Consider the following 56,944-nt stretch of genomic DNA (forward strand, 5'->3'; position numbering starts at 1 on the left):
CGCTCGACATCCTGCATGGCCGTCTCGCCGCGGCGCGCCACTTCACCGGTGCTCAGCACCAACTGATTGGCCTGCTGGGCAGACTGGGCGCTGTGATCCACGGTAGAGGTAATCTCCTCCATCGAGGCAGAGGTCTGCTGCAGATTGGCGGCCGCCTGCTCGGTGCGAGTGGCCAGCTCCTGACTGCCCTGCTCCATTTGCGTTGCGGCATCACGCACGTGGCTGGTGTTTGCGCGCACCTGGCGGAGGGTGTCCTGCATCCGCGAGGCAAAGAGGTTAAAGCCCTCGGCCAACTGGCCGACCTCGTCGTGGGTCGAGACATTGATTCGCTGCGTCAGGTCGCCCTTGCCACTGGCGATGCTGCCCATCGTCTCGGCGGCCGAGCGAATCGGTAGCAATGTGCGCTTGACCAGAAAGCTCGCCAATACCGCAACACCGATAAACAGAGCCAATGCCGTCAGCAGAGAGCTGACGATCGAGTCGCGCAGGTTATCACTGGCGGTCGCACGGGCACCGGTCATGGCGTCTTCCACGTCTATCGCATAAACGCCGGCACCCAGCATCCAGCCCCATTTTTCCAGTGGCACCGCGTAGGAGTACTTGGCCTCGTCCTTGCGCGTTTCAGGATGCGGCCATGTGTACTGATAGAAACCACCACCTTCTTGCGCCGTCTCGATCAGGCCACGAACCAGGTATTTGCCGTTGGCATCCTGGAGGCCCATCAGATTTGTGCCTTCCTTGTCGCGAGCATGCGGCAGCACCACGTTGGTGCCGTCGTACTCATAGACGAAGATATAGTTTTCGCCATCAAAACGAATCGACCGCAGAATCTCGGCCGCACGCGCCTTGGCGTCTGCATCGTCGGGGCCCGCTTGGTCATAGATGGGGGCAATCGCGCTCTTGGCGGCCAGCACCACGTCTTTCACTGCCTGCTCGCGACTTGCCAACAGCTTTTCACGCTGAAGCGCCAAGCCTTCTTGGGATGCCTGAATGCTCTGATAGGTCTTCATCCCCACCAAGATGAGGGTGACCAACAGCATAGGAACCAGCACCAGCGTCATGGTCTTGGTTTGCAGGTTCCACCAGCTTAACTTTGGTTTTGGTTTTTTTATTCCCATAAGAGCACGTCCACCCCAGTCTGCAAGAAAATCTGAGTATCCGTTATCGGCGTTTACCTGTGTAAACTTGAGGGCATTTAGACTAAAGAAGGAGGAAATAGTACGCTATACACGCAATAAACGGGTGGGTAAATCAGCCTTGATAGTGCGCAACCCCAATGACGAACAAGGACTAAATCCGGCTAAAAAGGCAGTCCCTTAAGGCATATTTACAAGCCCTCTTATTTATTAGAAAGACCTAACAATAATAATGTAAGCATAGAAAAAGCCAGCTGACCTCTCGGCCAACTGGCTTTGCCATTTTCAACCTCTCGTGCCTTATCACTCGCCTCTCAGCAGGCAATATCAGACCACACGATCAAAAGGCTTGCCTCTCTTGTTCTTTTTAAGAGGTTGCTCTTTCCTGGCTCAGGCCTCGGCCGTCTCACGGGCGCGGCGTACGGCACCCGCCAGCGAGCGGGTCAGCTCAAGCACACCGCGGGAAGCCTCGGCGGGGCTCTCGGCCTGGGCGACGATGTCGGTTAGCGCCGAGCCAACCACCACGGCATCGGCGAAGCGGGCGATGCGCTCGGCCTGTTCGGGGGTGCGAATGCCGAAGCCGACGCCGATCGGCAATGTGGAGTGCGCGCGAATGGCGTCGACTTCCTGCTCGACTCGCTCGGCGGACGGCGCGGCGGCGCCGGTTACGCCAGTGCTGGAGACGTAGTAGAGAAAGCCGGAGGTGTTCTCAAGCACCAGCGGCAGACGCTTGGCATCGGTGGTCGGCGTGGCCAGGCGGATGAAATCGAGGCCATGAGCCTTGGCCGGCAGACACAGCTCCGCATCATGCTCCGGCGGCAGGTCGACCACGATCAGCCCGTCCACGCCCGCCTCGGCGGCCTCGGCGAGGAAGGTCTCGACGCCCATGCAGTAGATGGGATTGTAATAGCCCATCAGCACCACCGGGGTCGCGTCGTCGCGCTCGCGCAGGGCTCGTACCATCTCCAGCGTCTTGGCCATGGTCTGCCCGGCTTCCAGGGCGCGCAGGGTGGAGGCCTGGATCGAAGGGCCATCCGCCATGGGATCGGTGAACGGCATGCCCAGCTCGATCACGTCGGCGCCCGCCTCGGGCAGCGCCAGCAGCGTCTCGAGGCTGGTGTCGTAGTCAGGGTCGCCGGCACTGATGAAGGTGACGAGGCCGGCGCGGTCGGCGGCCTTGAGCTCATTGAAACGGCGCGCGATGCGTTCGTGGCGTTGGGTCATCGTCTCTCTCCTCATTGTGCCGGTGCGTCGGCGGCCGGAGCGCCGGCCGCCAGTTCGTCGGCCAGGTGTTCGGTGACGGTGGCCATGTCCTTGTCGCCGCGCCCGCTCAGGTTCAGCACCATCACGTGGTCTTCCGGCAGCGTCGGCGCCAACTTAATCGCATGAGCGATGGCGTGGGCCGACTCCAAGGCCGGAATAATGCCTTCCAATCGGCAAAGAGTCTTGAAGGCGTCCAGCGCCTCGTCGTCGGTGACGGCGACATACTCGGCGCGACCGGACTCGTGTAACCAGGCGTGCTCAGGGCCGATGCCCGGATAGTCGAGCCCCGCCGAGATGGAGTGCGCGTCGGTGATCTGCCCTTCGGCGGTTTGCAGCAGGAAGGTGCGGTTACCGTGCAGCACACCGGGGCTACCGCCCTGCAGGCTGGCGGCATGCTTGCCGGTATCCAGCCCTTCGCCGGCGGCCTCCACGCCGATCAGTCGCACGTCCTCATCGCCGAGGAAGGGATGGAACAGGCCCATGGCGTTGGAGCCGCCGCCGATGCAGGCCAGCAGCGAGTCGGGCAGCCGCCCTTCTTTCTCGACCACCTGCTCGCGGGCCTCGCGGCCGATCACCGACTGGAAGTCGCGCACCATGGCAGGATACGGATGCGGGCCGGCCACGGTGCCGATGATGTAGAAGGTATCGGCGACGTTGGTCACCCAGTCGCGCAAGGCATCGTTCATCGCATCCTTGAGGGTGCCGGTGCCGCTGGTCACCGGGATCACCTTGGCGCCCAGCAGCTTCATGCGCTGCACATTGGGCTGCTGGCGGTCGATGTCGGTGCTGCCCATGTAGATGATGCATTCCATGCCGAAGCGAGCGGCCACGGTGGCGGTCGCCACGCCGTGCATGCCGGCGCCGGTCTCGGCGATGATGCGCTGCTTGCCCATCCGCCGGGCCAGCAGCACCTGGCCGATGCAGTTATTGATCTTGTGCGCGCCGGTGTGCATCAGATCTTCGCGCTTGAGATAGATCCGCGCGCCGCCTAGCCGCTCGGTCAGTCGCTCGGCAAGATACAGCGGGCTTGCGCGGCCGATGTAGTCGCGGCGCAGCGCGTCCAGCTCGGCGTTGAAGTCGGGGTCCTGCTTGGCCGACTCATAGGCTTCCTGAAGCTCGAGGATCAGCGGCATCAGGGTTTCGGCGACGAAGCGACCGCCGAAGCGGCCGAAGAAACCACCGGCATCGGGAGCGAATTCGGGGTTGGGGTGCGGCAGACCCATGTTTGCGACTCCTGGCAGTGATGAATGACCCTCAAGGTACATCGCGCCGCGACCCTGTGATAATCGATCATTGCTCGCTAACATGTGAGAAAAGCTGACATATATGGAGCTCGCCTTGAGTGACCGACTACCCTCGCTGAATGCTCTGCGTGCCTTTGATGAGACGGCCCGCACGCTTAGCGTCACGCGTGCCGCCGAGGCGCTTCATGTTACCCACGGTGCCGTTAGCCGCCAGCTCAAGCAGCTCGAGGAGCAGCTCGGGGTAACGCTGTTCCGGCGCCAGGGCCGTGGCCTGGTGCTGACGCAGGAAGGTGAGCTATTGCGTTCCTCGACCTCACAGGCCTTCGAGCACCTCGGCCAGGCCTGCTCACAGCTACGCCGGCGTGCCTCGGAAGCGCCGCTGGTGCTCGGCTGCCCCGGCAGCTTCCTCGCTCGCTGGTTCATTCCCCGGCTGGACCGCCTGAAGGCCCAGTGCCCGGGGCTGAACCTGCACCTGACCGCCGACGAGGAAGTGGCCGGCCGGCTCGGCACCGACGTCGACGCCGTGCTGCGCTTCGCCGAACCGCCCTGGCCCGACGACGTACAAGTGGTCGAACTCGCGCCGGAGCGCATGGGGCCGGTGCTGGCTCCGCAGTTGCTCGATGCGACGACGCACGATACTCCAGCGCCCGACGAACTCACGAAACTGCCGATGCTGCATACCCAGTCGCGCCCGCAGGCCTGGTCGCAGTGGTTCGTGGCCCAGGAGCTGGATCCCGCAACCATACGCCACGGCCAGTCCTTCGAGCACCTTAACTACATGCTCGAGGCCGCGCTGGTGGGGTTGGGTGTGGCCATCGCGCCGTCCTATCTGGTGGAAGAGGACCTGCGCACCGGCCGCCTGATCGCGCCCTGGGGGTTCATCAAAACGCCGGCTCGGCTCGGGCTGTGGCTGCCCGCGAGCGCCCCGCGGCGGGATATCGAGCAGTTGGCCGAATGGCTGAAAGACGAAATCGGTCGGCCCTCCAGCTGATCACTTGGGTCGACCAGCAGCCATGGGCGCATCTTCATCTGCGGCTAGAGCGCTGGGCACGAAGGAGCCTTCACTGAAGCTTGAAAAGCATTGGATTGATCAATTCGGAGTGCTGAAGAATCAAGACTCGGAGAGGGAGGTGAGTAAGTACTTGATTTGTGTTGCCGGTGGCCGGAAGCGAACCGACACGCTATCGCTAGCGACGGATTTTGAAGGCTAAGGGATGCATGCCAATAACTGTACAGACTTAACGCATAACATTGGAAATCTTTTGGCAAGAATTCGTTTAAAATTAGGCAAAACTTTTTCACTTTCCGAACATCTTAGAAAGGTCTGAAAGGCCATCCGTTACAGTTGGAGGATTCCAATCTGATCCTCTAACCGGGCTGAAAACAAAGTCGTTAAACTTCTTAAATATATCTGAACTACTTTCTATATTTTCAGTCTTGGAATAAGCTGCATAGTAAGCTATTGCAGCCGACTCATTATCAGCCTGCCAAAGCATTTCCTCTAGACTCTTTGCTCTAGAAAGTTCAATCCGAAAAAAATAAATCAAAACAAATTCTATCGATGCTATAGGCGCACCAACAGAAAGTTTGTTTTGCCAAGTAAAGGTTTCCGGAGAAGAATATAGCGCGACTACCGCTAGAATAAAAACAGCCACTGGCAGAAGAACAATAGCCTTTTTAAAATTATTCAACTTACCATTAGATTCTTCTAGCGATGTGCTCAAATTATTCCTCAAGGAGTCGAAACCTGCATAAAGATAAGTAAAAGAAGCACTTTTTTCGGCTATCTCAAGTTTCTCCAATATCTCCCCAGCTTTAGTATTAGCACCCTCAATATCTTTATCTAAAGAATGCCGCATTGCTTCTAGAGAAGAATGAACCTTATCATTAACAATCGAAGTGATTTCGACAATGGACTCGAACTTTTTATCTTGAGTCAACCGATCAATCAATTTCTTTTGAAAGCTTTCTCTCAATCTATTATTTGAAGATGCATTAATGGAGTTAAGCAAGTTTATCTTCGCCTCACTTACCTCATACTTCTTCTCTCCCCAAGAATTAGCTTCCAGCCAATCCAATAATCCCCATATCTCACCAGCAAGGTCGCCAATTTTATCATCACCATTCCTGGCCGCCTCTGGCTTTACGAGACTTTTAATTCTACCCCGCAGCCTCTCAATGCCTCCATTATTTATATAAGAAAATTTCGCATCACTGAAATCATTTGTTTTTATATGGTGCTCACACAACTTTAATGTGAAATTAAAAACCTCATAAAGACTCCCACCATCAACGGGAATACCCTTTAAGTAAGAAGCCATTGCGTTATTTTTTTTCAAGCAAGCTACATATAGATCATAAATACCACCCGACAACTCTTCATTCTTTTTCTCTTTCTCAACCTCACTCATACAATCACTCCTACAAAATCATAATAACAAGCTATCCGCCTCAACCTATATCTCTACCAGACACCCATCACCACTACTTAACACTGTAAACATATACCTTAATTATCTTTCCTTCACCATCAACAAGCTTCCTAACATCAACGCAAATCTTATTTCCAGTTTCATTTTTTGTATCATCAAGTGACTTACTAAGCATTAGCCCTTCAGCGAAGGAAAGGGTTTCATCAGCCTCATATGCAACAGTCCTTCCTAGTTCATCAAGATACAATCTTCCATGAGGAGAAAGAGCATTCATCTTTGTCACATTGCATAAAAGGCCATACTCCATTTCAAGCAAAAGCTCATTTTGCAAAAACCCAAGACTCTGATAATCATAGTTTATCAGCATGGACCGCTCTTTCCCCACGCCGATAGTTACATTATTATTTTTTTTGATAGGTCTATGCATCTCTTTTACTGGTTTTCTCATAGAGTCACAAAGACTGCTGATGAACGGTTCTCTCTTAACCAGTTTTTTTACTCGTCTTGTTTTTGCCTCTACAACTTTACCAACTACTTTACTCCCAGAGTACTTTAAAAAATCATAGAAGCCATCGTAAACCATTTTAGCTGTCATGGTTTCGAGAGGGTGCTCTAAAACTACATTAATAACCTCTACAAAACTTCCAGGCTTAGAAGCCCGTCTATATATTCTTGCTCCTTTAAGTGCAGTAGCTTGCCTTATGACCTCCTCATTAATATAAGCATGAGTTACGATATGAATCATCTTCGAAAACCCATCCAATGAAGTAACACCATCGTATAGCTCACTCATATTTTCATCGAATACGCCACCTTCATACTTAAGCCTTACTGGCATTACAATGCTTCCTTGCGGAAAATTATCATTAGACTTCATCATTGCCTCCCTGCTAGATTTATATTAAGTATTATTTATATATAATACCTACCACCTTAAAACCACCTAACCACAGCCTTCTTGGCTAGTCGGTATCCGTCCCTGTCGGCTTAAGTGACCGGCGCGCCCTCTCAATCTCTTGGCTTACCTGCCCCGCCTCTTCCATCAACCGATCAGGTTTGCTTCAGCACGCCAGTCACGTCGCAGAAAGCTTGTCTGACCACCTCATGCAATTCATGTATGGCAGGAATTTTCTTCGCTACAGATGCTGAGGTGTTTTTCTTATAGCAAAGGTTCCATTTGAGGAGCCCCACGTCAATTGAACCTAACGACTAAGCAAAACCTAGCACAGGCAGCCAAGGGCAGGTGATGACAAGGCAAGCTCCCCCAGCGCCAGGGCTAGTCGGCGCCTTGCAGCGTGGCAACGGAGCTCACCGCGCGCGCACAATGGGGCGCCCATTCGCTAGTCACTTTGAATGGCGGGGACGTACTGACATTGAGAAGGCTTGGGTCGCCAGACCATCACGATGACCATGCGCTATGCACATCTATCAGCCGATCATCTAGCCGAGGCTATTGAATTCGCACAAAAACGACCTAGAAACGTGCCAGGCAACATCTGGACGCTTTAGAAAAATGCAGGAAGGGTCTTACGAGGAAATGACGCGAAGTCATCAATGGGAATGGTGCCGGTGGTCGGACTCGAACCGACACGCTATCGCTAGCGGCGGATTTTGAATCCGCTGCGTCTACCAATTCCGCCACACCGGCAGCGGGGACGCATTATACGGTAGATACCTCGCAGGTCAATCATAAACGCACCGCAAGCGACTGACTTCACTGGCAGGAACGGGTATCCTAGGCGCCTTGTCCGAATGGCCCTATGCCATTCCTGCACCGCTTTTGTTAGCCCGAGTCGATATCTCCCATGCAGCGCGCCGATTTCCATTACGAGCTCCCCGACGAGCTGATCGCCCGTTATCCCTCCGAGCGTCGCAGTGACTGCCGCCTGTTGTGCGTCGATGGCACCTCGGGGGCGCTTGACCACCGCCGCTTCCCGGACTTGCTCGAGATCCTCGAGCCGGGAGACCTTCTGGTATTCAACGACACCCGAGTGATCCCGGCTCGCCTGCACGGCCAGAAGGCCAGCGGTGGTCGCGTCGAGATGCTGCTCGAACGTCCGCTGGATGCCCATCGCGGCCTGGCGCACATCCGCGCCAGCAAGTCGCCGAAGCCTGGCACCGAGCTGATCTTCGAGGGCGATGTGCGGGCGGTAGTGGAAGGCCGTCAGGATGCGCTGTTCGAGCTGCGCTTCCTCGGTGAAACGCCGCTGATCGCGCTGCTGGAGGCTCACGGCCATATGCCGCTGCCGCCTTACATCGCCCGCGAGGATGAGCTGGCCGACCGCGAGCGCTACCAGACCGTCTATGCGCGTCGCGATGGCGCGGTAGCCGCCCCCACCGCCGGTCTGCATTTCGATGAGCCGATGATGGCGGCGCTCGAGGAGAAAGGCATCGAGAGCGCCTTCGTCACCCTGCACGTGGGCGCCGGCACCTTCCAGCCGGTGCGTGCCGACGACATCCGCGACCACCATATGCACAGCGAGTGGATCGAGGTTGACGAGACCGCCTGCGCCAAGGTCCGCGAGGCCAAGGCCCGCGGCAACCGGGTGGTGGCAGTGGGCACCACCGGCGTGCGCTGCCTGGAATCGGCCTGCCTGAAGAGTGAAGACGGCGAAATCGCGCCCTATAGCGGCGAGACCGATATCTTCATCTACCCGGGCTATGAGTGGCGCTGCGTCGATGCGCTGGTCACCAACTTCCACCTGCCGGAGTCGACGCTGCTGATGCTGGTGTCCTCCTTCGCGGGCTTCGAGCCGGTGATGAACGCCTACCGGGCCGCGGTCGAGGAAGGCTACGCTTTCTTCAGCTATGGCGATGCCATGTTCCTGACCCGCGCCAACGCCGGCTAGCGACACCTAATAGCCGACATCCGCTAGCCCTATATCGCATTTTCCAGGGCCCGCCGCGCCGGGCCACCTTCTTTATGGCGCTCTCATTAAGTGCGGGCAAATGCTGTCGCCCACGCCTTATCGAGAGCCTTGATACGAGACAGCCTTCATGCGTAACGAATGCTTCATGACTTTCGAGCGCCTGGCCACCGATGGCCGGGCCCGCCGCGGCCGCCTTAGCTTCCCCCGCGGCACCGTGGAAACCCCGGCCTTCATGCCGGTAGGCACCTACGGCACCGTCAAGGGCATGACGCCCCAGTCGGTCGAGGAGATCGGCGCCGAAATCATCCTCGGCAACACCTTCCACCTGTGGCTGCGCCCGGGCACTGAAGTGATCGAGGAACACGGCGACCTGCATGACTTCGCCCACTGGAACAAGCCGATCCTCACCGACTCCGGCGGCTTCCAGGTCTTCTCGCTGGGCAAGACCCGCAAGATCACCGAAGAAGGCGTGCACTTCCGCTCGCCCGTCGACGGCTCCAAGGTCTTCATGGGGCCAGAGGAATCCATGGCCGTGCAGCGCTCGCTGGGCTCGGACGTGGTGATGATCTTCGATGAGTGCACGCCCTACCCGGCCACTCATGATGAGGCCAAGCGTTCGATGGAAATGTCGCTGCGCTGGGCCAAGCGCTCCCGCGATGCCCATGGCGACTCGCCTTCGGCGCTGTTCGGCATCATCCAGGGCGGCATGTACGCGGACCTGCGCAAGACCTCGCTCGAGGGTCTGGATGAGATCGGCTTCGATGGCTACGCGATCGGTGGGCTTTCGGTGGGCGAGCCCAAGGAAGAGATGATCAAGGTGCTCGACTATCTACCCGAGTGGATGCCGGACGACAAGCCGCGCTATCTGATGGGCGTGGGCAAGCCGGAAGACCTGGTGGAAGGCGTGCGTCGCGGCGTCGACATGTTCGACTGCGTGATGCCGACCCGTAACGGTCGCAACGGCCACCTGTTCACCTTCGAAGGCACGATCAAGATCCGTAATGCCCGGCATCGTCACGACACCTCGCCGCTGGAAGCCGACTGCGACTGCTACACCTGTCAGAACTTCTCGCGGGGCTACCTGCATCATCTGGATCGCTGCGGCGAGATGCTCGGCGCGATGCTCAACACCATCCACAATCTTCGCCACTACCAGCGCCTGATGGCCGGTTTGCGCGGTGCCATCGAAGCGGGTACATTGGCAAACTTTGTAGAAGCATACTATGGTCGTCGCGGATTGCCGGTTCCGCCGCTGGAACCAACCCCGGAATGACGGGGTCGCAAGGACGCCTGCACCGAATCTGACGACCGGGTGATGGCCTCATCATCCGGTCATTATTGACCCTAGAAACCCTCTTAGGAGAACTACCCTCATGCTGGACTTCTTCATTTCCCCGGCACACGCTGAAGGCGGCGCGGCCGCAGGCGGCGGTATCGCTCAAATCGTCATGCTGGGCGGCTTCGTGCTGATTTTCTACTTCCTGCTGTGGCGCCCCCAGGCCAAGCGGGCCAAGCAGCACAAGCAGCTGATCAGCGGCCTGTCCACGGGTGACGAAGTGGTCATCGGCGGCGGCATGCTGGGTCGTATCACCAAGGTGACCGACGAGTTCATCTCCATGGAAATCGCCGAAGGCACCGAGATCAACGTGCAGAAGAACGCCGTTGCCTCTGTCCTGCCCAAGGGCACCATCAAGTCCATCTGATCTCGCACCCCGGCACCGCCGGCGGGCAGGCCCGCGCCCGCCCGTTGGCGGTGCGCTGGTGGCGACCCCCTCTATCGCTCCCGCGATGTCGCCATGTTAGCTACAAGGCAGGGCCTGCATGCTTAACCGTTACCCCTTGTGGAAGTATCTGCTGATACTTCTTGTCCTCGCCGTCGGCCTGGTCTATTCGCTGCCCAACCTCTTCCCCGCGGACCCCGCGGTGCAGATCAGCCCCGCCAGTGGCGGCGAAAACCTCAGCGAGTCTCAGCTAGAGCGGGTTCAGTCCGCCCTGGCCGATGCCGACATTCCTCTCAAGTCTACCGAGCGTGGCGCCAATAGCGTCCTGCTGCGCCTCGACAGTGCATCCGACCAGATGCGCGCCCGTGGCGTGGTCGATGGCCTGCTCGATGACGACCATGTGGTGGCCGTCAACCTCGCCGAGTCGACACCGTCCTGGCTCCGCGACCTGGCGGCCTCCCCGATGACCCTGGGTCTGGATTTGCGCGGCGGCGTGCACTTCCTGCTCGAGGTCGACATGGACGCCGCCGTGACCCAGCGCCTCGAGGTCAACGCCAGCGCCATGCGCGAGACCCTGCGTAGCGAGCGCATCCGCTACCGCAATACCGAGATCGACGGTCGCACGGTGAGCATGGACTTCATGAACGCCGAGGACCGTGATGAGGCCAAGAGCCTGATCAGCCGTGACTTCCCTGACTTCCAGTACGCGGACGCCGAAGCGGACCGTGGCGCCAGGCTGAGCATGACCCTCAGCGATCAGGCGGTGGATGAAATTCAGGACTACGCGATCAACCAGAACCTGACGACGCTGCGCAACCGCGTCAACGAGCTGGGTGTCGCGGAGCCATTGGTGCAGCGCCAAGGCCCCAACCGCATCGTGGTCGAGCTGCCCGGCGTACAGGACACCGCGGCTGCCAAGCGCGTGGTGGGTGCGACCGCCAACCTGGAATTCCGCCTCGAGGCCCGCCCGGATACGCCGGAACAGGAAACCGAGACCCTCCAGTTCCGCTCCAGTCCGCGTACCGCCGAGCTGATGCGCGACGTGATCATCACCGGCGACAGCGTTTCCAGCGCCACCCGCAGCTTCGATGAGAACGGCCGCCCGCAGGTCAACATCGACCTGGACGGCACCGGCGGCACCCTGATGAACCGGGCGACTCGCTCCAACATCGGCCGCAACATGGCGGTGGTGTTCATCGAGCACAAGACCAACGACCGCACCGTCATGAAGGACGGCAAGCCGGAGGTGGTGCGCGACCCTTATACCGAGCGGGGCATCATCAGCCTTGCCACCATACAGAGCGCGCTGGGCAACAGCTTCCGCATTACCGGGCTCGATTCACCCACCGAGGCGGCCGAGCTGTCCCTGCTGCTGCGTTCGGGCTCGCTGGCCGCGCCGATCTACTTCGTGCAGGAACGCACCATCGGTCCAAGCCTCGGCCAGGACAACATCGATCGCGGCATCCTCTCGGTGCAGATCGGCCTGCTGTTGGTCGTGGCCTTCATGCTGCTGCGCTACAAGGCCTTCGGCCTGATCGCCAACGTGGCGCTGGGCGTCAACCTGGTGCTGGTGATCGCCGCCATGTCGATGCTTGGCGCGACCCTGACGCTGCCCGGCATAGCCGGTATCGTGCTGACATTGGGTATGGCCGTGGACGCCAACGTGCTCATATTCGAGCGCATACGCGAGGAGTTGCGAACCGGGCTCTCGGTGCAACAGGCGATCCACGCCGGCTATGAACGCGCCTTCACATCGATCGTCGACGCCAACCTGACCACCCTGCTGGTGGCGCTGATCCTGTTCTCGATCGGCACCGGCCCGGTCAAAGGCTTCGCCGTAACCCTGTCGCTGGGCATCCTGACCTCGATGTTCACCGCCCTGATGGTGACCCGCGCCATGGTCAATCTGACCGTCGGCGGCAAGCCACTCAAGAAACTCTGGATATGAGGAGCCTAGCGATGCGACAGTTCGATTTCATGGGCAAGCGCCGCCTGGCCTTCACGACCTCGGCGGTGATGCTGCTGATCGCCCTGGTGTCACTGGCGGTGCAGCAGCTCAGCCTGGGGCTCGACTTTACCGGCGGCACGCTGGTCGAGGTCAGCTATCACACGGCGCCGTCGCTCGATACCGTGCGCCAGACGTTGGAGGCCGCAGGCTTCCAGGATATCTCGGTGCAGACCTTCGGCACCGCCGACGAGATCTTGATCCGCCTGCAGCAGGCCTTCGATCCCAATGTCGGCCAGCAGGTCACCGACCTGCTGCGTGCCGGCGGCGATCAAGTCACTCTGGTGCGGGCCGAGTTCGTCGGCGCCCAGGTCGGCGAGCAGCTGCGTGACCAGAGCGGCCTCGGCATGCTGGTCGCGCTGGGCGTGGTGATGCTCTACGTGGCCTTCCGCTTCCAGTACAAGTTCGCCGTGGGCGCGATCGTGGCGTTGATTCACGACGTCATCATCGTGCTTGGCGCCTTCTCACTGTTCCAGATCGAGTTCGATCTGACGGTGCTGGCGGCGGTGCTGGCGGTGATCGGCTACTCGCTGAACGACACCATCATCGTCTACGACCGAATCCGCGAGAACATTCGCCTTTCGCGTATCGATGACATGCCGGCCATCTTCAACGACGCCATCAATCAGACCCTGAGCCGTACCCTGGCAACATCGGGTACCACGATCCTGGTGCTGCTGGCCTTGCTGGTGCTGGGCGGCGACATGATCCACAACTTCGCCATAGCGCTGCTGATTGGCGTCGGCGTGGGTACCTTCTCGTCGATCTACGTGGCCTCGGCGCTACTGCTGCCGCTGAAGCTGCAGCGCACCGACCTGATTCCGGCACCCAAGGAAAACGAGGACGCCGAGGAACTGCCCTGATAGGCAACCGCCTCTGGCCCTCCGCCGTCGTTGACACTGACGGACCCTTACGCCCCCGCTCCTCGAGCGGGGGCGTTTTCGTTGGAGGCTAAGCACCCACCCCAGGCACCGCTCCAAAAGCCTCGCGCCGAGAGCCCCTCTCTAAAATCGGGCACAAAAAAACCCCGCACGCCAAGGCGTACGGGGTTTCGTCTTTCGCGATCAAGGCAGGGCGATCGCGGCTGTCTCGGCGACGAGAGAGCGTCAGACCATATGCGGCTTGAGCTGCTGCATCAGCGTCTTGTAGAGACGCGGGCCGGCGGCCATCAGCTGGCCTTCGATCTCGACGCTGGGGCCACCGTCGGGGGTGCCCAGCAGCGCGCCGGCTTCCTTGAGCAGCAGCGTACCGACCAGCTTGTCCTGCTCCTCGAGGCCGAGCACGAAGGCCGCATCGCAGCGACCGCTGGCCAGTTCGGCCAGGTCGAGCAGGCCACTACCGGTGGCGACCTGAGTTTCGATCTGCGGGCCGAGCTGCTGCACCAGGGTCAGGTAAGTCGGCAGGTGGCGCGGGCGCAGCCACATTTCAGGCAGCCCCATCGCCAGGCGCGAGCCGGCAATGGCGGTGGTCTTCGGCACGCGAATGCGCTTGCCGTTACGCTGGGCGCCGCGACCGCGGCTGGCCAGGAACTCGGTATCGGCGAACGGGCAGATCACCACGGCGTGTTCCGGGCGGCCCTTGACCAGGCACACCAGCGACAGCGCAAAGCCACTGCCAGCCACGCTCAGGTTGGAATAGCCGTGGAAGGGTTCGATCTTCCAGTGATGATCGGCGCCTTCACCCTGACCTTCACGGTAGGGAATGTAGCGACCGGACACACCGTGCTCGGGATAACCGCGGGAGAGCTGGTTGGCGACCAGCGTCTCGACGTTGCGGCCAGCGTCTTCGAGCAGGCGGTCGAGGTTGTGTTCTTCGTGAGAGTTTTCAATGCGCTCACGAATGCGCACGAATTGTTCGGCGGCACTGCGCATGGCGCGCAGACCGAATTGGACCATCGGATGCATGATCGAGCCTTCGAGAAGTCGGGTACTGTTAAAGAACGGTGACGCAAATCGGGGCGTATCCTAGCAGACTCGCCTTCCCTTCGCCATCGACAGCGCCGGCCAAGGGCCGCATGCGACCGGTGGTGCATGCTAGACTATGGCGCCCAACGACACTCAAGACAGGCCCTGGCCCCATGCTCGAGCGCATTCGCATCGTCCTCATCGGCACCAGCCATCCCGGTAATATCGGCGCCACCGCCCGCGCCATGCACAACATGGGCCTTGCCGATCTGGCCCTGGTCGCGCCGCGCAGCGAATCGCGCTCGGCGGAGGCTATCTCTCGGGCCTCGGGGGCCGACAAGATCCTCCATCACGCCCCGGTATACGATGACCTGGAGAGCGCCGTGGCCGACTGCCGGCTGGTGGTCGGCGCCAGCGCTCGCTCGCGCACCCTGCCCTGGCCGATGATCACGCCCCGCGCGCTGGGCGAGCGCCTGCCGGCGGAGCTTGCCGACGCCGAGGCCCGGGTAGCGCTGGTATTTGGCCGCGAGGACACCGGCCTGACCAACGCCGAGCTGCAGCGCTGTCATGCCCACGTGCATATCCCGACCAACCCGGACTACAGCTCGCTGAACCTGGCGGCTGCCGTCCAGGTGCTGACCTATGAATGCCGCCTGGCCTGGCTCGACCACCAAGCAACCGACAGCGCGCCGGCAACGCAGGGCGACGCCGAGTCCGCCGAGGAGGCCTCAGACCAGTCCCCGAAAGAACCCGGCCAGGCGGCGAGCTCCGAGCACGAGGCGGTGTTCGGCATCGCCTGGGATCACCCGCCGGCCAGCCACGCCGACCTGGAGCGTTACTTCGAGCACCTGGAGCGCACCCTGATCGCCCTCAAGTTCCATGATCCGGACAAGCCCCGCCAGTTGATGGCTCGGCTACGCCGCCTGTACCTGCGCGCCCGCCCGGATCAGATGGAGATCAACATCCTGCGCGGCATTCTCAGCGCCACCGAGAAGCAGGTCGCGCGCGGCGACCAAGAGTGATCACGAAGACGTCTGCCTAAGCTGATGAAAAGGGCGCCTTGCAGCGAACATCCGGCGCCCCAATAATCAGAGTCCGCGCGGCCCTGCTGCACGCCGACTCTCGTCCATTAAGGATCTGCCGCATGTTTCGTCGTCTGCGAGAAGATATCAACAGCGTGTTCGCCCGGGACCCGGCGGCACGCAACTTCCTGGAAGTGCTGACCAACTATCCGGGCCTGCATGCCCTGCTGGCACATCGCCTGAGCCACTGGCTGTGGCAGAAGAACTGCAAGTGGCTGGCGCGCAGCCTATCGCAGCTGTTCCGGGTGCTGACCGGCATCGAGATCCACCCCGGGGCCACCATCGGCCGGCGCTTCTTCATCGACCATGGCATGGGCGTGGTGATCGGCGAGACCACCGAGGTGGGAGACGATGTGACGCTCTATCAGGGCGTTACTCTGGGCGGCACCAGCTGGCACAAGGGCAAGCGCCACCCGACCCTGGAAGACGGCGTCATCGTCGGCGCCGGCGCCAAGATCCTCGGCCCCTTCACGGTGGGCGCGGGAGCCAAGATCGGCTCCAATGCGGTGATCACCAAGGCGGTACCGAGCGGTGCGACCGTGGTCGGCATTCCCGGCAAGATCGTCAAGCGCGAAGAGCCCGACAGCGAAGACGTCCTCGACATCGACCCGGAGCGCCGCGAGGCGATGCGCCAGAAGTTCGGCTTCGATGCCTACGGCGTCAGCCAGGACATGCCCGATCCGGTGGCGCGCTCGATGCAGGCGATGCTCGATCATATGCATGCCGTCGATGGCCGCATCGAGCTGATGTGCGAAACCCTGCGCCGGCTCGACCACAGTTACCGGGCAGGCCAGTTGCCGGAGCTGCGCGACGAGGATTTCGAAGGCGTGCTCGCCGACGTCGATAGCTGCTGCCCGCCGCTTGACGACGATCAGGGCAAGGGCACCGCGGACACTGCCCAGGAGGCGCCCCGCAAGCAAAGCGGTGGCAGCGCCTAAGCCTTTCGCGACACATTAAGTCCTTTCGCGCCGAATGACGCCTGCGGGGCCCCGCGCCTAATTGTTGACCGCGATACTCGGGATTCTCATAATGGTCGTCTAGCGATCATCCTTCGGCCCGCCGCGTGCGGGTCGGTCTTCGACCCTATGTTCGACCTTATGCGTGCGACTCTGCTATGCGCTTGACCACCAAAGGACGTTACGCCGTCACCGCGATGCTCGACCTCGCCATGAATGGCGCCGCCGCGCCGACGAGCCTGGCCGACATTTCCAAGCGCCAAGAGATCTCGCTGTCCTATCTCGAGCAGCTGTTCTCGCTGCTGCGCCGCGCCGGCCTGGTCAAGAGCGTGCGCGGCCCCGGCGGCGGCTACCTTCTGGCCGGCAACCCGGTGGAAATCTCGGTTGCCCGGGTCATCGATGCGGTCAACGAGTCGGTCGATGCCACCCGCTGCCAGGGGCTGTCCGACTGCCAACAGGGCGATACCTGCCTGACGCATCACCTGTGGTGCGATCTCTCCAAGGAGATCCACGGCTTTCTCGACGGCATCAGCCTCGGCGAGCTGGTCAAACGTCATGAGGTCAAGGACATCGCCCAGCGCCAGCGGCTGCGCGCCGACGAAGACACCATCGCCGTGTCGTCGTCGACCGCGCCCTGACGCCGTTACCTCACTTTCATTCGGATCACCATGAGCGCTCCCGTCTATCTCGATTATGCCGCCACCACGCCCGTCGATCCTCGCATCGCCGAGGTGATGGCGCGTCATCTGACCATGGATGGCACCTACGCCAACCCGGCGTCGCGTAGCCATATCGCCGGCTGGCTGGCCGAACAGGCCGTCGAGGGCGCACGCCGCCAGGTCGCCGACCTGATCGGTGCCGACCCTCGGGAGATCGTCTGGACCAGTGGGGCCACCGAGGCCGACAACCTGGCGCTGATCGGCTTCATGCGGGCCAATCGCGCTCGGGGGCGTCACCTGGTGACGTCGATCATCGAGCACAAGGCCATCATCGATACCGCCATGGCCCTCGAGGCGGAAGGCTGCGAGGTCACCTGGCTGACGCCCGGCGCCGATGGCCGCATCACGCCCGACCAACTCGCCGACGCCATGCGCGACGATACCGCGCTGGTGTCGCTGATGGCGGTCAACAACGAGCTCGGCACCATCAACGACCTAAGCGCCCTGTCGGAGGTCGTGCATGCTCGCGGCGCGACCTTCCATGTCGATGCCGCCCAGGCGCCGGGCAAGCTGCCGCTCGATGTCGCTGCCATGGGGATCGACCTGCTGTCGCTGTCGGCCCACAAGGCCTATGGCCCCAAGGGCATCGGCGCGCTCTATGTGAAACGCGACCCGGACCTGCGCATCGAGGCGCTGATCCACGGCGGCGGCCACGAGCGCGGCATGCGCTCCGGCACCCTGCCAACGCATCAGATCGTTGGCATGGGCGAGGCCTTTGCCCAGGCGGCCAGCGAAGGCGAGGCCGACCGCGCCCATGCAGCGGCCCTTCAGCAGCGCTTCCTGGATGGCCTCGAAGGGCTCGAAGGCGTGCACCGCAACACCGATACCCGAGTGTCCGTGCCGCACATCATCAACCTGGCCTTCAGTGGCCTTGACGGGGAATCGCTGCTGATGGCGCTGCGCGGCCTGGCGATTTCCACCGGGTCGGCCTGCAACTCGGCAAGCGTCGAGCCGTCCTATGTCCTGAAGGGCATCGGCGTGCCCCGGGCGCAGGCCCTGGCCTCGCTGCGCTTCAGCATCGGCCGCTTCACCACCGAGGCCGATATCGACACCGCCATCGCCGAACTCCGGCATGCGGTGCCGGCGCTGCGTCGCTGATTGCATCATCTACACTCTGGGACAGCTCGCTACCATAGGTTTTGCGCATTCTGCCTAGGCACTCTTTAACACCCTCATGCGCTCCCACGTACCCGACACATCAAGGAGGCTCGCACCATGGCCCATCTTTCGATCACTCCCGCCGCCGCCAGCCAGATCCGTCAGGTGCTCGACGAGCGCGGCCACGGCCTTGGCCTGCGCGTGTCGGTCAAGCCAAGCGGCTGCTCCGGCTACAGCTATGTGCTGGACTTCGCCGATGAAACCGGCGGCGACGACGTCACCTTCGAGGAGCACGGCGTGGCCGTCTATGTTGCCCCCGAAGCGCTAGACATGCTCGACGGCAGCGAAGTCGACTATGTCTCGGAAGGCCTCAACCGCTTCTTCCGCTTCAACAACCCCAACGTCAAGGATCAGTGCGGCTGCGGTGAAAGCTTCACCGTCTGAACCACGACGCCCTTCGGGTCTTGCGACCATCGCGCCCTCGAGTGCGGTGGTCGGCCTGGGTATGTTGGTCAAAGATTGTCCCTCGCGGACTTCCGGCGTTATAATCCGCGCCTTATCTGCCGCCGTGCGCGGCGGATCAACGATTTTCGACGCGCCGTCCGTGGCATGCACCTCTTGTGTCTCGCCTCGGGCGGCGCGACGTCCTCTGAAGTTCCTGAGAAGTTCCTGACGCTTCCAACCCCCTACGGAGACCTGTTTCATGGCTACCGAACGCACGCTGTCCATCATCAAGCCCGATGCCGTTTCAAAGAACGTGATCGGCGAGATCTACACTCGCTTTGAAAAGGCCGGCCTCAAGATCGTCGCTGCCAAGATGATCCACCTCTCCCAGGAGAAGGCCGAAGGCTTCTACGCCGAGCACAAAGAGCGTCCCTTCTTCGGCGCACTGACCGGCTTCATGACCTCCGGTCCGGTAATGGTTCAGGTGCTGGAAGGCGAGAACGCCATCGCCGTGAACCGTGACCTGATGGGTGCCACCAACCCGAAAGAAGCCGAAGCCGGCACCATCCGCGCTGACTTCGCCGAATCCATCGATGCCAACGCCGCCCACGGCTCCGACTCCGCTGAGTCTGCTGAGCGTGAAGTGGCTTACTTCTTCGGCGCCGACGAGATCTGCCCGCGCGGCTGATAGCGTCTCAACGCGGGGGGCGAAGCCTCCCGCGTACCGCCCACCGACCCCGCGATGCCGACCATGACCGCCACGACCGACACCCCGTCCCGCACCAATCTGCTCGGCATGTCCCGAGAGCAGATGGAATCCTTCTTCCTGTCCATCGGCGAGAAGAAGTTTCGCGCTGCCCAGCTGATGAAGTGGATTCATCAGGAAGGCTGTGACGACTTTGCCGCCATGACCAACCTGTCCAAGGCACTGCGCGAACGCCTGGCCGAGGTGGCCGAGATCCGCGGCCCTGGCGTGGTCTATGAAGGCACCTCCAGCGACGGGACCCGCAAGTGGGTGCTCGAAGTCGAGGACGGCAGCTACGTGGAAACCGTGCTGATCCCGGCCGAAAACGGCAAGCGTCGCACCCTGTGCGTGTCCTCCCAGGTGGGCTGCTCGCTGGACTGCAGCTTCTGCTCCACCGGCAAGCAGGGCTTCCAGCGCAACCTTACCGCTGCCGAGATCATCGGTCAGGTATGGGTCGCTCAGCGCAGCGTCGGCCCGCGTCGCGACACCGCCAATCGCCCGGTCACCAATGTGGTGATGATGGGCATGGGCGAGCCGCTGATGAACTACGATGCCGTCGTGCCGGCCATGAAGCTGATGCTCGACGACAACGGCTATGGCCTGTCCAAGCGTCGCGTCACCCTGTCGACTTCCGGCGTCGTGCCGAAGCTCGACCAGCTCGGCGACGAACTCGACGTCAGCCTGGCCATCTCACTGCATGCCGCCACCGACGAGCTGCGCAGTGAACTGGTACCGCTTAACCGCAAGTACAATATTCGCTCTCTGCTCGATGCCTGCCAGCGTTACCTGGCCAAGTGCGACGACACCCGCATCGTCACCATCGAGTACACCCTGATCAAGGACGTCAACGACCAGAAGGAGCACGCCGAGCAGCTGGCCGCCCTTCTCGAGGAGTTGCCGTGCAAGATCAACCTGATTCCGTTCAACCCCTTCCCGCATTCGGGCTACGAGAAGCCGTCGCGCAACCAGACGATGCGCTTCCAGCAGTGGCTCTACGAATTGGGTTACACCGCCCCGGTGCGCAGCACCCGCGGCGATGACATCGATGCGGCCTGCGGCCAGCTGGTCGGCCGGGTCAAGGACCGCACCAAGCGCCACGAGCGCTACATCCAGTCGATCCAGCTCGATGCCGACTGACGGCCCGGGGTGCGCTTGACTTCAACCAGGCAGAACGCTTTGATGGGCAAGCCTTATCGGTCACGACACCACCTCATATGCCGTGGCCGACCGTCACCCGGATCGCTTCCATCATGCCGCAAGAGATGTCCATGACCCTTCGTCATCGTCGACCGGCGTTTGCCGGACGAGGCGCCCTGATAGCCACCCTGCTCTGCACGGTGTGGCTCGGCGGCTGCGCCGCGCCCGCGTCGCAGCCGCGTGATCAGGAAGGCTCGGCCGAGGCCTATACGCGCCTCGGAACGGCCTATCTCGAGCGTAACAACCTGCCGCGCGCCACCCGTGCGCTCAACAACGCACTCGAGGCCGACCCCAACGACGCCGAAGCGCTGCAGGCCATGGCCATGATTTTCCAGCGCCAAGGCGAGGCGACCCTCGCCAGCAAGTACTTCCAGCGGGCGCTGGATGCCGATCCCGATTCGACCCGAGCACGCAACAACTTCGCCGCCTTCCTGTATGCTGAGGGGCGAATCCGCGAAGCCTGCGATCAGTTGGCGATTGCCAGCGAAGATACACAATATGCCAATCGCGCCCAGCTTTTTGCCAACCTGGGCCAGTGCCAGCGCAAACTTGGACATCCGGAACAGGCACGGGAGGCCTTGGAGCGCGCCAAGGTCATCAACCCGCGCATGACCCGAAGTTACCTGCTGCTGGCACAGCTTGACTACGCGCAGGGGGATCTAGCCCGTGCCTGGGACAACATCCAGGCGCACATGCGCCTGGCAGGCATCAACCCGGAGAACCTGGCACTGGCGCGTGACATCGCCAAGGCCAGAGGCGACACCGAGCAGGCCGAGTTTTACGCCCGCCAGCTCGCGTCATCAGGTTCATCGGATGGGTCCCGTGGCACGCCCTGACAACTGATTTTTGATCAAGGATGCTCAGTCATGAGCGACATGCACGACAACGACACCGTCGATACGGCCCGCCAGGCATCCCCAGGTGACATGCTGCGCAACGAGCGCGAGAACCAGGGGCTTTCCGTGGAAGAGGTCGCCACTTCCCTGAACTTGCGCCCCGCCGTCGTCTACGGCCTGGAAAAGGACGACTACGAGCAGGTGCCGGTGGCGGCCTACCGGCGTGGCTATCTGCGCGCCTATGCCCGCCTGCTGGGCATCGATGAGCAGGGTGTGCTGGACGCCTATCGTGACATCAACGGCTCGATTGAAACCGAGCGACGGGTGACGCCTGTCAAACCTGCCAAACAGCCCTCGCGGCTTGGTGCCTGGCTGGTCAAGCTGGTCACCCTGGTCGTGATCGTGGGCCTCGCCGGCCTGACGCTGGTGTGGTGGCAAAGCCGGGAAAGCACCGGCCTGCCGGGCCTTAGCGACAACGAGCCGGTGGCCGTGGATACCCTGGACGGCACCCCCGTGACCGAAGAGCCCGCCGAGGGCGACACCAGCGGCACCGATGCGACCGGCGCGAACTCGGCCGGTAGCGACACCGCCGTCGAGACCGCCATCGACGAGGAAATGCCGCCGCTGCCCGCCGAGGACAGCGAGATGGGCCTAACCGATGACGCCAGCACTACCGATGCCGGCCAATCATCGGCTGCCACCGCTGGCGATCAGCCCACTGGCGGTGATAGCGAACAAAGCGACGTCGCCGCGAACACCGCCGAAAACGCCGCCGAAGACACCGACAACGCTGCCGCCTCGACACAAGCGGACGCCGCCGGCCCCGACGTGCTGGAGCTGAGCTTCAACGAGCAGTCCTGGACCGAAATCTTCGATGCCAACGACGATCGTATCTTCGTTGGCCTGCAATCGGCCGGCAGCAGTGCCCGTGCCGAAGGCGTGCCGCCTTTCCGCCTGACCATCGGCAATGCCAGCGGCGTCGAGCTGCGCTATCAGGGCAAGCCCGTCGACCTGGACGAGTATGCCGGCAGCAACAACGTCGCCCGCTTCAGCCTAGGAGAATGATTCCGCATGCACGCGCAGTCTCCCATCGTTAGACGCCGCTCACGTCAGATTCATGTTGGCAACGTCCCCGTGGGCGGCGATGCGCCGATCTCGGTGCAAAGCATGACCAACACCGACACCCTGGACGTGGCCGCGACCGTCGGCCAGATCCGGGCGCTCGAGGCCGCCGGCGCCGATATCGTGCGCGTCAGCGTGCCGGACATGGACGCCGCCGAGGCCTTTGGGCGCATCAAGCGCGAGGTGAATGTGCCGCTGGTGGCGGATATTCACTTCGACTACAAGATCGCCCTGCGCGTCGCCGAACTTGGCGTCGACTGCCTGCGCATCAACCCCGGCAACATCGGCCGCGAGGACCGGGTCCGCGCCGTGGTCAGCGCCGCTCGCGACAACGGCATCCCGATTCGCATCGGCGTCAACGCAGGCTCCCTGGAAAAGGACCTGCAGAAGAAATATGGCGAGCCCACGCCGGCGGCGCTGGTCGAGTCGGCGATGCGTCATATCGATCACCTCGACCGCCTCGACTTCCAGGAGTACAAGGTCAGCGTCAAGGCCTCGGATGTCTTCATGGCCGTGGCCGCCTATCGTGACCTGGCAAGCCGCATCGAGCAGCCGCTGCACCTGGGCATCACCGAGGCCGGCGGCCTGCGTTCGGGCACGGTGAAGTCCTCGATTGGCCTGGGCATGCTATTGATGGACGGCATCGGCGACACCATCCGCGTGTCGCTGGCCGCCGATCCGGTCGAAGAGATCAAGGTCGGCTTCGACATGCTCAAGAGCCTCAAGCTGCGCGCCAAGGGCATCAACTTTATCGCCTGCCCCAGCTGCTCGCGGCAGAACTTCGACGTCATCGGCACCATGAATGCCCTCGAGGAGCGCCTCGAGGACGTCATGACCCCGCTGGATGTCTCGGTGATCGGCTGCGTGGTCAACGGCCCCGGCGAAGCCAAGGAAACCGATGTCGGCCTGACCGGCGGCTCGCCGGCCAACCTCGTCTATCTCGACGGCAAGCCGGCCAGCAAGCTGCGCAACGATCATCTGATCGACGACCTCGAAGCGCTGATCCGTGAACGGGTTCGCCTCAAGGAGCAGGCCGAGCAGGACGTTATCGCCCGGGACGCCTGATCCCGACGACCCCCTCAAGGAGCAAGCATTGAGTAAGAAGATCCAGGCCATCCGTGGCATGAACGACCTGCTGCCGGACCAGTCGCCCCTTTGGCAGTACTTCGAGGGCCAGGTTCGTGCGCTGATGGGCCGCTACGGCTATGACGAGATCCGCACTCCGGTGGTCGAACAGACCGCGCTGTTCAAACGCTCGATCGGCGAAGTCACCGACATCGTCGAGAAAGAGATGTACACCTTCGAGGACCGCAACGGCGACAGCCTGACGCTGCGTCCCGAGGGCACGGCGAGCTGCGTGCGCGCGGCCATGCAGCAGGGCCTTCTGCACAACCAGACCCAGCGCCTGTGGTATCAGGGCCCGATGTTCCGTCACGAGCGCCCCCAGAAGGGCCGCTACCGGCAGTTCCACCAGGTCGGCATCGAGACCTACGGCCTGGAAGGCCCGGACATCGACGCCGAGGTCATTCTGCTGTCGGCGCGGCTGTGGAAGCAGCTCGGCCTCGACAAGCACGTCACCCTGGAGCTGAACTCGCTGGGCTCCATCGATGCCCGCGCCGCCTACCGCGATCTGCTGGTGGCCTACTTCGAGCAGCACCTCGACGCGCTCGACGAGGACTCCCAGCGCCGCCTGGCCAGCAACCCGATGCGCATCCTGGATTCCAAGAATCCGGCGATGGCCGACGTCATCGAGGGCGCGCCCAAGCTGATGGATCACCTCGACGAGGAATCCCGCAGCCACTTCGAAGAGCTGACCGCGATTCTCGATGCCGCCGGTATCGATTACGTGATCAACCCGCGGCTGGTGCGCGGCCTCGACTACTATTCGCGCACCGTCTTCGAGTGGACCACCACCGCGCTCGGTAGCCAGGGCACGGTCTGTGCCGGCGGCCGCTACGACGGCCTGGTCGAACAGCTGGGCGGCAAGCCGACCCCCGCGGTCGGCTTCGCCATGGGCGTCGAGCGGCTGATCCTGCTACTCGAGACCCTCGAGCTGGTCCCCGACGAGGCCCGCCCGCCGCTGGATGCCTATGTGCTGGGTATGGACGCCGCAGCCACCCGCAGCGCCCTGCTGCTCGGCGAGGAACTGCGCGGCGCGCTGCCTGGCCTGCGCGCCCAGGTCCACTGCGGCGGCGGCAGCTTCAAGAGCCAGATCAAGAAAGCCGACAAGAGCGGCGCCCGACTGGCGCTATTGATCGGCGAAGAAGAACTCGCCGAAAATGCCGTGACCGTCAAGTTCCTGCGCGAAGACCGGGAGCAGCAGCGCCTGTCCCGCGACACGCTCGCCGAGGTCCTGCCGGCGCTGGTCGACCGGCCGCTGGGCCACGCCTGATCATCCATGATGCCCACCCCCGCACCGGCTGCCGGTGCGGGGGTCACTGACGCAAGGAGACCGCCCGTGGCGGAGCTGAACACCGAAGAAGAACAGCTAGAGGCCATCAAGCGCTGGTGGAAGGAAAACGGAACCTCGCTGATTGCCGGCGTGGTGATCGCCGCCGCCGGGATCTTCGGCTGGAAGGCCTGGGAAAGCTATCAGGCCAACCAGGCCGAAGCCGCGTCCGTGCGCTACCAGCAGCTGCTGACCCTGGCCAGCCAGCCGACGCTCGAAGACGCTGCCCTGACCCAGGCCCGCGAGCAGATCACGGCGCTCAACGACGAGCACGGCGGCAGCCTCTACGCCGACCTTGCCACCCTGATCGAAGCACGCCTGGCGGTGTCCGACGGTGACCTGACCGGCGCCCGTGACGCCCTGTCCCAGCTGATCGAATCGAGCGATCGTGCCTATCTCAAGGACCTGGCGCGGCTGCGTCTGGCGCGCTTGCAGCTGGCCGATGACGATGCCGACGCCGCCCTTGCCAGCCTCGACGCCATCGACAGCCAGGCCCTCAGCGCCCAGCGCATGGACCTGCGTGGCGACGCCCAACTGGCGCTCGGCAACCGCGAGGATGCCCGCGAGGCCTATCGCGAAGCCCTGGCCACCGCCGAAGCCAGCGGTCAGCCGCTGTTCGGTACCCAGCTCAAGCTCGACAATCTCGGTGCAGAGGAAGCCACGCTATGAAATCGACTCTGGTGATCGCGCTGGCGTCACTTAGCCTGCTCGCCGGCTGTGCCGGTCAGGTGGAACCCGAGACGCCGCCCAAGGAGCTGACCAACTTCTCCGAGAGCGTGACCCTCGACGGCCTCTGGTCGGTGCAGGTCGGCGACGGCCTCGGCGAGGCACGCTATCCGATCAGCCCGTCCCTGGACGGTGACACCCTGTTCGCCGCCGACGCCGAAGGCGAGCTGATGGCCATCAACGCCGAGAGCGGCGAGCGGCGCTGGACGGTGGAGCTGGATAACCCGGTGTCCAGCGGCCTGACCGCCGTGGCCGACCGGCTCTACCTGGGCACGCGCAACGGCGAAGTGCTGGCCATCGACCAGGCCGACGGCAAGGTGCTCTGGCGCTCGCGTACACCCAGCGAAGTGCTGGCCGCGCCCCAGCCCAACCAGCAGCTGCTGGTAGCACAGAGCGTCGACGGCAGCGTCACGGCGTTCGAGCGCGACAGCGGCGCCGAGCTATGGGTCTATACCACCAGCGACCCCGCCTTGACTCTGCGTGGCACCGGCACGCCCAGAGTCATCGAGCCGGTCACCTTCGCCGGCTTCGCCAACGGCCGCGTCGCCACCATCGACAACCGCAGCGGTCAGGCACTCTGGGAGCAGCGTATCGCCGTGCCCAAGGGCCGCAGCGAAGTGGATCGCCTGATCGACCTCGACGGCGAACCGCTGCTGACCCGCGATGGCCGCCTCTATCTGACCAGCTATCACGGCCGCCTGGTGGCCATGGAAGCCCAGAGCGGCGAGACCCTGTGGGAGCGCGAGATTTCGAGCTACCTGTCACCGCTGCTAGTCGGCGATACCCTTTACGTCATCGACGACGCCAGCCACGTGCTGGCACTGGACGCCCTGTCCGGCCAAATCAAATGGCGCAGCAATGTCCTCGAAGGCCGCCAACTGACGGCGCCTGCCTTTGCCGACGGCAAGCTGGTCCTCGGCGACTTCGAAGGCTATGTGCACCTGCTCGATGCCACCGACGGCCAACTGGCCGGTCGCGAGCACATCGATAGCTCGGGCATCAGCCTGCGCCCCCTCACTGACGGTCGCCGCATCCATGCGCTGGCCAACGACGGGCGCCTAGAGGCGCTGGAGATCCGCGAACTACCATGAATCCTGTCATCGCCCTGGTCGGCCGACCCAATGTCGGCAAGTCCACGCTCTTCAACCGCCTGACCCGCTCGCGGGACGCCCTGGTGGCCGACTTCCCGGGCCTTACCCGTGACCGCAAATACGGCAACGGGGCGCTCGGCGACAAGACCTACACGGTGATCGATACCGGCGGCATCAGCGGCGACGAGCAAGGCATCGACGCCGCCATGGCCGAACAGTCGCTGCTGGCCATCGACGAGGCCGACATCGTGCTGTTCATGGTCGACGGTCGCGCCGGCCTGAACGTCGCCGACGAGGCCATCGCCAACCACCTGCGCGTCAATCAGAAGAAGACCTGGCTGGTGGTCAACAAGACCGACGGCCTGGATGAAGACACGGCCTCGGGTGACTTCTGGGGGCTGGGCATCGGCGATCCGCGCCCGATCGCCGCCGCCCATGGCCGCAACGTCACCGCACTGATCGAGGAAGTGCTTGCGCCCTTCCCCGAGCGCGAGGCCAACGCCGCGCCGCCGGATCTCAGCAATGGGGTACGCATCGGCGTGATCGGCCGGCCCAACGTCGGCAAGTCGACCCTGGTCAATCGCCTGCTGGGCGAAGAGCGGGTCGTGGTCTTCGATGAAGCGGGCACGACCCGCGACGCCATCGAGATTCCCTTCGAGCGTCGCGGCAAGCCCTATGTGCTGGTCGACACCGCCGGGGTTCGCCGGCGCAAGAACGTCACCCAGATCGCCGAGAAGTTCTCGATCATCAAGACGCTGGACGCCATCAAGGAATGCCATGTCGCCATCATGGTACTGGATGCGCGCTCTGGCCTGGTCGAGCAGGACCTGCACCTGCTGGACTACGTGCTGACGTCCGGCCGTGCCCTGGTGCTGGCGGTCAACAAGTGGGACGGCCTGGAGGCCGAGGCCAAGGAGAAGATGCGCGCTCAGATCAAGCGCCGCCTGGGCTTCGCCGACTACGCCGAGATGCACTTCATTTCGGCGCTGCACGGCACCGCGGTGGGCGATCTGTATCCGTCCATCGACCGCGCCTTTGCCTCCGCCAACAGCCACTGGTCGACCAATCGCCTGACCAACATCCTGCAGGATGCGGTCACCGAGCATCAGCCGCCGCTGGTTCATGGCCGCCGGATCAAGCTGCGCATGGCCCACCAGGGCGGCAGCAATCCGCCGATCATCGTCGTGCACGGCAACCAGACCGAGTCGCTGCCGGAAGCCTACAAACGCTTCCTGACCAACACCTTCCGCAAGGTGCTCAAGGTGCGTGGCACACCGATCCGCTTCGAGTTCCGCTCCGGCAAGAACCCGTATGACAACATGGCCGGCGCCGGCGACCGCGAGAAGGCCAAGAAGCGCGAGCTGGGCCGGACCAAGGAAGCCCGCAAGAACCGCCGCTAGGCAGCCATTCATGCCTGGCGCATCAAACAGCCCCCGTCGGACTCGCTCCGGCGGGGGCTGTGGTTTTCAAGGCGAGTGGCTAGCGTTACTGACAGGCTCGCTCAGGTGTCGGCCTTGAGGCGCCGGTTACCGACCCACTGGCAGGCAAACTGCCAGGCGATGCGCCCGCTGCGGCCACCACGCAGGGTAGCGAAGCGCACTGCCTCGGCGCGGGCCTCGGGCGACCAGTCCTCGGCGGCGCCGAGATGGGCGATCCAGTGCTGGCAGGTCTCCAGGTAGGCGTCCTGGCTGAAGGGATGGAAGGCCAGCCAAAGGCCGAAGCGATCGGATAGCGAGATTTTCTCCTCGACGGCATCGCCGTGATGCAGCTCATCGTTCACCACCCGGGTCTCCTGATTGTCGCTCATCGATTCCGGCAGCAGATGGCGGCGGTTGGAGGTGGCATAGAGCAGCACATTGTCGGGCGGGCCGGTGATGGCACCGTCGAGCACGCTCTTCAGCGCCTTGTAGGCATCGTCGTTGCCCTCGAAGGACAGGTCGTCGCAATACACCACGAAACGATGCGGCTCGTTGCGCAGCTGGGCCACCAGGCTCGGCAGGCCCGCCAGGTCGTGGCGGTCGACCTGTACCAGACGCAGCCCTTCGGGGGCCAGGCCATTGAGCAGGGCCCTCACCAGCGACGACTTGCCACTGCCTCGGGCGCCCCACAGCAGGGCATGGTTGGCGGGATAGCCGCGCAAAAAGGCGCGGGTATTGTCGACCAGCGCCCGCTTCTGTCGCTCGATACCCAGCAAGTCATCGAGGCTAAGCGCGTCCCGAGGCGGAACCGGCACCAGTTGACCACCCAGGGCATGGCGCTGCCACAGGGCCGCCATGTCATGCTGCCAGTCGATCTCGGCCGAGGCGGGCGGCAGCCACGGCTCCACCCGTTCCATCATCTCAAGTAGCCGCCGGGCCAGAGCGTCCTCCATGCAGTCTCTCCTTGGTTGCAGACGTCGCGGTTTTACCGCGCAAACGATCGGAGTATCTTGTGGCAAACGACGATATGCCGTCCAGCGAACCTTCCGCTGCCGGCCCTAGGAGGAAATCAGAATGCGTTGGATACAAGGAATGGCCGTGGGTGCATTGAGTCTGGCCCTGGCGGCCTGTTCGAGCTCCCCCACCGGACGACAACAGCTGACGCTGGTGTCCGACCAGCAGCTCAATCAGATGGGCGCACAAACCTTCGAGCAGTACCAGCAGAAGCTGCCGACGGTGGGCGGCGCCACCCTGAACTACGTGCAGTGCGTATCGAATGCCATCGTCGCCGAACTGCCCTCTTCGGACCTGGCGCCGAACTGGGAGGTCAAGGTCTTCGATGATCCCTCGGCCAACGCCTTCGCCCTGCCCGGCGGCTATATCGGCGTGAACACCGGCCTGCTCGATATCGCCAGCAACCAGGATCAGCTGGCCGCGGTGATCGGCCACGAGGTCTCTCACGTGCTGGCGCGCCACGCCAACGAACGCGTGTCGACCCAGCAGGCCACCCAGCTCGGCCTATCGGTGATCCAGAGCGCCGCCGGCATCCAGGGGCCCCAGGGAGACGCCATCATGGGCGCTCTCGGCGCAGGGGCTCAGTACGGTATCATGCTGCCCTTCTCGCGCAGTCACGAAAGCGAAGCGGATAAGCTGGGTATTCAGCTGATGGCCGATGCCGGCTTCGATCCTCGTGCCAGCGTGACCCTGTGGGAGAAGATGAGCCAGGCAGGCGGCAGCCAGCCACCGGTATGGATGTCCACGCACCCAAGCAACAACCAGCGCATCGAGGGCCTCGAGGCCAGCATGAACGAGGCCCTGCCCCGCTTTGAACAAGCACGCCGCGCCGGCAAGACGCCCAACTGCAGCCGCTCCTAGATGACGCGCCGGCTGCTGCTGCGCATAGGCCTGATCCTGCTGATCCTGCCGGTCTTCGTCCTGCTCGGGCTCTACTTTCTGGAACTCGGCGACGTGCGTGACTGTGTGCTCGACGGCGGCCATTGGGACTATCTGGACGGGGTCTGTCGCGACACGCCTCAGCCCTTCGTGCCCTGGGTCGTCCGTGCACCCTGGCTGGTGAACGGCAGTCTTGCGCTGTCGATGCTGGGGCTTGGCCTGACCATGGCGGGGCTATATAGCAAAAAACGCTGAAGGCTCTGTATCAAGAAACGCTGAGGGCTCTCATCACAAAACGCTGAAGGCTCTGCACTACAAAACGCTGAAGGCTCTACATTAGCTGAGGGCTCTACATTAGCTGAGGGCTCTACATCAAAAAGCCCGCCGATCCGATGATCGGCGGGCTTTTGCTTGGTGGGCAGAGCTCACCTGACGAGAGCGAGTGGCGATGGCGCCTAGGCGTTATCGGTAAGCGCCTGGCGCAGCATCTCCCGCACCGGCGCGGTATCGGGACGGCGCTGACGCCACTGATAGAAGGACTCGGCGGCCTGCTCGACGAGCATGCCCAGTCCATCTACCGGACGTGCGCCGCGCTCGGATGCCCAGACAAGAAACACCGTCGGTTTGGCGCCATACATCATGTCGTAGGCGGTGGCACCGGGGGCGAACAGGTCATCGGGAAGCGGCGGCAGGTCGCCGCCAAGGCTCGCGCTGGTGCCATTGACCACTACATCGAAGGGTCCTGTCACGGCGTCGAAGCCTCCGCCATGCAGTCGAGTCTGGCCGTCATTCAGTGCGGCAAAGTCGGTGGCCAGGCCAGCCGCCTTCTCGGCCGTGCGGTTGGCGATCATCACCTCGGCGGGGCCTTCGGCCAGCAGCGGCTCGATCACCCCGCGCACCGCGCCGCCGGCGCCCAGCACCAGCACCCGCGCTCCGGCCAGGATGACGCCGTGGTACTGAAGATCCCGCACCAGGCCAATGCCGTCGGTGGTGTCACCGAAGGTGCGGCCATCCTTGCCAAGCACCAGGGTATTCACCGCCCCGGCGCGCCGGGCCCGGGGGCTAAGCTCCTCGCAGAGCCGAAAGGCGTCTTCCTTGAAGGGCACGGTAACGTTGGCGCCGCGACCGCCCGCCGCCACGAACTCCCGCCAGGCGCCGGCGAAGTCATCTTTGGGGGCCTCGATGGCGGTATAGGTCATGGTGTCGGCGCTTTGGGCGGCAAATGCCGTGTGGATCTGCGGCGACTTGGAATGGCCAATAGGATGGCCGAACACGCAGTAGCGATCGCTCATGCCTCGCCCTCCCCGGTCTGCTCGGCTTTCTCAGCTTGCTCGGTTTCCCCAGCTTCGGCGAGCCAGTCACGGGGCCGCAGATAATCCTGATAGAGCACGTCTTCGGGACTGCCCGGTTCCGGCGTCCAACCGTAGTGCCAATGCACCACCGGCGGCATCGACATCAGAATCGATTCGGTGCGCCCGCCGCTCTGCAGGCCAAACAGGGTGCCTCGGTCCCAGACCAGATTGAACTCCACGTAGCGGCCGCGCCGGTAGAGCTGGAAGTTGCGCTCCTGCTCGCCATAGTCCTCTTCGCGGCGGCGCTTGACGATCGGCAGGTAGGCGTCGAGAAAGCTGTCGCCTACCGATCGCTGGAAGGCGAAGCAGTCATCGAAGCCGCCCTCGTTGAGGTCATCGAAGAAGAGCCCACCCACGCCGCGGGTCTCATCGCGATGCTTCAAGTAGAAGTATTCATCGCACCAGGTCTTGTAGCGGGTATAGACACCCTCACCGAAGGGCGCGCAGGCGTCCCTGGCGACCCGATGCCAGTGCACCACGTCCTCGAACACCGGATAGAAGGGCGTCAGGTCGTAGCCGCCGCCGAACCACCAGACCGGGGGCTCGCCCTCTTTCTCGGCGATGAAGAAGCGCACATTGCCGTGGCTGGTCGGCACATGCGGGTTGGTCGGGTGCAGCACCCAGGACACGCCAACCGCGTGGAAGCTGCGACCGGCAAGCTCGGGGCGGGCCGCGCTGGCAGAAGGAGGCAGTTCGGCGCCATACACATGGGAGAAATTGACGCCTCCCTTCTCGAACACCGCGCCGTTCTCGATCACCCGTGAACGGCCGCCGCCACCGGAGGGGCGGTCCCAGGCATCTTCACGAAAATCGGCGGCACCGTCCTCGGCGGACAGCCCAGCGCAGAGGCGATCCTGCAGGTCGAGCAGGTAAGTCTTGACGGCATCGAGATGGGCGTGTGCCACACGGCCTCCATTCACAGCTTGAAAGTGGGGATAAGGGTCACCGCGGCAGCGCTCGAACCTCGTGCGTCGCCGCCGGGCTTTCAGTCTCGCAGCACGCGACCGCTGACCAGGTCGCGGATGGTGCTCGGCCGCGGGTGCTCGCCAAGCGGGCCATCGAGAATCGCCGCGAGGCCATCGCCGAGGGTCTCGCGCACCGTTTCGGCGCTAAGCGCTGGCGGCTCACCGGCGCGGTTGGCCGAGGTCGAGACGATGGGGCCGCCATAGGCCTCGCAGAGTCTGGCCACCAGCGGATGATCGCTGACCCGCACAGCCACGCTCTGGTGGCAGCCGCGCAGCAGGCAATGCGAACGACCATTGTCCGGCACCAGCCAGGTGTTGGGGCCGGGCCAGCTTGACACCAGGGGGCCATGCAGCTCGGCGGGCAGGCCTTCGAGCCAGGGGGCAAGCTGTGAGATGTGGCCGGCGATCAGAATCAGTCCCTTGGCCGGATCGCGCTCCTTCAGGCGCAGCAGCGCCGTCAACGCCCGCTCGTTGTCGGGATCACAGCCAAGGCCCCAGACCGCTTCGGTCGGGTAGGCAATCACGCCACCGGCGTCCAGGGCATCCACTGCGGCCTTGAGGGCGGGGTCGAGAGCGGGAGTGTCGGTCATCGGCGATCCTATTTCTCGTAAGAACGGGGTCTCGAAGGAGCTGGGCATCGAAAGTACTGAATATCGAAAGTACTGGGTAGCGGGAGCCACTGGGACAAAGTTTAACATGGGCGCCCCGCCCAAGGGGGCGCTCCGCGCTTAGAGAAGACGTCCGGAGAGGCGAACCCAGCCGCCCACGGCCTGGGTGACCAAGCCCTCGATTTCAAGCTCCAGCAGCCGCCGCTGACAGTGGCCGACATCCTTGCCGGTAAACTCGACCAGCACATCCAGCGGCGTGGGCCGCTCACTCAATAGCTCGAGCAGCGGGTCCTGGGCAGCCGCATCGCTGCTCGCCGTCGTAGGCGTCATCTGGCTGGCCTTAGCAGCGGCATCCACCGAGCCGCGAGCCGATGTCCCATCCCAGGCGGGCAGCTCTGCCAGGATATCCTCGATACCGGTTACCAGGGTCGCGCCCTGACGAATCAGCCCCAGGCAGCCCCGGGCCTGGGGATTGTGGATCGAGCCTGGCAGGGCAAAGACCTCGCGGTTCTGCTCCATGGCAAGTCGGGCGCTGACCAGCGAGCCGCTTTTTTCGGCGGCCTCGACCACCAGCACCCCGAGCGACAAGCCGGTGACGATGCGATTGCGGCGGGGAAAGAACGCCGGACGGGCCCGCGTTCCCGGCGGGTGTTCCGATAGCAGCAAGCCGCCCTCGCCCTGCAGCCGGCGGTGCAGCCCTTCATGGCGCGGCGGGTAGACCACATCGACGCCACAGCCCAGCACCGCCACGCTCGCGCCGCCGGCATCCAGGGCCGCTCGTTGGGCGGAACCGTCGATGCCCAGCGCCATGCCGCTGACGATGGTATAACCCTGGCCCGCCAGGTCGCGGCCAAAGGCAGCGGCGCTATCGAAACCATCGCGGGTGGGCCGGCGGGAGCCGACAATGGCCAGTGCCGGTGGCGTCAGGGCCGCAAGGTCGCCGCTGGCCCACAGCACGACGGGGGGATCGGGCAGTTCGTCGAGCAATGGCGGCCAATACGAGTGGCCGGGGTGCAGAAAGGCATGATGGGGGGAAGCGGCAAGCCAGCTATCCAGGGCTTCGATGGCAGGCGCCAGCGGGCTGCGGTCGGGATGGTCGAGCCACAGCCTGAGCGCAGTGGCAGCGGGTTTCGGCAGCAGCGCCAACCAGCCATCGGGCCAGTCGGGTGCGCGCTCGCGCAGAGCCTGAATGCGCCGAGGCCCAAGCCCCGGCAGCAGCGATAGCACTAGCCAATCCTTGGCCGTCATCACGCATCCTCTTGATTGAGAGCTAATGACTGATTGAAGAGCTAATGACTTGGCGGTATCAGCTCACCTCGATGAATACAGGTCCATCGAATCGGGGGTGTGCACGCGGTCCCCGACCTCGAGAGTGCGATTGGCTTCCATGACCAGGCCGTAGCTGACCCGGTCGTAGCTGCGAAAGACCATCACCAGGCCGGCATCGACGCCCGGCAGGCGTACCGGCTCTCCGATTCGGGGATCGCTGACCAGCTCGCCCTGCTGCTGGATGGTCAGCACATTGCCGGGCCGGACACCATCCTGGGTGCCGGCATCCAGCGCCACGACATGCAGCCGGCCAATGAAGCGAACGCCACCCGGCACGGCCAGAATGCGCCCCTCGACCGCCCGTTCAGGCGGGCGAGGGTGGAATTCGCCGGTCAACTCGAGCTGCTCGAGCGGCATCACCAGGTCGCCGTCGCGCACCTCCTGGCGGGAGCTGAGCAGCGCAAACTGGTTGAACTCGCCCTCACGACGGGACAGGCGGCCTTCGCCGATGCTGATCAACTCCTGGCCGAGAAAGGCGCCCTGGGCATCGCGATAGACCTCGCCGGGCCGATAAATGCCGTAGCGAGCATCGCGCCTCAGGTCGCCGCGCACGAACACGCTATCGCCGGCACCGCTGATCAGCCGCTTGTCGCCGCTGGCGACCACATAGGGCTGCTCGTTCAGATTGACCGAGGCATCGACGATGCGATGCCGCGTCAGAAAGTTCTCGACCACTTCGAGGGGGAGCGGCGGGATGGCCTCACGCCGCGGGATGCGCTTTATCTCGGGTGACAGCCTGACCACGTTCTGGCCGCGTTCGAGCCCCAGGCAAGGGCGGCCGTCACAGTCGCGAATGACGATCACATCACCCGGATAGATCAGGTGCGGGTTGGCGATCTGCGGATTGACCCGCCAGACCTGAGGCCACTGCCAGGGGTGGTTCAAGAAGCGCCCGGAAATGTCCCAGAGGGTATCGCCGCGAACCACGGTGTAGCGCTGGGGGGCATCGTCGCGCAGCATTCGTTCTTGAGCATGCGCAAGGCCCGCCGCGAGCAGCCCCAAGACCAGCACCACCACGACCCCCGACCATCGGGCGGCGGCAAGCGGCTTAACATCTGGGTCATCGCCACGCCCCATGCCGATGGCATTGCCCAGTCCCTCGAGGATTCGTCTGGACTGCCGCCGTGCTTGCGTCATTTCCTGCTCCCTCACCCTCGGCGCGCGGCCAGGCATCTGGTTAAAAGTCGTTGCCGCCATCAGTGTATCCCTGGCGCTGCGCCTCGGCCACGCCCAACGGCGCGCCACAGCACAGTCGAAAACCCTAGCGTACCCAGCATACACACCCGGCGTCCGTGAACGGGCTTCGTGCACTCAGTGAGGCGGCCAGCGAAGCACCTATCATAGAGTTGCCACTGGGCTGCCACATAGTTGCGTACTATCGTGACCATAAGATGGATAGCGGTTCCGTTCGCCGGGTCCGGCCACTACAATACGATTAATATCTCAGAATTTTACCCACGGTGATTTCAACGTCATGGCCAAGTTACCCATCCTCGAGTTCCCGGACGAGCGCCTGCGCACTCAGGCGGTGGCGGTAGACGCCGTCGATGACGACATCCGTCAACTGGTCGACGACATGCTGGAGACCATGTACGACGCCCAAGGCATCGGTCTGGCGGCAAGCCAGGTCGACGTGCACAAGCGGGTGATCGTGATGGACGTCAGCGAGAACCGTAACGCCCCCTTGGTGCTGATCAACCCCGAGTACACGCCGATCGGCGATGAGCGCGAGCCAATGCAGGAAGGTTGCCTGTCGATCCCCGAGTACTATGCCGAGGTGCCGCGTGCACTGCGCGTCCACCTGAAGGCGACCGATCGCGACGGCAACCCCTACGAGCTCGAAGCCGACGGTTTGCTGGCTCACTGCATTCAGCACGAATACGACCACCTGGAAGGTCGACTGTTCGTCGATTACCTGTCACCGCTCAAGCGTGACCGGGTAATGAAGAAAATGCAGAAGCGCCACCGTCAGATGCAGCCCGCCTGAGCGCCAGCCCTTACGGACGCAGGCCAGGTTCTGGCCTGCAGAAGGCCGGCCCCGTCACCCTGACGCGGCCGGCCTTCGTCGTTGTCGGCGGCGGTACGCTATGCTGTCGCCCACTCTGATCGTTTTTGACCCAGCAAGGCCTTTCATGACCCGACCCCTGCGTGTGATCTTCGCCGGCACTCCCGATTTCGCCGCGGCAAGCCTCGATGCTCTGCTCTCAAGCGAGCATCAGGTGGTGGCCGTCTATACCCAGCCCGACCGCCCCGCCGGGCGCGGCCGCAAGCTGACCCCGAGCCCCGTCAAGGCGCGAGCGCTGGAACACGGCCTGCCGGTCTACCAGCCCGCCTCGCTCAAAGACGCCGATGCCCAGGCCGAACTGGCCGCCATCGACGCCGACATCATGGTGGTGGTGGCCTACGGGCTGCTGCTGCCTCAGGCGGTGCTCGACATCCCGCCGATGGGCTGTCTGAACATCCATGCCTCGCTGCTGCCGCGCTGGCGGGGTGCCGCCCCGATCCAGCGCGCCATCGAGGCCGGTGATTCGCAAAGCGGCGTGACCATCATGCAGATGGATGCCGGGCTGGATACCGGCGCCATGCTGCTCGAGCGGCGCCTGCCGCTGGATGCCAGCATCACCGGCGGCGACCTGCATGACCGGCTGGCGGCACTCGGCGGCGAAGCGATCGTCACGGCGCTGGATGCCCTCGCCGGCCCCGGCCTGACCGCCACGCCACAGCCGCAAGACGGCGTGACCTACGCTGCCAAGCTCTCCAAGGCCGAAGGTGAGGTCGATTTCACCGCACCGGCAGCGGCGCTGGCCGCCAAGGTACGCGCCTTCAACCCCTGGCCAGTGGCCTGGACGCGGCTCGCCGGCGAGCCGCTCCGGCTGTGGCTGGCCGAGCCCGGTCAGACGCAAGCCGATGACCCTGACGCCGCCCCCGGCACCCTCTTACCCGCTGCTGCCGACGCCCTGCGCGTGGCTTGCGGGGCAAACGGCAAGGAAGTGCTGAGGGTCACCCGCGCCCAGTTACCCGGCGGCAAGCCGCTGGCCGCTCGTGACCTGCTCAACGCTCGCGGCGAGCGTTTCGCGACGGGCACTCAGCTTGGTGGCAATAACCAGGAGACCTCTTCATGAGTCAGGCCAAGGACAAACGCCGCCAGAATGCCAACGGTGGCAAGCGCCGCCCCGGCAAGGGCCAGCGACAGGCATCCGCAGACGCCCAGGGCGGCCAGGGGCTGCGCGCCGAAGCGGCTCGCGCGCTGGTGCCGATCCTCAATGCCAAGGGATCACTTGCCGGTCTCGACGACAGCCGTGTGGCGCCCCGCGACCGGGCGCTGCTGCGCGAGATCTGCTATGGCGTCTGCCGCACCCTGCCTCGCCTCGAGGCGCTGGCCGGCGTGCTGTTGAGAAGTCCCTTCAAGGCGCGCGACACCGATATCCAGGCGCTGCTGCTGGTGGGCATCTATCAGCTCCTCTACCTCCGTATCCCGGCCCACGCCGCCGTCGGCGAAACCGCCGGCGCCGCCCGCCTGCTCAACAAGGCCTGGGCGACCCGCGTACTCAATGGCTGCCTGCGCCGGCTGCAGCGCGAGGCCAGCGAAATGCAGGCCAAGGTCGACCGTGACCCGGCGGTCGCCTTGCTGCATCCGGTCTGGTGGCTCAAGGCGCTGCGCCAGGCGTGGCCGAACGACTGGCGCGAGATCGCCATCGCCAACAACCAGCCAGGGCCGATGACGCTGCGGGTCAACCGGCGCCGTTCCAGCCAGGAAGCCTACCTGGAGCGCCTGCGCGAAGCCGATATCGACGCCCGGCCCTGCCAGCATGCCCCGGATGGCCTGACCCTAGAAGCGCCCTGCGACGTCAGCGCGCTGCCCGGTTTCGCCGAGGGCGAAGTGAGCGTTCAGGACGAGGCCGCCCAGCTCGCCGTGGAGCTGCTCGGCCCAGCCCTGGCGCCTCGTCCGGGGGCTCGGGTACTGGACGCCTGCTGTGCGCCCGGCGGCAAGACCGCTCACCTGCTCGAAGCCTTCGATATCTCGCTGCGCGCCCTGGACAGCAGCGCCGAGCGCCTGCAGCGCGTCGAGGCCACCCTGGAGCGCCTCGGTCTTTCAGCCCAGGTCAGCGCCGCCGATGCCAGCGAGCAGGACTGGTGGGACGGCGTCCCCTTTGACGCCATTCTGCTCGATGCCCCCTGCTCCGGCAGCGGCGTGATCCGCCGTCACCCCGACATCAAGCAGCTGCGCCGGCCTGAGGATATCGGCCAACTGGCCGCCCTGCAGGCCAAGCTGCTCGACAACCTGTGGCAGACCCTGGCCCCCGGCGGCACCCTGGTATACGCCACCTGCTCGGTGCTACCCGAGGAGAATGCCGAGCAGATCGCGGCCTTCCTCGCGCGCACGCCGGATGCCGTGGCCAGCACGCCAGAGGACCTGGCCTGGGGACGCGTCGCAGGCGCCGGACGTCAGTTGCTGCCGCGCGAGCACGGCCACGACGGCTTCTTCTATGCGCGGCTGACCCGCCAGGCGTAGGCCGCGACACGGGCCGGGCATGGATCGAGCACAGATAGAGACGGGCACCGCTGAACCAGCGCCCGGCAAGGCCGAAGGGAGGAGACAGCGCTCAGGCGCTCCTGCCTTCGGCTTGCGGACGGGCCCGCCTTGATGCCTATACTGGCGACAGAGCCTCGGCGTCAGCCGGGGCCTTTTCCACGGCAAAGGAGTGACCCATGTCCCACGTCTACAAGCATATCGAGCTGACTGGTTCATCCACCGTAAGCATCGAAGATGCGGTGAACCAGGCCCTCGAACGCGCCAGCCAAAGCGTGCACGGCATGCGCTGGCTCGAAGTGGTCGATACCCGCGGCCATATCGAAGACGGCCGTGTCGCCCACTGGCAGGTCACCGTCAAGGTCGGCTTCACGCTCGAATAAGCCGCCCGACACCCCGAGTCGATGGCGAATAGACCACTGTGCCGCCGCCGGAGCAGTTCTGACCCGGCGGCGGCAAGCCGCTCACCGAGGTCTCTTTGCCTCACCCTGTCGCCCGCCCGGCGAGTGGTTTATGCTAGCCACCGCCTGCCGACGCCCCTCCCAGGCCGTCGGCCCATTAGCCTGCGGACATTTTCATGAAGATCATCATTCTAGGTGCAGGCCAGGTCGGCGGTACCCTGGCCGAACATCTGGCCCATGAAGAAAACGATATTACCGTGGTCGATACCGACGGCGAGCGCCTGCGCGAGCTGCATAGCCGTCTGGATATTCGCACGGTATCGGGCGCTGCCTCTTATCCGATGGTGCTGCGCCAAGCGGGCTGTGAAGACGCCGACATGCTGATCGCCGTGACCAATTCGGACGAAGTCAACATGATCGCCTGTCAGGTGGCGCACACCCTGTTTCGCACCCCGACCAAGATCGCGCGGGTGCGGGCAACGGCCTATCTGACACGCAAGGGCCTGTTCGCCCACGATGCCGTGCCCATCGACGTGCTGATCAGCCCCGAGCAGGTCGTCACCGACCATATCCGCCGGCTGATCGACTACCCCGGCGCCCTGCAGGTGCTGGAGTTTGCCAACGGCATCGTGCAGCTGGTCGCGGTCAAGGCGTTCTACGGCGGCCCGCTGGTCGGCCAGGAGATCGGCTTTTTGCGTCGCCACATGCCCAAGGTGGATACCCGGGTGGCGGCCATCTATCGCCGCAATCGCCCGATCATTCCGCGCGGCGACACCGTCATCGAAGCCGATGACGAGGTGTTCTTCATTGCCGCCCGCCGCGACATCCGCTCGGTGATGAGTGAGCTGCGCCGGCTGGACCGTGACTTCCGCCGGGTGGTGATCGCCGGGGGCGGCCATATCGGCGAGCGTCTGGCCGAAACCCTGGAGCACAGTCATCAGGTCAAGATCATCGAGCATAGCCTCGAGCGCTGCACGACCCTGTCCGAGCGTCTCGATCGCACCGTGGTGCTGCACGGCAGCGCCACCAGCAAGCGGCTGCTGCTAGAAGAAAACATCGAGGACTGCGATATCTTCTGCGCGCTGACCAACGACGATGAGGTCAATATCATGTCGTCGATGCTGGCCAAGCGGCTAGGCGCCAAGAAGGTACTGACCCTGATCAACAACGCCGCCTATGTCGATTTGGTGCAGGGCGGCGAGATCGATATCGCCATCTCGCCCCAGCAGGCCACCATTGGCGGCCTGCTGACCCACGTGCGCCGTGGCGATATCGTCAACGTCCACTCGCTGCGCCGGGGGGCCGCCGAGGCCATCGAGGCCATCGCCCACGGCGACGCCCATTCTTCGAAGGTGGTGGGCAAGACCATCGACCATATCGACCTGCCAAGCGGCACCACCATTGGCGCCATCGTGCGCGGCAAGGAAGTGCTGATCGCCCACGACGACGTGGTCGTGGAATCCGGCGACCACGTGATCCTGTTCGTGATCGACAAGCGCCGCATTCGTGACGTGGAGCGTTTGTTCCAGGTCGGCCTGACCTTCTTCTGATAGGGATGGCCCCGTGCAAGCCACCGCCAGCTCGCTGCCAATGACTCGCTACCCATGACTCGCTGCCAATGACTCGCCACCCATGACAAGGACGGTCACGCCATGAGCCTGCGCATGATCCTGCGCATTCTAGGGCTGCTGCTGATGCTCTTCAGCCTGACCCTGCTACCCCCGATCCTGATCTCGCTGCTCTACGCCGACGGCGTCTGGAGCAGCTTTGTCATCGCCATGGTCATCACCGTGGCCACCGGTGCGCTGCTGTACTGGCCCAACCGCAACGCCCGCAAGGAGCTGCGCACCCGCGACGGCTTCTTGATCGCGGCGCTGTTCTGGACCGTACTCGGCCTCTTCGGTGCGCTTCCGCTGATGCTGGACGGCGCTCAGGCGCTCTCGCCGACCGATGCGGTCTTCGAGTCATTCTCGGGGCTGACGACCACCGGCGCCACCGTGATCACCGGCATCGACTTTCTGCCCGAGGGCATCCGCTACTATCGCCAGCAGCTGCAGTGGCTCGGCGGCATGGGGATCGTGGTCCTGGCGGTCGCCATTCTGCCGACGTTGGGCATCGGCGGCATGCAGCTTTACCGCACCGAGATTCCGGGGCCGCTGAAGGACTCCAAGCTGACCCCCCGCATCACCGAGACCGCCAAGGCACTCTGGTACATCTACGCCACCCTGACCCTGACCTGCTTTGCCGCCTATTGGCTGGCTGGCATGAACTGGTTCGATGCCCTGGGCCACAGTTTTTCCACGGTGGCGATAGGCGGCTTCTCGACGTATGACACCAGCATCGGCCATTTCGATAGCGCCTTGATCGAGATGATCTGCATCCTGTTCATGATCGTCTCGGCAATGAGCTATAGCCTGCACTTCGCCGCCTGGCGCGAAAAGCGCCTGAGCCAGTACCTGGCCGACCCCGAGGCCCGCTTCCTGCTGTTGTTCCTGCTGGCCCTGTCCGTAATTACGGTACTCTCGCTGTGGCTGACCGGTACTTACACCGACATCCTCGGCCTACGCCACGGTATCTTCGAGGCCGTCTCGATCGCCACCACTGCAGGCTTCGGCGTCGCCGACTTCTCCGTCTGGCCAGGCGCCCTGCCCTTTTTGCTGTTCGTCGCCGCCTTCGTCGGCGGCTGCAGTGGCTCCACCGGGGGCGGCATCAAGGTCATCCGCATCATCCTGATCCTGAAACAGGGCATGCGTGAGGTCTTAAGGCTGATCCACCCCAATGCGGTGATCGCGGTAAAGATCGGCAAGGTCAGTGTCCCGGACAGCATCGCCCAGGCCGTATGGGGCTTCTTCTCGGTCTATGTGCTGCTGTTCTTCTTGATGCTGATCGGCGTGATGGCCACCGGTCTCGATCAGATCACGGCCTGGTCCGCGGTGGCGGCCACCATCAACAACCTGGGCCCTGGGCTGGGTGAGGTGGCAAGCCACTACGGCGACATGCCGGACGCCGCCAAATGGATTCTGGTGGTAGCGATGCTGCTCGGCCGCCTGGAAATCTTCACCGTGCTGGTGCTCTTCACACCGGCCTTCTGGCGCCGCTAGCTGGGCCGACCGCCCTGCGGGGTGGGTTTGGCCTGGCCGCCGGCATCGTGGATAATCTTCTCTCCTAACCGTCTAGCGAGCGTCCATGACCGAATCTCAGGACATCACCACTGCCGAGCCTCAGGCAACAGGCCAGGGCCCACGCCGGGTGATCGTACGCGGCGATACCCGCTACACCCTGCTTGGCACCGCCCATGTCTCCGCCGAAAGCGCCAACGAAGTCCGTGAGCTGATCCGCTCCGGCGAGTTCGACGCCGTGGCGATCGAGCTGTGCGCGTCGCGCCACCAGAGCCTGGTCGAGCCCGATGCCCTGGCCAATCAGGACCTGTTTCAGATCTTCCGCCAGGGCAAGGCCGGCATGGTCGCCGCCAGTCTGGCACTGGGTGCCTTCCAGCAGCGTGTCGCCGAGCAGTCGGGCATCGAGCCCGGCGCCGAGATGCGTGCGGCCCTGGAGGAAACCGACGCCGCCAGCCTGCCGCTGCTGTTGATCGACCGCGAGGTGGGGGTGACGCTCAAGCGCATCTACGCCAACGTGCCCTGGTGGCAGCGCTTCGGGCTGTTTTCGGGGCTGCTCGGCAGCGTGGTGTCGCGTCAGGAAGTCTCTGCCGCCGACATCGAACGCCTCAAGGAAGGCGACGTTCTGGAATCGACCTTCAACGAGTTCGCCGAACAGTCCGAGAGCCTCTATGCGCCGCTGATTCGTGAGCGCGACCGCTACATGGCGCTGCGTCTCGAAGAGCAGGCGCCTACGCATTACCGCAACGTGCTGGTGATCATCGGCGCCGGCCACCTCAAGGGCATGGCCGAGCACCTCGAAGGAGAGCTGCCGGCCGCTCCGCGGGCCGAGCGCGAGACTCTGGAACACACCCCGGCGCGCTCGAAAATCTGGAAGCTGCTGCCCTGGGCCATCACGCTGCTGGTGCTGACCGGCTTCGCGGTGGGCTTCTCCAAGGACACGGGGCTTGGCTGGCAGTTGGTCGGCGAGTGGTTCCTGATCAACGGCATTCTCTCCGGGCTGGGTGCCGCCATCGCGCTGGGCCACCCCGTCACGGTGATCGCCACCTTCTTTGCCGCCCCCTTGACCTCGCTCAACCCGACCATCGGCGCCGGCTTCGTCGCGGCCGGAGTCGAGCTCGCCATGCGCAAGCCCAAGGTGCGCGACTTCTCGAACCTGCGCCATGATGTCGCCAGCCCCAAAGGCTGGTGGAAGAACCGGGTTTCCCGCACCCTGCTGGTGTTCCTGCTCTCCACGCTTGGCTCCGCCGCCGGCACCTGGATCGCCGGTCTGCGCATCGCCGGGCAGCTCATGAGCTGATTCACACGGTTTGTCCTTTCCATAGCCCTTGTCTCACGGCTTCTTGCCGCAAGGGCTATTGCCGCCGCAACGGCTTCTGCCCCCCTTCGACGAGAATGCTACGCCTTGTTACAGCCGCCAGCCGAGACGCTGACCTTAGGCATTGCTAACCTCGAACCCCTCAGCATATCGACCGGCACTCGCTGTAATGTCTCGCGCCTGCCGCTTGGCATGCGTGTATTATCCTGTCGACACCCCCTAAATTGTTGCTTAATGTAATTTTTCAGCAAGCACCAGAATCTCTTGTTCCCCCTCAAGAAACCGCTTATATGCGACAACACCGCTCAAGCCCGCAGCCAATACGGCCGATACAATAACAAAAAGAAACACTGACGCCTCGAGAGCATCAGGCGATAGAAAACATGGAAGACAGGTTCCCCGAGGGCAGTTGTCATGCCAAGCATTTAACGCGATAGCTGCGCACCGCCATAAGGCCTGACGTGATGCCATACAAGCTCTATGAGCCTCAATACCGCTACTCTCTTCCGCGCTGGCGCTTCATGTACTGGCTGCTTTGCGACGGCGATCTACCCGAAAGCATCCAAAAGCGGTTACTGTCGGGCCCCAGTATCCAGTCCGCTGCCATGTGGTCGGGCACCCTCACCACCCTGGCGATGACAGGCATCGCCCTATACCGGGCCCCCGACCCGTGGTTTTGGCTCTGGTTCGTGGTAACCCTCGGGCTCTCGGGTTATCGCGCTTGGCTTCACTCCCGCGCCAAACACCAATGGCGCCACAAGAGTGGCGTTACGCCTACCGACCAGATCTATCTGGCCAGCCTACTGTGGAGCTTGTCGACCGGCCTGGGGACTGCGCTATGTCTGCTCAGTGGCGATGCCGTGCTACAGGTACTGGCTATCCCTGCCATGGTTGCCATGGCCACGGCCACGGCGAGCTTTTCTCATGGCACACCGCGCTATGCCGTGCTGCAGATCCTGCTGCTGGACCTACCGTTGAAGCTGGCCGTTCCCTTCCAGCCCGAGCCCTGGTTCTGGATATTCGTGGTGCAGGCCCCGTTCTTCTGGGGAGCCCTGTACCTGATGGTGCATGCACTCAACGACACCTCAACGCAGGCGCTACTCGGCGAATACCAAAGCCGCCGCATGGCACGCCTGGACCCACTGACCGAATTGCTGAATCGCGATGCTTGGTTTCGTGAGGCACTGGCGATTCGAAGTGCGGGCCGTGAAGCCCTCCCGGTCAGCCTGCTCTACGCAGACCTCGACGGTTTCAAGGGCATCAACGATACCCACGGACACCGAGCGGGCGATGACTTGCTGCGCTATATCGCCAATGAAATGAGGCACGCACTGCGCTATGAGGACATCCTGTCGCGCTGGGGCGGAGATGAATTCCTGATCCTGCTGCCAGGCGCCAACCCCGAGACCAGCCGCTTGATCGCTCAGCGGATGATCGATGCCATCGGCACGCTCCGCCCGCAATATCCGGACCTAGGGCTCAGCGTCGGTATCGTTCAATGCGACAACTGGCGCGGCACCGACCGAGAGCGACTCGAGGCGCTGATCGCACAGGCGGACCACGCCCTCTACCAAGCCAAACAGAACGGTAAGGGGTGTTTCCAGGAAATCAGCGCCTAGGTTTCGTACGAAAAGTCAGCGAGCGAAGGCAAGACAAGGCAAAAATTGGCGAAAAAGCGGAGTTTACGTGGTGTAAATGAGCATTTTGAGCCAATTTTTCACGCCGTATTGTCGAGCGCAGGTAGTTTTCGTACCAAGCCTAGGTACGACGTGCCAGCAGCCTCTCCATGGCCGGCGTCGGCCCAGGCAGGCGACTATGCCGCCGGCTGGCCCCGTAGCTGTCGTTGAAGGCGTCGAAGTAATCATCCAGCACCTGGCCCGCGTCGCCATCGCCGGCCTGACGCAGAAGCTCTGCGGCCACCTCTGCGGTGCATAGATGCGCCTTGGAGGCAGGCTTGCGCAGCCGATAGCGGGTCTCGCGTTCGGTGGCAAGCGGCAACACCGGCAAGCCGTCCAGGTAGGAGCTGCGGCGGAAGATGCGGCGCGCCTGGCGCCAGGTACCATCGAGGATGATGAACACCGGAATCCTGGCGCCATTGCCCACGGCGGGGTCTATGGCGTCGCGCACGGCCTGCATGCCCACCACCCGGTCGGCGTAGTCCGGCTGGTCGTCGGGAAAGATCACGAAGGGGGCGAAACGCTCATCGGCCAGCAGCTCGAGCAGTCGTTCGTCCGGTGCCGTGCGATACCAGGTGAAGACCTCGGTGCTCGGGAGCACGTCGGCAATCAGCCGCCCGGTGTTGGTCGGCTTCAGGTGCTCGAGCGGATGGGTAATCAACCAGAAGCGCGCCAGGCTCTCGGCTTCCACCCGATAGGGGCAGAGACAGTTCAGCGCCGGCAACCGGCAGGTATCACAGCGTGTCACGGTGCTGCCTCGCGCCTTGAACTCGCGCCGCGCTGGACGCGCCTGATCAGCAGCAGCCTCGGCAGAAGAGCCCTCAGCAGCCTCGGCAAAAGAGCCCTCAGCAGCCTCGGCAAAAGAGTCATCCGATGGCCCAGTATCGGGATCTTGATAAGGCTCGGTAGCGGGAGGGTGATAGAGCCCATCGACCGTATCGGCCTCGGGCATATCGTCGGAGGACGGGCCGGCGGTTTCGCCCGCCGGCTCGGTAGTGTCATTCATGGTGTAATCGGGCTCGAGCGTGGTCGCTGGGTAGGCCGCGCATTCTAGCATGCGCGGCCTACCATGACGCCGCCCCGCCTGTTACGACGCAGTAGCCGGCGTTGGCTGCCCCACCGGGCGGCGCTTCCAGTAGCCGGCCAGTATGGAGCCAGACACGTTGTGCCATACCGAGAACAGCGCGCCGGGAAGCGCCGCGCTTGCCGAGAAGAACTGGCTGGCCAGGGCCACCGCGAGGCCGGAATTCTGCATGCCCACCTCGATGGCCACGGTGCGGGCGATTCGCTCCTCGAAGCCCACCAGCCGCGCCAGACCATAGCCACCGGCCAGGCCGATGCCGTTGTGCAACACCACCGCCAGCGCTACCAGCGGCCCAAGCGTCAGCAGGCGGCCAGCGTTAAGCCCCACCACGATGGCGATGATCAAGACGATAGCGGCCATGGCAAGCGTCGCCAGCATGGGCTCGACCCGGCGGACCCGGTCGCCAAGCAGGTGGTGAACCACCACACCCAGGGCGATCGGGGCGATGACCAGCTGGGCGATGCTCATGAACATGCCCGCCACCGGCACGGCGATGCTCTCACCGACCAGCAGCCAGGTCAGCAGCGGCGTGGCCGCCACCGAGACCAGGGTGGAAGCCAGCGTCATCGACACCGACAGCGCCACATGGCCACCGGCCAACCAGGCCATCACGTTGGAGGCCGTGCCGCCGGCGGTAGCGCCGACCAACACCATGCCGGTAGTCAGGGCCGGGTCGAGGCCCAGCAGTTTCGAGACCAGAAGCGCTGCCAGCGGCATCAGCGTGAACTGCAGCACGATGCCCACTGCCACCGGCTTCGGCGCGCGCAACACGCCAAGAAAATCCTGGCGCGACAGGGTCAGACCCATGGCAAACATGATCAGGGCCAGCAGCAGCTTGATCTGGCCGGCAAGTCCGGTAAACCAGTCCGGCTGCCAGGCGGCGCACAAGGCAAAGAGGATCGCCCAGACGGGAAAGAGGCGATTGAGACGTTCGAAGGCGTGCATGAGGTGTCCTAAGCGTTGCGTGATGAGAAAAGCCAGGCAAATGCCCGGCCGTCAGGCCGTTAAGACGGCTCTTGATATCCCGGCCGAGATGCACTCTTCGGCATCGACAGCGAAGCGGGACGCCCATCATGCCGTATGCGCGCTAATGAATGAAGGCGCGCCCCGGCATTCGGGACGCGCCTTCATCGTGGGCCTTGGAAAATGGCCTCGCCTAGAGCACCGCTTACTCGCCAGCGGCAGCCGCCGGATCGTGGCTGTAATTCACCGGCAGCCACTCATAGCCCTCGCCGTCGGCACGCAAATGGCCGATGCCAGGGAAAGACAGATGCGCGCCGGCCACCCAGTCGCCTTCATCGGCGACGGTGGCGAATATCGCCTTGCGTTCCTCGCGGGCCTGATCGGGGGTACTGTCGAAATCGATGGTGACGTCCGGGTGCGGGAACTGCACCGCGGCGGCATGCATGGTGTCGCCCCACAGCACCAGGGTCTCGCCGTTGCTCTCGACGCGATAGGTGCTGTGCCCCGGCGTATGGCCCGGGTGTTCCTCGGCATAGATGCCCGGCGCGAGCTCGGTATCGCCCTCGAAGGCCTCGAAGGCGCCCGCTTCGATGTAGGGATTAATGGAGGCCATCGCGCCCTGGAAGAAGCCCTTCTGGCCTTCCGGTGCGGCTTCGAGCTGGGCCGGGTCGAGCCAGAAATCGACATCGTCCTGATCGGCATGCAGGGTCGCGTTGGGGAACATCCGCGACTCGCCATCCATCAGCCCACCCAGATGGTCCGGGTGCATATGGGTCAGGTAAATCTCATCGACCTGCTCGGGCCGGTAGCCGGCCGCTTCAAGGCTCGCCCCCAACTTGCCAAGCGACGGCCCGAACAGCGTGCCGGCCCCGGTGTCCACCAGCACCAGCTTGTCGCCGGTGTTGATCAGGTAGGCGTTGACCGAGGTTTCGACCGGCACATTCAGATAGGCGTCCTCGAATATTGCCTTGGCCTCATCGGCGGGCATATGCAGCAATTCGTGCATCGGCAAATTGACGGTGCCGTCGCTTAGCGCCGTGACCTCGAAATCGCCGAGCATCATGCGGTAGTAACCGGGATTGGGGCCATCGGCCATATCGCCTGCGGCGACGGCCGGCGCACTGGCGGCCAGCCCCAGCACGGTCGCGGTGGCCATCGGCAAGGTAGTGCGCGTTAGAAAAGCGGTCATGGCAATCTCCTGTTCGGGGTGTCGGTCGATGACGAACAACTTGGACATAAAGCTAGTGGACAAACAAATCTTGTACAAGGTGAAGCCGAAACCCTCTGCGCACGCCATAACGGCTAAAGGCCACGGCCCTTTCAGCCGTTATCGCTGCTCGGTGCGAGCCCAGTGGCGAGCAGGTGGTCGGGGACCTCTAGCCGGCCGGTAGCCTTCCAATGCTCAACCAACCGCGGCACGCCCTCCCCGGCCGGCAAGGCTAGACGGCCGACACCGGGCGGCGCCAGTTGGTGAGCGTCGGGGTCGATGACGACCGCATCGGCGTCCAGGGGTACCTGTTCGAGCAGCAGTGCCGCCGGCATCACCGCAAGCGAGGTGCCCACCACCAGCAACAGGTCCGCCTCGGCGACGATGTCACAGGCGTCTGCGTAGCGCGGCACCGACTCACCGAACCAGACCACGTCCGGGCGTAGCTGGCTGCCCTTGTCGCATAGATCACCCATGCGAATGCCGCCTTGGCGCAGCGGATAGCGCAGCCGCTCATCCACCGAGGAGCGCGCCATCAGGATCTCGCCGTGCAGGTGCAGCACATCGGAAGAACCGGCCCGCTCATGCAGGTCGTCGATGTTCTGGGTGACGATGCTGACCCGAATGCCAGCCTTTTCCAGCTCGGCTAGCGCCCGATGGGCGGCGTTGGGCTCGGCGCGGCGCACCTGCTCGCGGCGCTCGTTATAGAAGCGCAGCACCCGTTCCGGGTCGCGGGCGAAGCCCTCGGGCGTGGCCACCGCCTCGATGGGATGCTCCTCCCAGAGGCCATCGGTTGCCCGAAAGGTACGAATGCCGCTCTCCGCGCTCATGCCCGCGCCGGTCAGCACCACCAGATGCGGCGCACCTTGTTCTTCCATTCACCACCTCTAGTCGCTCGGCCTCCAATTCCTCACTTTGGAGAAACTCGCAACCGACTGTGCATATGTTTGTCTGTCGCTGACGCTATCACTCCCGCCCCAGCACGGCCAGACAGCGCACTGCCGGTGGTGAATCGCTTGGCAGGCCAAACGGCCTGAGTTATTTACCAAGCGGGTGGTCAATCACACGGGACCCGACAGCTAAGAGCCTTTCACCGGCTTCTGTCATAACGCCAGCCAACATGCGCGGCTACAAAATGGAGGCGAAGCCGCAATGTAGTAGGCGTCGCCGTGATTGGCCTTGTTAATTGCGCATACTCTCAATTTTGGCCCGTTGCTTCTCTAAACGCTGCCTCTTAAAATTTTCTGTTCGCAGCCTTAGAAAGGCTTCAGGATTGAGCTTACAGTGATAATGATGATGCTCTTTTTCGAGCCGCTCTTTATCTTCAGCTAACTCTCTTTCGGATTTCTTCTTCCGTCCCCAAAGTTTCAATCCTTTTTGGAAGGCAACGTACCAACTATAAGCCAGAGCTAATAACGAAACAACAGGATTAGACCAACCAAAAAACGCGATGAGAGCAGGAATCATGCAAGCCCAAAGAGTCAAAACGATCAAAAAAACCTTTCTTCCTTTGGCCTCAATTTTTTGCTCGGCCACAACATCTTCATAGGTTTTATATTTTAGCCCAGCGTATACTTCGGATAAGTAATCTTTTGAGAGATCAAACTCTGGCTCTTCGGACTCAGGGTACTTATCCCAGTAAGTAACGACTTTTCCAGATTTCACATACCCTAACAAATAATTGTGACCAATCTTGTCCTTAGTATTCCAGTTTTCATCGGTCATGTTCGAGACCATCAGCATGATTGGCGTATGATATTTTAATGCCCAATACGCCAACTCAGATTCAGCGATATTTTTGATATCATCTGCAACCTTAGAGTCGTATACATTCAGCTTTAGTATTGCGAACTCATGCCCTGTAAAAACAGGGCTATACTTAACATAATAGCCATCTCTTTTTTCTTCTAGGTCTTCGTATCGAATCCAAGGCTCAATCATCTAAATTTAACTTCTCGTGTACAATTAACAGTGATTATACGGCGCGCTCGTTTATTGACTTGAACGAGCGCGCGCGTTCAATATTCTTACACCGCGCCACCAACCCATTGATTTTTATATAAATATCCGACGACATGGCTATATAGCACCAATAAACATGCCTGCTGGATTTGCTAGCACGGCTAGTGTCGGCGAGCAAGGTGATGCAATGCGCGGAGGAAGCCGTTGTCATGTGGGTATCCCTGCATAATATGTGGGGTGTTATTTGATGTTCAGCCTAACACCGAGGCATGAATTTCTCCTGCGCTGGGTCAACGCTAGGTATGATTCCTTGGTCGCGTATCGGCGATGGATAACGGCATAGGGATGCGTGCAAGCGGTCGAGCCTTACTCCCCGTCAGAAACCGCCCGACGGATGACATCCCCACGCCAAGCGGCGACAATGGGCGCCCTTTTTCGACCGTAGTCGTTTCATGTCCACACCGCTTCCTATCCTCTATCAGGACGATGCCCTGGTCGTTATCGCCAAGCCTTCGGGGCTCTTGGTGCATCGCACGGCGCTTGCTCGTGGCGAGACGCGCTTCGCGCTGCAGATGCTGCGCGACCAGTTGGGTCGCCACGTCTATCCGGTGCACCGCCTCGACCGGCCGACCTCCGGGGTGCTGGTGTTTGCGCTTTCTTCGGAAATTGCTCGCCCCCTCGGCGAGGCCTTCGCCGAACAGCGGATCAGCAAGCGCTACCTGGCGGTGGTACGCGGCCAGGGGCCGGAGGCCGAATGCATCGACTATGCGCTGCGCGAGGAAGATGGCCGCCGTCCCAAGGCGGAAATGCCGGCGATGGAGGCGGCCACCGAGGTGCGGCGCCTGGACAGCGTCGAGCTGCCGGTTCAGGTCGACCGTTACCCCAGCGCTCGCTATTCGCTGATGGAGGCGCGGCCGCTGACCGGGCGCCGCCACCAGATCCGTCGCCACCTGTCGCGGCGCGGCTATCCGATCATCGGCGATGCCAGGCACGGCAAGGGCAACCATAACCGCTTCTTCAGCGAGAACCTGGACACCCACCGGCTCTTGTTGGCGGCGGTGGAGCTGAGCTTCGATCATCCCGTGCTCGGCGAGCGCCTGACCGTGAGCGCCGGCCTGGAGGACGACATGACGCAGCTATTCGAACGCTTCGGCTGGGGCGCACACCTGCCCCGCCATGGCCACCGCTTCGACAAGGCCGATACCGTAACGTCAACGACTCAAGCAGCGATGCCGACGCCATGACCGACACCGACCCGACTCTTGCTGATGCCGACTACGACTTCCGCTTCGGCGGCATTCGGCGCCTCTATGGCCAGCGCGCCGCCGCCCACTTCCGCCACGCCCATGTGGTGGTGGTCGGCGTCGGTGGCGTGGGTAGCTGGACGGTGGAAGCCCTGGCCCGCTCGGGCATCGGCAAGCTGACGCTGATCGATCTCGACGATGTCTGCGTGTCCAACGTCAACCGCCAGCTACATGCGCTGGACGGCACTATCGGCCGGCCCAAGGTCGAGGTGCTGGCCGAGCGCTGCCGGGCGATCTCGCCGGGTATCGAGGTGGTCGCCGACACGGCCTTTGTCACCCCGACCAACCTGGCCGAGCGCATTCCCGCCGACGCCGATCATGTGGTCGATGCCATCGACAGCGTGATCGCCAAAGCGGCGCTGATCGCCTGGTGCAAGCGGCGCAAGTTGGGCCTGACCGTGACCGGTGCCGCCGGCGGTCAGCTAGACCCGACCCGCATCCGCATCGCCGATTTGACCCGTACCGAGCATGACCCGCTGCTTGCCAAGGTGCGCGCCCGGCTGCGCCGCGACTACGGTTTCTCGCGCAATCCCAAGCGTCGCTTCAGCGTCGAGTGCGTGTATTCCGACGAACAGCTGGTCTATCCCGGCGCCGACGGCGAGGTCTGCCACACCAAGCCATCCGACGGCGAGAGCACCCGCCTGGATTGTGCCAGCGGCTTCGGCGCGGCCACCTTCGTGACCGGCGCCTTCGGCTTTGCCGCTGCTGCCCGGGTGATGGAGCGGCTGGCACGCCAGGCCAAGCGTGACGCAGAAAGCCCCTCAGCAGGCACCACGAGCACAGACCCAGCCACAACCATTGAGGAGCCCTCCGATGATCGCTAATGAACCCCCACGCCCGGTACCGGGCATCTATGTCCACTACAAGGGCGCTCGCTACGAGGTGATGGGCGTGGCCCAGCACAGCGAGAGCGAGGAAGCGCTGGTGGTCTATCGGGCGCTCTACGGCGATTACGGCCTGTGGGTCCGCCCGCTCGGCATGTTTTGCGAGAGCGTCGAGGTGCAGGGCGAGCCGGTTCCGCGCTTCGCGCTGGAGAAGGCCTTCGACTGACAGCGGCCCGAACTGCCGGCCGTTTTCCTACTCAAAGAGCCAAACGCAAAGCACCATACACAAGCACCAAACGCAAAGAAGGCGCCCCGCGGGGCGCCTTCTTTGTTTCAGCCAGCCGTCTAGCAGTTAGCTTCAGGCCGTATGCATCTGCTTCTGCAGGTAGTTCTGGATGCCTACCGCGTCGATCAGACCGAGCTCGGTCTCGAGGTGATCGATGTGCTCCTCCTCGTCGTCGAGGATCTTCTGGAACAGATCGCGGCTGGTGTAATCACGCACCTGCTCGCAATGGGCGATGGCGTCCTTGAGATCGGCATGGGCCTTGTGCTCGAGCTTGAGATCGCATTCGAGCATTTCGCGGGTGTTCTCGCCGATCATCAGCTTGCCGTAGTCCTGCAGGTTGGGCAGGCCCTCGAGGAAGAGGATGCGCTCGATGAGGGTATCGGCGTGCTTCATCTCCTCGATGGATTCTTCGTATTCCCATTTGCCCAGCGCCGCTAGCCCCCAGTCCTGATACATCTTGGCATGCAGGTAATACTGGTTGATGGCGACCAGCTCGTTGCCGAGCACGGTGTTGAGATACTGGATGACCTTGGCATCACCTTTCATTGCCACTCTCCCGAAGTCGAGTTCGCCAAGGGCCGGCGAACGCTGAAACATTGGGACAGCCTTGGCTGGCCCGTAAAGGGGGAAGTATCCATTAGAAAATGGAAAAAGTCGAATCAGGACAAGATGTTAAAGGGGAACGGCTGACAACTGAGAAGGCGATGCGAACGCGGGCGAAAGCGTTTAACAGCAAGGGGTTACCGGGCAGCGCTAAACGTTACTAGACCGCGTAGGCCAGATCGGGCGACAGCATTTCCTCGGTGATGGCTTCACGCATGACCGTCTTGCCCATGCAGGCGCATTTGCCGCATTGAGACGCGCATTCGGTGCGCTCACGCACTTCACGCCAGCTGCGGGCGCCATCGCTGACGGCCTCGCGGATCATCCGATCAGATACGCCCTTGCAAAGACATACGTACATCACATCACCTCACTATCGGCCCTGAGGTGAATGTAAATGATTCGCATGGGGAATTGCAACACATTGCCAGCGAGAAAAATCGATGGCCCGCTCGGAGGCCCTCCACAAGGCCATTCAAGCGTCTGCTAATAAGATTGCGGGGCTGCTTGCAGGGCTGGTGCTTGCCCGGTTTATTGCTTGCCCGGTTTATTGCTTGCCGGGCTTATTCTTAACGGGCTTGGGCACCACCACTACCCGCGAGCCCGAGGCGATATCGGACCAGCCGCGCCGTTCGCCGTCGATCAGCACCCACCAGTACCCCAGGCCCAGCGCCGCAAAGGATAGGCCCGCGATCAGAAAGCGCATCAAGCACTGGGGCAGCGTCAGCGAGAGGCCTTCCGGCGTCTCGACGCGCAGCCGCCAGGCCTGCATGCCGAGCGTCATGCCGCCGCGCATCCAGAAGAAGGCGAAGAAGGCGAAGGTGGCCACGAACAGTACGCTGTGGAACAGCGGCGAGGTGTTGGCTTCGCCGCCGTTAAGGGCCACGGCCACGAAGCCCAGCAGCATCCAGACCGCCATCAGGATCAGCGCATCATAGATCATGGCGCCGAGCCGGCGGCCAAGGCCCGCAGGCCAGGTCTGGTCCAGATCGGCAAAGCGTTTGCGCATGAACCCTCCTGCAACGGGCCTGACGGATGGGGGGGCTAGCCGCTACGCCTTAGCATGTAGAGGCCCAGCCCCGCACAGATCAGCGTCGGCCCCAGCACCGCCCAGACCGGCGAGAAACCGAACACAGTGGAGGCCGGCGCCAGCAGGTCCTGCAAGTACTTGAAGGAGAGCCCGGTGATGACGCCGTAGAACACGCGGGTGCCCGCGGCCACCGTTCGCAAGGGGCCGAACACGAACGACGCGGCGACGAGCACCAGTGAGCCCAGCGTCAGCGGCAGCAGGAGCTTCTGCCAGAAGTACAGCAGCGGCTGCGTGGCCTGCTGCCCCTGGCTCTCGAGATAGCGAGCGTAGGCCCACAGTTCGCTGGGCGCCTGGCTATTGATATCGCGCAGCAGGCGGTTGAGCTGCTCGGGCGTCAGGTCGGTCTGCCACTGCTGACGGTCGTGGCGCTCGACCTCGGTCCGGTCTTCGAAGAAGCGGGTGATATCGACATTTTTGAGCACCCAATGATCCTCTTCCCAGGCGGCCTGGGCGGCATGGGTCGCCGAGACGAGCTCGCGGTTGTCGAAGCGGTAGCGCGTCAGGTCGAGCACGGTGTCATCGGAGCGGATAGCGCCAAAGCGATAGACGCTGTCGCCCTCTCGCTGCCAGCCTCCCCGCTCGGTGATCACGGCGCCCTTGCCCTGCGACTGCTCGAGGCGCCAGGCATTGGCGAACTGCTCGGTGCGTGGGCTGACGAATTCGGCGATCACCAACAGGATCACCACGATCAGGATCACCGGCTTCATCACCCCCCACAGAATGCGGGTCAGCGAGCGCCCAGAAGCGCGCATCACGGTCAGCTCATTGCTGGTAGCCATGCTGCCAAGGCCGATCAGCGAGCCGATCAGCACCCCGACCGGGGCATACTGATAGAAGCGGTGAGGCAAGCGCATGAGCAGGTAGATCAGCACGTCGAACGCGCTATATCCGCCTTCGACGTCACCCAGGTCATTGATGTAGGTGATGACCAGGTCCAGGCCCAGCAGCACCACCTGCACCACGAAAATCGCCGCCAGCACATTGCGGGCAATATAGCGGTCGAGACGATCGATCAGCATCAGTTTACCCCCGCCCGCCGCGAACGGCGCAGCAACCACAGGCCAAGGACCAGGAATGTCAGGTGAATCGGCCACATGCCCACGGCCACCGGCAGGTTACCCTGGGCGATGGCATCCTTGGCGGTGAGCAGCAGGCTCAGGTAGGCGATATGCAGGAAGATGGCCGGCAGCAGCTTGCCGAAGCGGCCCTGGCGCGGGTTGACCTTGGACAGCGGCTGGGCGATCAGGGTCAGTACCAGCACCATCAGCGGCATCGATACCCGCCACTGCAGCTGCGCCATGGCCGGCGGCGTGCCGCGCTCGAGTAGCTCGGGCGTGCTGGCGAGCTCGGGGTCGTCATCGGCGCGCGGGGCTCGGTCCGACGACAGGCGCACCGCGTAGGTCTCGAAGGCCAGCCGCTCGGCCACCGGGTTGCCGGGGTCAACGCTGTAGCGCAGGCCGTCAGTCAGCACCAAAAAGCGGCTGTCGGTTTCCTCGTCGCGGGTCTGGTAACCCTCGGCCGCTCGCGTCACCACATTGCTGGGTGTGCCGTCAGTGCGCTGCTGACGCTCGCTGATGAACACTTCCTGCATGCGGGTCTGGTCATCGTTGAACGACTCAGTGTAGGCGGTACGGCCATTGCCGAAGTCCTGAAAACGCCCAGGTGCCAGGGCGCCGAAATCGATCCGGCTCTTCTGGTCTTCGATCAGCGTCTCGTTGTGGTCGGCGCCGTTCGGGGTCAGCCAGAGGCTGCACACCCCCACCATCACCGCCACCAGAACCGCCGGTAGCAGGCTGATCGTCAGCAGCCGGTTGGGGCTCATGCCGCAGGCCACCAGTACGGTGATTTCGCTGTTGAGATAGAGCTGCCCGTAGGCCAGCAATATGCCCAGGAAGAAGGCCAGCGGCAGGATCAGCTCCAGGAATCCCGGCAGGTGATACATCATCAGGGTGCCGAGAATACTGGCCGGAATAT

Annotated in this window: 55 protein-coding genes and 1 tRNA gene (1 of these 56 cut by a window edge); 33 read left to right on the plus strand and 23 right to left on the minus strand. The window is 63.2% G+C overall.

What is annotated here, in order from left to right:
* The 3 genes from BLR71_RS10275 to trpB form a co-directional block, all read right to left on the minus strand.
* Nucleotides 1-1,061: cache domain-containing protein (locus BLR71_RS10275; protein WP_175491657.1), on the minus strand; the 1,061-nt coding region annotated here is incomplete at its 3' end.
* A gap of 465 nt (nt 1,062-1,526) precedes the next feature.
* On the minus strand, nt 1,527-2,360 hold the full coding sequence (trpA, locus tag BLR71_RS10280) for a tryptophan synthase subunit alpha (protein WP_092525790.1): 834 nt from the start codon (nt 2,358-2,360) through the stop codon (nt 1,527-1,529).
* Between the two features lie 11 nt (nt 2,361-2,371).
* Nucleotides 2,372-3,622: a tryptophan synthase subunit beta gene (gene trpB, locus BLR71_RS10285; protein ID WP_092525792.1), complete on the minus strand. Its 1,251-nt coding sequence runs from the start codon at nt 3,620-3,622 to the stop codon at nt 2,372-2,374.
* A gap of 115 nt (nt 3,623-3,737) precedes the next feature.
* On the opposite strand from trpB, the gene BLR71_RS10290 reads away from it, so the two are divergent.
* On the plus strand, nt 3,738-4,634 hold the full coding sequence (locus tag BLR71_RS10290) for a LysR family transcriptional regulator (protein WP_092525951.1): 897 nt from the start codon (nt 3,738-3,740) through the stop codon (nt 4,632-4,634).
* A 307-nt stretch (nt 4,635-4,941) separates the two neighbouring features.
* On the opposite strand, the gene BLR71_RS10295 is transcribed toward BLR71_RS10290, so the two are convergent.
* The 3 genes from BLR71_RS10295 to BLR71_RS10305 form a co-directional block, all read right to left on the minus strand.
* A complete protein-coding gene (locus BLR71_RS10295) occupies nt 4,942-6,054 on the minus strand; it encodes a hypothetical protein (RefSeq protein ID WP_092525794.1) in 1,113 nt (370 codons plus the stop codon).
* Between the two features lie 73 nt (nt 6,055-6,127).
* A complete protein-coding gene (locus BLR71_RS17465; RefSeq protein ID WP_139172608.1) occupies nt 6,128-6,952 on the minus strand; it encodes a DUF7946 domain-containing protein in 825 nt (274 codons plus the stop codon).
* A gap of 684 nt (nt 6,953-7,636) precedes the next feature.
* Nucleotides 7,637-7,723: transfer RNA gene (locus BLR71_RS10305), tRNA-Leu, on the minus strand.
* A 157-nt stretch (nt 7,724-7,880) separates the two neighbouring features.
* On the opposite strand from BLR71_RS10305, the gene queA reads away from it, so the two are divergent.
* The 5 genes from queA to secF all read left to right on the plus strand — a co-directional run bounded on the left by queA (nt 7,881) and on the right by secF (nt 13,534).
* Nucleotides 7,881-8,924 (plus strand): tRNA preQ1(34) S-adenosylmethionine ribosyltransferase-isomerase QueA, encoded by a 1,044-nt coding sequence (gene queA / locus BLR71_RS10310; RefSeq protein WP_092525798.1) that lies wholly within the window; start codon nt 7,881-7,883, stop codon nt 8,922-8,924.
* Nucleotides 8,925-9,090: 166 nt separating this feature from the next.
* Nucleotides 9,091-10,218, plus strand: coding sequence for a tRNA guanosine(34) transglycosylase Tgt (tgt, locus tag BLR71_RS10315; RefSeq protein WP_092525800.1), 1,128 nt, complete (start codon nt 9,091-9,093; stop codon nt 10,216-10,218).
* Nucleotides 10,219-10,318: 100 nt separating this feature from the next.
* Nucleotides 10,319-10,648 (plus strand): preprotein translocase subunit YajC, encoded by a 330-nt coding sequence (gene yajC / locus BLR71_RS10320; RefSeq protein WP_092525802.1) that lies wholly within the window; start codon nt 10,319-10,321, stop codon nt 10,646-10,648.
* A gap of 118 nt (nt 10,649-10,766) precedes the next feature.
* Complete coding sequence (gene secD / locus BLR71_RS10325; protein ID WP_092525804.1) at nt 10,767-12,614, plus strand: protein translocase subunit SecD; 1,848 nt, start codon at nt 10,767-10,769, stop codon at nt 12,612-12,614.
* A gap of 11 nt (nt 12,615-12,625) precedes the next feature.
* Nucleotides 12,626-13,534, plus strand: coding sequence for a protein translocase subunit SecF (gene secF / locus BLR71_RS10330; RefSeq protein ID WP_422730774.1), 909 nt, complete (start codon nt 12,626-12,628; stop codon nt 13,532-13,534).
* Nucleotides 13,535-13,777: 243 nt separating this feature from the next.
* On the opposite strand, the gene BLR71_RS10335 is transcribed toward secF, so the two are convergent.
* Nucleotides 13,778-14,575: an inositol monophosphatase family protein gene (locus BLR71_RS10335; protein WP_092525808.1), complete on the minus strand. Its 798-nt coding sequence runs from the start codon at nt 14,573-14,575 to the stop codon at nt 13,778-13,780.
* A gap of 173 nt (nt 14,576-14,748) precedes the next feature.
* Here BLR71_RS10335 and BLR71_RS10340 point away from each other — a divergent pair, with 173 nt between their 5' ends.
* From BLR71_RS10340 to der, 14 genes are all read left to right on the plus strand, one after another.
* Entirely contained in the window at nt 14,749-15,597 is an 849-nt protein-coding gene (locus BLR71_RS10340; protein WP_092525810.1) for an RNA methyltransferase, read from the plus strand.
* A gap of 122 nt (nt 15,598-15,719) precedes the next feature.
* The gene (gene cysE / locus BLR71_RS10345; RefSeq protein WP_092525812.1) at nt 15,720-16,595 is read left to right on the plus strand and encodes a serine O-acetyltransferase; all 876 of its coding nucleotides are present in this window, start codon (nt 15,720-15,722) and stop codon (nt 16,593-16,595) included.
* Between the two features lie 176 nt (nt 16,596-16,771).
* A complete protein-coding gene (locus BLR71_RS10350; RefSeq protein ID WP_092525814.1) occupies nt 16,772-17,251 on the plus strand; it encodes a Fe-S cluster assembly transcription factor in 480 nt (159 codons plus the stop codon).
* Between the two features lie 30 nt (nt 17,252-17,281).
* A complete protein-coding gene (locus tag BLR71_RS10355) occupies nt 17,282-18,430 on the plus strand; it encodes an aminotransferase class V-fold PLP-dependent enzyme (RefSeq protein ID WP_092525816.1) in 1,149 nt (382 codons plus the stop codon).
* Nucleotides 18,431-18,547: 117 nt separating this feature from the next.
* Complete coding sequence (locus BLR71_RS10360) at nt 18,548-18,874, plus strand: HesB/IscA family protein (RefSeq protein ID WP_092525818.1); 327 nt, start codon at nt 18,548-18,550, stop codon at nt 18,872-18,874.
* 259 nt (nt 18,875-19,133) lie between these two features.
* Nucleotides 19,134-19,562: a nucleoside-diphosphate kinase gene (gene ndk / locus BLR71_RS10365; protein WP_092525820.1), complete on the plus strand. Its 429-nt coding sequence runs from the start codon at nt 19,134-19,136 to the stop codon at nt 19,560-19,562.
* 63 nt (nt 19,563-19,625) lie between these two features.
* On the plus strand, nt 19,626-20,756 hold the full coding sequence (gene rlmN / locus BLR71_RS10370; RefSeq protein ID WP_092525953.1) for a dual-specificity RNA methyltransferase RlmN: 1,131 nt from the start codon (nt 19,626-19,628) through the stop codon (nt 20,754-20,756).
* A gap of 131 nt (nt 20,757-20,887) precedes the next feature.
* Nucleotides 20,888-21,652: a type IV pilus biogenesis/stability protein PilW gene (pilW, locus tag BLR71_RS10375; protein ID WP_092525955.1), complete on the plus strand. Its 765-nt coding sequence runs from the start codon at nt 20,888-20,890 to the stop codon at nt 21,650-21,652.
* Nucleotides 21,653-21,682: 30 nt separating this feature from the next.
* Entirely contained in the window at nt 21,683-22,717 is a 1,035-nt protein-coding gene (locus BLR71_RS10380; RefSeq protein WP_092525822.1) for a RodZ domain-containing protein, read from the plus strand.
* Nucleotides 22,718-22,723: 6 nt separating this feature from the next.
* Nucleotides 22,724-23,839, plus strand: coding sequence for a flavodoxin-dependent (E)-4-hydroxy-3-methylbut-2-enyl-diphosphate synthase (gene ispG, locus BLR71_RS10385; RefSeq protein ID WP_092525824.1), 1,116 nt, complete (start codon nt 22,724-22,726; stop codon nt 23,837-23,839).
* A 28-nt stretch (nt 23,840-23,867) separates the two neighbouring features.
* Nucleotides 23,868-25,166, plus strand: coding sequence for a histidine--tRNA ligase (hisS, locus tag BLR71_RS10390; protein ID WP_092525826.1), 1,299 nt, complete (start codon nt 23,868-23,870; stop codon nt 25,164-25,166).
* A 66-nt stretch (nt 25,167-25,232) separates the two neighbouring features.
* On the plus strand, nt 25,233-25,892 hold the full coding sequence (locus BLR71_RS10395) for a YfgM family protein (RefSeq protein WP_092525828.1): 660 nt from the start codon (nt 25,233-25,235) through the stop codon (nt 25,890-25,892).
* Nucleotides 25,889-27,040 (plus strand): outer membrane protein assembly factor BamB, encoded by a 1,152-nt coding sequence (gene bamB / locus BLR71_RS10400; protein ID WP_092525830.1) that lies wholly within the window; start codon nt 25,889-25,891, stop codon nt 27,038-27,040. Before BLR71_RS10395 ends, bamB begins: the two co-directional genes overlap by 4 nt.
* Complete coding sequence (gene der / locus BLR71_RS10405; protein ID WP_092525832.1) at nt 27,037-28,440, plus strand: ribosome biogenesis GTPase Der; 1,404 nt, start codon at nt 27,037-27,039, stop codon at nt 28,438-28,440. Before bamB ends, der begins: the two co-directional genes overlap by 4 nt.
* A 101-nt stretch (nt 28,441-28,541) precedes the next feature.
* Here the strand turns inward: der and BLR71_RS10410 are convergent, their stop codons facing one another.
* The gene (locus tag BLR71_RS10410) at nt 28,542-29,411 is read right to left on the minus strand and encodes an ATP-binding protein (protein WP_092525834.1); all 870 of its coding nucleotides are present in this window, start codon (nt 29,409-29,411) and stop codon (nt 28,542-28,544) included.
* A gap of 121 nt (nt 29,412-29,532) precedes the next feature.
* On the opposite strand from BLR71_RS10410, the gene BLR71_RS10415 reads away from it, so the two are divergent.
* Complete coding sequence (locus BLR71_RS10415) at nt 29,533-30,333, plus strand: M48 family metallopeptidase (protein ID WP_092525836.1); 801 nt, start codon at nt 29,533-29,535, stop codon at nt 30,331-30,333.
* Nucleotides 30,334-30,606, plus strand: a complete 273-nt coding sequence (locus BLR71_RS10420; RefSeq protein ID WP_340147968.1) for a hypothetical protein — start codon at nt 30,334-30,336, stop codon at nt 30,604-30,606.
* A gap of 200 nt (nt 30,607-30,806) precedes the next feature.
* Here the strand turns inward: BLR71_RS10420 and aroE are convergent, their stop codons facing one another.
* The 5 genes from aroE to BLR71_RS10445 all read right to left on the minus strand — a co-directional run bounded on the left by aroE (nt 30,807) and on the right by BLR71_RS10445 (nt 35,742).
* Nucleotides 30,807-31,643, minus strand: coding sequence for a shikimate dehydrogenase (gene aroE, locus BLR71_RS10425; RefSeq protein WP_092525838.1), 837 nt, complete (start codon nt 31,641-31,643; stop codon nt 30,807-30,809).
* Nucleotides 31,640-32,608, minus strand: coding sequence for an oxygen-dependent coproporphyrinogen oxidase (gene hemF, locus BLR71_RS10430; protein ID WP_092525840.1), 969 nt, complete (start codon nt 32,606-32,608; stop codon nt 31,640-31,642). Before hemF ends, aroE begins: the two co-directional genes overlap by 4 nt.
* An 80-nt stretch (nt 32,609-32,688) precedes the next feature.
* Entirely contained in the window at nt 32,689-33,258 is a 570-nt protein-coding gene (gene tsaC / locus BLR71_RS10435) for an L-threonylcarbamoyladenylate synthase type 1 TsaC (RefSeq protein WP_092525842.1), read from the minus strand.
* A gap of 138 nt (nt 33,259-33,396) precedes the next feature.
* Nucleotides 33,397-34,524 carry a DNA-processing protein DprA gene (gene dprA, locus BLR71_RS10440; protein ID WP_092525844.1) on the minus strand — a complete coding sequence of 376 codons (1,128 nt, stop codon included), beginning with the start codon at nt 34,522-34,524 and terminating at the stop codon, nt 33,397-33,399.
* Nucleotides 34,525-34,587: 63 nt separating this feature from the next.
* Nucleotides 34,588-35,742: a LysM peptidoglycan-binding domain-containing protein gene (locus tag BLR71_RS10445; protein ID WP_245696417.1), complete on the minus strand. Its 1,155-nt coding sequence runs from the start codon at nt 35,740-35,742 to the stop codon at nt 34,588-34,590.
* 337 nt (nt 35,743-36,079) lie between these two features.
* Here BLR71_RS10445 and def point away from each other — a divergent pair, with 337 nt between their 5' ends.
* The 8 genes from def to BLR71_RS10485 all read left to right on the plus strand — a co-directional run bounded on the left by def (nt 36,080) and on the right by BLR71_RS10485 (nt 45,590).
* A complete protein-coding gene (def, locus tag BLR71_RS10450; RefSeq protein ID WP_092525846.1) occupies nt 36,080-36,592 on the plus strand; it encodes a peptide deformylase in 513 nt (170 codons plus the stop codon).
* Between the two features lie 145 nt (nt 36,593-36,737).
* Nucleotides 36,738-37,727, plus strand: a complete 990-nt coding sequence (gene fmt, locus BLR71_RS10455; protein WP_092525847.1) for a methionyl-tRNA formyltransferase — start codon at nt 36,738-36,740, stop codon at nt 37,725-37,727.
* The gene (gene rsmB, locus BLR71_RS10460; protein WP_092525848.1) at nt 37,724-39,118 is read left to right on the plus strand and encodes a 16S rRNA (cytosine(967)-C(5))-methyltransferase RsmB; all 1,395 of its coding nucleotides are present in this window, start codon (nt 37,724-37,726) and stop codon (nt 39,116-39,118) included. The genes fmt and rsmB overlap by 4 nt, the downstream gene beginning before the upstream one ends.
* Before the next feature lie 197 nt (nt 39,119-39,315).
* Nucleotides 39,316-39,519: a dodecin gene (locus tag BLR71_RS10465; RefSeq protein WP_092525849.1), complete on the plus strand. Its 204-nt coding sequence runs from the start codon at nt 39,316-39,318 to the stop codon at nt 39,517-39,519.
* Nucleotides 39,520-39,713: 194 nt separating this feature from the next.
* Nucleotides 39,714-41,087 (plus strand): Trk system potassium transporter TrkA, encoded by a 1,374-nt coding sequence (gene trkA / locus BLR71_RS10470; RefSeq protein WP_092525850.1) that lies wholly within the window; start codon nt 39,714-39,716, stop codon nt 41,085-41,087.
* Nucleotides 41,088-41,189: 102 nt separating this feature from the next.
* Nucleotides 41,190-42,638, plus strand: a complete 1,449-nt coding sequence (locus tag BLR71_RS10475) for a TrkH family potassium uptake protein (protein ID WP_092525851.1) — start codon at nt 41,190-41,192, stop codon at nt 42,636-42,638.
* Nucleotides 42,639-42,723: 85 nt separating this feature from the next.
* Complete coding sequence (locus BLR71_RS10480) at nt 42,724-43,953, plus strand: TraB/GumN family protein (RefSeq protein WP_092525852.1); 1,230 nt, start codon at nt 42,724-42,726, stop codon at nt 43,951-43,953.
* Nucleotides 43,954-44,435: 482 nt separating this feature from the next.
* The gene (locus tag BLR71_RS10485) at nt 44,436-45,590 is read left to right on the plus strand and encodes a GGDEF domain-containing protein (protein ID WP_092525853.1); all 1,155 of its coding nucleotides are present in this window, start codon (nt 44,436-44,438) and stop codon (nt 45,588-45,590) included.
* A 139-nt stretch (nt 45,591-45,729) separates the two neighbouring features.
* Here the strand turns inward: BLR71_RS10485 and BLR71_RS10490 are convergent, their stop codons facing one another.
* From BLR71_RS10490 to BLR71_RS10510, 5 genes are all read right to left on the minus strand, one after another.
* Nucleotides 45,730-46,704, minus strand: coding sequence for a tRNA-uridine aminocarboxypropyltransferase (locus tag BLR71_RS10490; protein ID WP_245696418.1), 975 nt, complete (start codon nt 46,702-46,704; stop codon nt 45,730-45,732).
* A gap of 30 nt (nt 46,705-46,734) precedes the next feature.
* On the minus strand, nt 46,735-47,676 hold the full coding sequence (locus tag BLR71_RS10495) for a bile acid:sodium symporter family protein (protein WP_092525854.1): 942 nt from the start codon (nt 47,674-47,676) through the stop codon (nt 46,735-46,737).
* A 223-nt stretch (nt 47,677-47,899) separates the two neighbouring features.
* Nucleotides 47,900-48,883: an MBL fold metallo-hydrolase gene (locus BLR71_RS10500; protein WP_217629324.1), complete on the minus strand. Its 984-nt coding sequence runs from the start codon at nt 48,881-48,883 to the stop codon at nt 47,900-47,902.
* Nucleotides 48,884-49,014: 131 nt separating this feature from the next.
* The gene (locus tag BLR71_RS10505; RefSeq protein ID WP_092525855.1) at nt 49,015-49,779 is read right to left on the minus strand and encodes an SIR2 family NAD-dependent protein deacylase; all 765 of its coding nucleotides are present in this window, start codon (nt 49,777-49,779) and stop codon (nt 49,015-49,017) included.
* Between the two features lie 304 nt (nt 49,780-50,083).
* Entirely contained in the window at nt 50,084-50,842 is a 759-nt protein-coding gene (locus BLR71_RS10510; protein ID WP_092525856.1) for a hypothetical protein, read from the minus strand.
* A 473-nt stretch (nt 50,843-51,315) separates the two neighbouring features.
* Between BLR71_RS10510 and BLR71_RS10515 the strand changes: the two genes are divergently transcribed.
* The 3 genes from BLR71_RS10515 to BLR71_RS10525 are packed head-to-tail and all read left to right on the plus strand — an operon-like array spanning nt 51,316 to nt 53,217.
* Nucleotides 51,316-52,107 carry a pseudouridine synthase gene (locus BLR71_RS10515; RefSeq protein WP_092525857.1) on the plus strand — a complete coding sequence of 264 codons (792 nt, stop codon included), beginning with the start codon at nt 51,316-51,318 and terminating at the stop codon, nt 52,105-52,107.
* Nucleotides 52,104-52,991, plus strand: a complete 888-nt coding sequence (tcdA, locus tag BLR71_RS10520) for a tRNA cyclic N6-threonylcarbamoyladenosine(37) synthase TcdA (protein WP_092525858.1) — start codon at nt 52,104-52,106, stop codon at nt 52,989-52,991. Before BLR71_RS10515 ends, tcdA begins: the two co-directional genes overlap by 4 nt.
* Nucleotides 52,981-53,217, plus strand: a complete 237-nt coding sequence (locus BLR71_RS10525) for a DUF1653 domain-containing protein (protein ID WP_092525859.1) — start codon at nt 52,981-52,983, stop codon at nt 53,215-53,217. The genes tcdA and BLR71_RS10525 overlap by 11 nt, the downstream gene beginning before the upstream one ends.
* A gap of 132 nt (nt 53,218-53,349) precedes the next feature.
* Here the strand turns inward: BLR71_RS10525 and bfr are convergent, their stop codons facing one another.
* The 5 genes from bfr to lptF form a co-directional block, all read right to left on the minus strand.
* Nucleotides 53,350-53,823, minus strand: coding sequence for a bacterioferritin (bfr, locus tag BLR71_RS10530; protein WP_092525860.1), 474 nt, complete (start codon nt 53,821-53,823; stop codon nt 53,350-53,352).
* A 217-nt stretch (nt 53,824-54,040) separates the two neighbouring features.
* A complete protein-coding gene (locus tag BLR71_RS10535) occupies nt 54,041-54,241 on the minus strand; it encodes a bacterioferritin-associated ferredoxin (protein WP_092525861.1) in 201 nt (66 codons plus the stop codon).
* Nucleotides 54,242-54,427: 186 nt separating this feature from the next.
* Entirely contained in the window at nt 54,428-54,889 is a 462-nt protein-coding gene (locus tag BLR71_RS10540; protein WP_092525862.1) for an RDD family protein, read from the minus strand.
* Nucleotides 54,890-54,924: 35 nt separating this feature from the next.
* On the minus strand, nt 54,925-55,989 hold the full coding sequence (gene lptG / locus BLR71_RS10545; protein ID WP_092525863.1) for an LPS export ABC transporter permease LptG: 1,065 nt from the start codon (nt 55,987-55,989) through the stop codon (nt 54,925-54,927).
* On the minus strand, nt 55,989-56,944 hold the 3' portion of the coding sequence (lptF, locus tag BLR71_RS10550) for an LPS export ABC transporter permease LptF (protein ID WP_092525864.1). The gene runs 124 nt beyond the window's last position; the window shows 956 of its 1,080 coding nt (coding positions 125-1,080); its start codon lies beyond the right edge, outside the window; its stop codon occupies nt 55,989-55,991. The genes lptG and lptF overlap by 1 nt, the downstream gene beginning before the upstream one ends.

It is taken from the genome of Onishia taeanensis, from assembly GCF_900100755.1.
GTDB lineage: Bacteria > Pseudomonadota > Gammaproteobacteria > Pseudomonadales > Halomonadaceae > Onishia > Onishia taeanensis.

Bases quoted from the DNA above. Each gene is read 5' to 3' on its own strand.
- trpA (WP_092525790.1), bottom strand. From the start codon at position 2,360: ATGACCCAACGCCACGAACGCATCGCGCGCCGTTTCAATGAGCTCAAG.
- trpB (WP_092525792.1), bottom strand. From the start codon at position 3,622: ATGGGTCTGCCGCACCCCAACCCCGAATTCGCTCCCGATGCCGGTGGT.
- BLR71_RS10295 (WP_092525794.1), bottom strand. From the start codon at position 6,054: ATGAGTGAGGTTGAGAAAGAGAAAAAGAATGAAGAGTTGTCGGGTGGT.
- BLR71_RS17465 (WP_139172608.1), bottom strand. From the start codon at position 6,952: ATGAAGTCTAATGATAATTTTCCGCAAGGAAGCATTGTAATGCCAGTA.
- queA (WP_092525798.1), top strand. From the start codon at position 7,881: ATGCAGCGCGCCGATTTCCATTACGAGCTCCCCGACGAGCTGATCGCC.
- tgt (WP_092525800.1), top strand. From the start codon at position 9,091: ATGACTTTCGAGCGCCTGGCCACCGATGGCCGGGCCCGCCGCGGCCGC.
- yajC (WP_092525802.1), top strand. From the start codon at position 10,319: ATGCTGGACTTCTTCATTTCCCCGGCACACGCTGAAGGCGGCGCGGCC.
- secD (WP_092525804.1), top strand. From the start codon at position 10,767: ATGCTTAACCGTTACCCCTTGTGGAAGTATCTGCTGATACTTCTTGTC.
- secF (WP_422730774.1), top strand. From the start codon at position 12,626: ATGCGACAGTTCGATTTCATGGGCAAGCGCCGCCTGGCCTTCACGACC.
- BLR71_RS10335 (WP_092525808.1), bottom strand. From the start codon at position 14,575: ATGCATCCGATGGTCCAATTCGGTCTGCGCGCCATGCGCAGTGCCGCC.
- BLR71_RS10340 (WP_092525810.1), top strand. From the start codon at position 14,749: ATGCTCGAGCGCATTCGCATCGTCCTCATCGGCACCAGCCATCCCGGT.
- cysE (WP_092525812.1), top strand. From the start codon at position 15,720: ATGTTTCGTCGTCTGCGAGAAGATATCAACAGCGTGTTCGCCCGGGAC.
- BLR71_RS10350 (WP_092525814.1), top strand. From the start codon at position 16,772: ATGCGCTTGACCACCAAAGGACGTTACGCCGTCACCGCGATGCTCGAC.
- BLR71_RS10355 (WP_092525816.1), top strand. From the start codon at position 17,282: ATGAGCGCTCCCGTCTATCTCGATTATGCCGCCACCACGCCCGTCGAT.
- BLR71_RS10360 (WP_092525818.1), top strand. From the start codon at position 18,548: ATGGCCCATCTTTCGATCACTCCCGCCGCCGCCAGCCAGATCCGTCAG.
- ndk (WP_092525820.1), top strand. From the start codon at position 19,134: ATGGCTACCGAACGCACGCTGTCCATCATCAAGCCCGATGCCGTTTCA.
- rlmN (WP_092525953.1), top strand. From the start codon at position 19,626: ATGACCGCCACGACCGACACCCCGTCCCGCACCAATCTGCTCGGCATG.
- pilW (WP_092525955.1), top strand. From the start codon at position 20,888: ATGACCCTTCGTCATCGTCGACCGGCGTTTGCCGGACGAGGCGCCCTG.
- BLR71_RS10380 (WP_092525822.1), top strand. From the start codon at position 21,683: ATGAGCGACATGCACGACAACGACACCGTCGATACGGCCCGCCAGGCA.
- ispG (WP_092525824.1), top strand. From the start codon at position 22,724: ATGCACGCGCAGTCTCCCATCGTTAGACGCCGCTCACGTCAGATTCAT.
- bamB (WP_092525830.1), top strand. From the start codon at position 25,889: ATGAAATCGACTCTGGTGATCGCGCTGGCGTCACTTAGCCTGCTCGCC.
- der (WP_092525832.1), top strand. From the start codon at position 27,037: ATGAATCCTGTCATCGCCCTGGTCGGCCGACCCAATGTCGGCAAGTCC.
- BLR71_RS10410 (WP_092525834.1), bottom strand. From the start codon at position 29,411: ATGGAGGACGCTCTGGCCCGGCGGCTACTTGAGATGATGGAACGGGTG.
- BLR71_RS10415 (WP_092525836.1), top strand. From the start codon at position 29,533: ATGCGTTGGATACAAGGAATGGCCGTGGGTGCATTGAGTCTGGCCCTG.
- BLR71_RS10420 (WP_340147968.1), top strand. From the start codon at position 30,334: ATGACGCGCCGGCTGCTGCTGCGCATAGGCCTGATCCTGCTGATCCTG.
- aroE (WP_092525838.1), bottom strand. From the start codon at position 31,643: ATGAGCGATCGCTACTGCGTGTTCGGCCATCCTATTGGCCATTCCAAG.
- tsaC (WP_092525842.1), bottom strand. From the start codon at position 33,258: ATGACCGACACTCCCGCTCTCGACCCCGCCCTCAAGGCCGCAGTGGAT.
- dprA (WP_092525844.1), bottom strand. From the start codon at position 34,524: ATGACGGCCAAGGATTGGCTAGTGCTATCGCTGCTGCCGGGGCTTGGG.
- BLR71_RS10445 (WP_245696417.1), bottom strand. From the start codon at position 35,742: ATGACGCAAGCACGGCGGCAGTCCAGACGAATCCTCGAGGGACTGGGC.
- def (WP_092525846.1), top strand. From the start codon at position 36,080: ATGGCCAAGTTACCCATCCTCGAGTTCCCGGACGAGCGCCTGCGCACT.
- fmt (WP_092525847.1), top strand. From the start codon at position 36,738: ATGACCCGACCCCTGCGTGTGATCTTCGCCGGCACTCCCGATTTCGCC.
- rsmB (WP_092525848.1), top strand. From the start codon at position 37,724: ATGAGTCAGGCCAAGGACAAACGCCGCCAGAATGCCAACGGTGGCAAG.
- BLR71_RS10465 (WP_092525849.1), top strand. From the start codon at position 39,316: ATGTCCCACGTCTACAAGCATATCGAGCTGACTGGTTCATCCACCGTA.
- trkA (WP_092525850.1), top strand. From the start codon at position 39,714: ATGAAGATCATCATTCTAGGTGCAGGCCAGGTCGGCGGTACCCTGGCC.
- BLR71_RS10475 (WP_092525851.1), top strand. From the start codon at position 41,190: ATGAGCCTGCGCATGATCCTGCGCATTCTAGGGCTGCTGCTGATGCTC.
- BLR71_RS10480 (WP_092525852.1), top strand. From the start codon at position 42,724: ATGACCGAATCTCAGGACATCACCACTGCCGAGCCTCAGGCAACAGGC.
- BLR71_RS10485 (WP_092525853.1), top strand. From the start codon at position 44,436: ATGCCATACAAGCTCTATGAGCCTCAATACCGCTACTCTCTTCCGCGC.
- BLR71_RS10490 (WP_245696418.1), bottom strand. From the start codon at position 46,704: ATGCTAGAATGCGCGGCCTACCCAGCGACCACGCTCGAGCCCGATTAC.
- BLR71_RS10495 (WP_092525854.1), bottom strand. From the start codon at position 47,676: ATGCACGCCTTCGAACGTCTCAATCGCCTCTTTCCCGTCTGGGCGATC.
- BLR71_RS10500 (WP_217629324.1), bottom strand. From the start codon at position 48,883: ATGACCGCTTTTCTAACGCGCACTACCTTGCCGATGGCCACCGCGACC.
- BLR71_RS10505 (WP_092525855.1), bottom strand. From the start codon at position 49,779: ATGGAAGAACAAGGTGCGCCGCATCTGGTGGTGCTGACCGGCGCGGGC.
- BLR71_RS10510 (WP_092525856.1), bottom strand. From the start codon at position 50,842: ATGATTGAGCCTTGGATTCGATACGAAGACCTAGAAGAAAAAAGAGAT.
- BLR71_RS10515 (WP_092525857.1), top strand. From the start codon at position 51,316: ATGTCCACACCGCTTCCTATCCTCTATCAGGACGATGCCCTGGTCGTT.
- tcdA (WP_092525858.1), top strand. From the start codon at position 52,104: ATGACCGACACCGACCCGACTCTTGCTGATGCCGACTACGACTTCCGC.
- BLR71_RS10525 (WP_092525859.1), top strand. From the start codon at position 52,981: ATGATCGCTAATGAACCCCCACGCCCGGTACCGGGCATCTATGTCCAC.
- bfr (WP_092525860.1), bottom strand. From the start codon at position 53,823: ATGAAAGGTGATGCCAAGGTCATCCAGTATCTCAACACCGTGCTCGGC.
- BLR71_RS10535 (WP_092525861.1), bottom strand. From the start codon at position 54,241: ATGTACGTATGTCTTTGCAAGGGCGTATCTGATCGGATGATCCGCGAG.
- BLR71_RS10540 (WP_092525862.1), bottom strand. From the start codon at position 54,889: ATGCGCAAACGCTTTGCCGATCTGGACCAGACCTGGCCTGCGGGCCTT.
- lptG (WP_092525863.1), bottom strand. From the start codon at position 55,989: ATGCTGATCGATCGTCTCGACCGCTATATTGCCCGCAATGTGCTGGCG.